Origin of the sequence: Streptomyces hawaiiensis (assembly GCF_004803895.1) — a bacterium.
Lineage (GTDB): Bacteria > Actinomycetota > Actinomycetes > Streptomycetales > Streptomycetaceae > Streptomyces > Streptomyces hawaiiensis.
Genome location: NZ_CP021978.1, coordinates 114,751 through 171,641, shown reverse-complemented (window position 1 = coordinate 171,641; position 56,891 = coordinate 114,751). Strand labels below are relative to the sequence as shown.

The window sequence follows — 56,891 nt, the reverse complement described above, 5'->3', positions numbered from 1 at the left end:
GCGGGGCCTGCTTCCGCAGGTAGCCCATCGCGGCTAGAAGGCTCATGAAGATCTTGGGTTCTGGCCCTGCCGCTGACGCGGCAGGGCCAGACTCGTCATGTGGCAATGGGTGAGTGGGTCGGCGAGACCGTCGGGCCGGACGTGTGGGAGAAGTGCCGGGAGTTGATCCCGTCCGGGAGTGTGTTCGCGTTCCTGGCCGAGCATCGCGGCGAGCTGTTCCCGGCTGAGATGTTCGCGGACATGTATCCGTCGGCGAACGGGCGGCCGAGCATGCCGCCGCAGATCCTGGCCGCCGCGATCACCGTGCAGGCCCTGCACGGGCTGTCGGATTTCGAGACGGTCCAGGAACTGCGGTGCGACCTGCGGTGGAAGGCCGCCTGCGGACTGGGCCTCAACGACATGGCCTTCGACCCGTCGCTGCTGGCCTACTTCCGCCGCCGGCTGGCCCGTTCCGCCCGCCCGAACCGGATCTTCGAGGCCGTGCGAAAAGCCGTGAAGGCCACCGGCGTGCTGAAGGGCAAGCACCGCCGGGCTCTGGACTCCACCGTGCTGGACGACGCGGTCGCCACCCAGGACACCGTCACCCAGATCATCGCCGCCGTCCGCACGGTGATCCGCGAGGTCCCCGGCGCCGAGACAATCGCCGCTGCCCAGTGCAGCGCGCACGACTACACCGACCCGGGCAAACCGAAGATCGCCTGGACGACGGGCAGGCCCGCGCCGATCTGGTCGACGCGCTGGTCACCGATGCGCTGCGGCTGCTGGGCCACCTGCCCGACCAGCAACTCGGCGAGAAGGCCACGAACGCAGTGGGCATCCTGGCCCTGGTCGCCGGTCAGGACGTCGAGCCCGCCGAGGACTCCGACGGCCGCGACGGACGCTGGCGCATCACCCAGGGCACCGCCCCCAGCCGGATGGTCTCCACGGTCGTTCCCGAAGCCCGACACGTCCACAAGACCCGCAGCCACCAGCAGGACGGCTTCAAGGCCCACCTGGCCATCGAGCCCGAGACCTGCTTTTACACCGCCGTCGCCCTGCGCCCCGACGTCGGGCCCGAGCACCACGAGGCCGCCGTCGGCCTGGATCTGCTCGCCGACGAGGACACCACGGTGGACGCCATCGGTGACACCGCCTATTCCACCGGCGACGCCCGCCAAGCCCTCCACGAGGCCGGGCAACCGGCTGTTCCTCAAGCCCGCCCCGCTGCGGCCCGCCGTTCCCGGCGGCTTCACCCTCGACGACTTCACCATCGACACCACCGCCGCCATCGTGACCTGCCCGGCCGGACACGCCGTGGCCCTGTCCGACCCCGGCGGGCAGCACCACCAACGCAAAGCCGCTTTCGGGAACTTATGCACCGGATGCCCCCTGCGCGAGCGGTGCACCAAAGCCAAGGCCGGACGCATCCTGACCATCCGACCTCAACACGACCTGCAGACAGCCGCCCGCCACCAGGCCGCCACCGACCCCGGCTGGCAGGCCGACTACCGCCGCTGGCGACCCCCGGTCGAACGCGCCGTAGCCTGGCTCGTCCACCACGGCAACCGGCGACTGCGCTACCGCGTCACCATCAAGAACGACACGTGGCCCCACACTCGAGCCGCGGCCCTCAACCTCCGCCGGCTGATCAACCTCGGACTCACCCACACCAGTGGCACCTGGCACCTGGCACCTGGCACCGGCCGGTGCATGACCGCAGGGGCTGTCCGGCCTGACGGCCGGACAGCCCCTCACCAAGATCTTCATCGACCTTCTAGCGGCCGACCCCGGCTCGGGGCCGGTTCCGGGGGCGGACGGTCATCCGCAGGGCGCGCGGCCGTACGGTGAGCCGAGCGACCTGGCGGATGGCCTGGCCCTCGGCGAGTTCCAGCCGTACCGAACGCAGCATTGTCGCGATCGCCGTGACCATCTCGGTGCGGGCGAAGCGGTCCCCCATGCACTTGTGCTTGCCGTCCCCGAAGGGCAGGAACGCGCCCGGTACAGGCTCCTGCGCGGCGTCGGTCCACCGGTCCGGGTCGAACGTGAGCGGATGGGGGAAGCGCTCGGGGTCGCGGTGCAGGGCGTGCTGGCAGTAGGCCAGTTCGGTGCCGGCCGGCAGCGTCCACTCGCCGAGCCGGGTCTCCTCGGTCGTGCGGCGGGTGACCAACCAGCCGGGGTGGTGCAGCCGCAGAGTCTCGGTGATCACCCGGTTCAGGTACGGCAGCCGGGTCACGTCGTCGAAGGTGACCGGCCGTTCGCCGAGGACCTCGTCCAGCTCGGCCAGGACCCGGGCCTCGACCTCGGGGTCGCGGGCCAGTTCGTACAGGGTCCACGACAGAACCGACGCGGTGGTCTCGGTGCCCGCCACGGCCAGGGTGAGGATCTCGGAGCAGATCTGATGCCCGGTCAACGGCTCGCCGGTCTCCTCGTCCACGGCGCGCAGCAACATGGAGAGCATGTCCCCGGTGTCATGTCCTGTGGCCTGTAGTTCCTCGACGGCGGTGTTGACGGTGGCGCGTACGCCGGCCCGGGCCCGGTCGAAGCGGCGGTTGAAGGGCAACGGCAGGCGCTCGGCCCAGTCGGGCAGCATGAGGCGCACACCGACACCGTTCATCACCACCGAAAGGTCGCTGCGCAGCCGGCGGAAAACGGCGTCGTCGAGGCTACCGGCAAACACCGTCTTGGCCAGCATGTCGAGGCTCAGCCCAACCATCGCCTCACGCACGTCGAGGAGCCGCCCGAGCTTCCAGCCGGCGACCGTGGCCGTGACCTCGTCACGCATGATGTCGACGTACCGGCTGATCTCGGTGTGGGCAAACGCCGGTTGCAACTGACGGCGTTTGCGTACGTGAGGCCGGCCGGTGGCGGTGACGACGCTATCGCCCAGCAGCTGGCCCAGCTTGTCGTAGAGTCGGCCCTTGTCGAGAGTGGGTGCCAGGGTCTTGAGCATCTGGTGGATCAGAGCCGGGTCCTGGACCACGATGGTGCGGGTCCCGGGTTGCAAGACGATCTCGACGAGCGGCTCCCGTGTGTCGCGCAGTGAGTCGATGAAGCCGAGGTTGTCGCGCATTTTCAGAGCGTGGCCGATGAACGGAAGCAATCCTGCAGCCCGAGGTATGGGGGGAGGAGCAGCGGACGTCACGGGGGAATCCCTTCACGGCAATCATGGGCGCCCCTATGACTTCCCTGAACGCTCCCCAGCGCAATCCTGTCATGAACGTGTCCTGCACCACGCGGGACTAGGGCGTGTATCGAAAGTGGATCTTGGCCGATACGCTTGCCTTACTTCGCAGGTAATCGTCTCGGCGTGGCCGCGCTGGCAGGATTGGTGATCTCTCCGCGTCGGACGACGAGGACCAGGACGGAAGGTCAGCCATGCCCATAGCCGCACCTACGAACACGCGTACTCTGGTTGAGGATTTGCTGCGCAAAATCGGCGAGGGCACTGTCACGTTGTTGGGCGGGTAGCTGTCTGATGGTGCGTCGTGATGTGGTGGAGCCCGGCTCCGGGCAGTGCTCAGGCCGTGGCGGCGAGGCCGGGGACTCCGGTGATCTGCTCCCAGATTGCGAAGCGGACGGTCATCTCGGCTCGACAGTCGTGTGCGGGCATCAGATGGCGGCGGGGCCGGAAGTGGGGCGAGATGCCGCTGAAAGCGGACAGAAACCGCTGTGCTCCGCCCACGGAGCGGAAGCCTTTCATCGCCCGTTCGCGCTGCCTCGTTGGCTGGTGGCTGTTCTCCGCCCGGTTGTTCAGGTACTTCGACTGCCGGTGCTCGACGGAGGGCATGACCTCGCGTCGGGCCGCACCGTAGGAGCGGAGCTTGTCGGTGACGACCACCCGCGGCAGCGTGCGGGTCTTTGTGAGAAGACGGTGGAAGAAGCGCCTGGCCGCAGCCTTGTCCCGCCGGTTCTGCACGAGGATGTCGAGGACGTTCCCGTCCTGGTCGACGGCCCGCCACAGGTACTGCAACCGCCCGTTGATCTTGATGAAGCCCTCGTCCAGGTGCCACTTGTCCCCGGGCTGGGGCTGTCGGCGGCGCAGCGCGCCTGCGTAGGTCTGCCCGAACTTGGCGCAAGGCCGACATCCACGAAGCGTTCCTCAAACTCGCCTGCTGCCTGATCACCCATCGACAGCTTGGCGTCTTGCGCCGGTCATAGGCGACTGACGAGCTGCCTCCGCTTACTACAGCGGGTCCGACTCCAAGAAGGTACGCATTTCGATGGCAAGACTGCGCATGTCTTCTCCAGGAGCATGGCTGGTCGTCATCTCGAAACGCCACTCGTCGTCAGGGAGACGGTCGTGTAGCCCCCACGTCAACCGGACGTGTGATCCTGCGTGCTCGGCAGCCAGCGTCAAGTCATCCTCAAGAGAGCGCCAGGTCCTGGTGCCGTTCCATCCTCGGAACTCCTCTGCCAGTTCGGCAAGGAAGACGTCGAGGCCGCCACCGTCCCAGGTCCTCACCCTGACCTCGATCCGCGCCGACTCACCTTGAGCTGTCACGAGGAAGTCGCGCATCAGGTCATCACGCTCTTCCGGGAAGGAACGTGTCAGCTGGTGGAAGCGCAGGCTGATCGTTTGAAACCGGTCACCTCCGACGCGGACAACCGGGTTGGTCTCGTCTTCCTCCATCACGTGTGCAGGCTACGGGCACGAGACTACCTGTGACCAGGAGTTATGTCCCTCCTGCCTGACACCGGTCTTCGGAGGAAGCCGAGCGCAGCTTCGACGCGGTCATTCCGTTGGGAGCTATTAGAGATGTCGTCCACGACGCTCCGCAACAGGCTCTCCAGAGGGCATCGCGCAGCTTCGCCGTGGGACACCTGTCGGCACAGGCCCTGCTTTTCAGTCCGAGTGCACAGCGATGCCGCCCATCAGGAGGCGACTGGCAGAATTTCAGACCCCTATAGGTCGACGCTGATTGGCTATTCCGATTGTCACATCATGACATTGTGAGGAGGCGGGGATTGGGTATTGCAGGGTCTGCCTGCGTAGTGAGAAAACGATGCTGCCACTGACGTCGGCAGATTCGGCCCTCCACAATGGAGGCGGCGACGGCTCAGTCAAGCCAGGCGTACACGTCCCGCACTGGGTGTGGCGGATTCCTAAACGCGGCGCGTGACGCGTGGAATGCCCCGGAATGCCTTCCCATCCAAGCAACGCGCCCTTCTCGGCTGTCCGCTGCGCGCACAGGATGTGCGGTGTGCCCCATGTAGCGAAAGCGCCTGTGGCCTGTGTCTTGGTCGGACGTTTTCGGTGAGCCGCCGGGATGCGCCAGTAGGTCGTCGTCTGGTCGTCCTGGCACGGCTGGGGTGCTGACCCCACGAGCGGGTGCTTGAGCGCGGAGGAGCCGGTTGCTGTTCTTCGCCGGCTCGCCGTGACCGTTCGGTCTTCGAGGAGGCAGTCAGATGCCGAATGCGGGACAACCGGTCCATGAAGTCTCTTGCTGTGCCGCCCCGTCAAACGCGTCCACTGAGCCGAGCGCTGCGTGCCCGAAGGTGCCGCCACTCGTGCCTGCAGGCCGCGACCCGGTGGCGAAGCACTACTTCAAGGAACTCAACGAGGTCCGGCACCAACAGTACGACGTCGTCATCGTGGGGGGCGGCGCTGTCGGTGCTGCCGTCTTGGAACGCCTGGTGGGCAGGACGGGCGGCGGCATGCGCGTTCTCGTACTGGAAAAGGGCGGCTTTCTTCTGCCCGAGCATGTCCAGAACATGGACCCGCGCTTCCAGCGACTCATGCAGAAGGCCATCTGTTCGCCGTGGCGTTTGAAGAATCCCAAGGGCTACGACCTGGCTCCGCAGATCCCGTATCTGGGCGGCCGGGCACTGTTTTGGAGCACCTGGATCCCGCAGCCGAGCCGGGAGCAGATGCCCGACTGGCCCGAGGCGGTCACCGATGACCTGGACAGGTACTGGGAGCCGGCGAAGGAGTTCCTCGGCGCGGTGCTCCCGCACGAGATGGGTCAGGAATTCCGCACATTTCAGCCGAGGTTGCAGGAGCGGCTGCGCATGGGGCTGGACAGGGAGCTCTTTCCGCCGCGTATCCAGGCGCCGGGGTTCGAGGTGGCGCTCGCGTCGAAGGCGACTACATCGCGGCTGGGTTACCGCAAGTTCAGTCCCGTACCGGTGTTCGTGGAAGCCGTTGAGACCCACCCGGGCTGCGTTGACGTGGTCACCGGTTGTGAGGTGCTGGAGGTCCGGCACACCGGTCACCGGCACACCGGCTGCCACTGTCGCGAGGGTGTGCGGCGGGCCACGGAGGTGTCGACCACGCAGGGGCGGCTCTCGCTGGGTGAGGAGACGGCGCTGGTGCTGGCGAACGGCATCATCGAGTCCACCGGGCTGCTCATGGACTCCTTCGCCGGCGTGCTGCCCGAGTTCACCGGCACCAACCTCGGTGGACACGTCGCCTCCTGGTTCTCCGCGCGTGTCCCCCGGCGGGCCTGGCCGGGCCTGGAAGAAGAGGGACTCCAGATCGGCTGTTTGTATCTGCGCGGCGAGGTGTATCCCAGCGACGGTCCGCGCCGGGACTTCCACATCCACCTCATGGGAGCCTCCAATCCGCACCCGAAGGATTCGTTGCCCGACCTGTACCGGCTGATCCCCGACTCCTTCGACCAGGAGTTCCTCCAGCAGCTCAGCGACCCCGACCACATCGGTTTCCTGGTGCACTGCCTGGGCGAGTGGCGCAGCACCCCCAAGGACATGGGCGGCAGCCGCGTCTATGTCCAGCACGGCGAGACCGTGCTGGACATCAGGCCCAGCGCGACCGACATGGCGCTGCGGACGGCCATGGACGAAGCCGCCCAGGAAGTGGTCCGCAGCGTCCTCGCCCGGGGCGTGGACCCTTGCGCGGTCGAGTACTGGCACCAGGGGAGTGACGGCCGACCGGGCGCCTGGAGCAGCCGTATCCCGGAGGGACGTATGAAGGAGGCCCTGGTGCACGAGTCGGGGACCTTGTGGATGGGCACCGACCCGGCCGAGTCGGTGACGGACATCAACTGCCGCCTGCACCACGTCGACAACGTCTACGTCGCCGGCGCGGCCACCTTCCCGACCTCCGGGTCGTGGAATCCGACCCTGGCCGCGGTCGCCCTCGGGCAGCGGCTGGCCGACCATCTGCTCGCCCGGCGGCGCAAGGGAGGCTTCGCATGATCCCGCAGCCGCGCCGGACTGCAGCCACGGAAGGCGGCGGCGTCCCCGCCGGGGACGGGGAGGTGCGGCGGTTCGTGGAGCTGTCCGTGCCGCTGACCGGGTTTGGCGCCTACGACCTGTACGGCACCGGTATGGGTGCGCTCTACCTGGAGACCGCCCGCACCCAGGTCGGCCGCGAGCAGTTCGCGGGCTTCCTCGACTGCTGGCAGGACGTTCTCGCCCGGGGTGAGGGACCCAGCGCGCTGTCGGTGGTGCACCGGGAGATCGCCCGAGCCGTGGTCTACCTCTGGTACACGGGCTTCTGGCCGGCCCTGGCGCCCGCGGCGCACGCGGAGCTGCGGCGCTCCGAGGCCAACAAGGAGGTGGCCGCTTCGGCGGAGAGCTACCCCGAGGGCCTGGTCTGGCGGACCTTCGACGGCCATCCGGCCGGCGCCAAACCACCCGGTTTCGCCACGTGGGCCTGCGAGCAGGATCCCCTGCCGAGCCCGGAGCGCATCGTCGGACAGCTGAAAGCATCGCGGGGCAGCGACCCGATCACACCCGCACCTGTGTACGACCCGGCCGCCTACGGCGCCGGCCAGGTAGACGACGGGGTGCCCCTGTACCTGTTGTCCGGGCCGCGCGTTTCCCGCGCCGTCGCGCCGTCGGAGGTCTCGGCAGCCGACGTCCAGCCCCCCGAGCCCCTCCAGGCAGGTGAGTGACTATGCCCCTTACCACCACGACCGGAGCGCGGGTACACGGCCGACGCTACGACGCCATCGTCGTCGGCAGCGGCTGGGCCGGCAGCCTCGTCGCCCGCCACCTCGGCCTGCAAGGCTGGAAGGTGCTGGTGCTGGAGGCCGGCAACGGCGGCACCGACACCTGGGCGGGCTTCCAGGACTCACTGCGCACCTTCTACACCGCCCCCCTCAAGGTGCCCAACTCCGCCTACCGCCCCAACCGTGCCGCCCCGTTCCCCGACGTTCTGGACCTGCGCGCCGACGACAAGGGCGGATTCTCCTCCTGCGGCTACTTCGTGCAGACCGGGCCGATGCCGTACGGCACCGACTACCTGCGCGCGCTGGGCGGAGCCGGGATGCACTGGCTCGGCGCGATCCCGCGCATGCACCCCGAGGACTTCAGCACCCGGGCCGCCTTCCACTACGGGCGGGACTGGCCGCTGACCGCGGCCGACCTGCAGCAGTACTTCGCCGAAGCCGAACGGCTGCTCGGCGCGGCCGGGGACGGCTGCGAACAGCACCGGCTGGGAGTCGTCGCGGGCCCCGACTACGAGTACCCGATGCAGCCGATCCCGCCGTCCTGGCAGGACGAGGTCTTCCGCCAGGGCCTCGACGGGCGGGAGGTTGCCGACCGCGTGGCCGGCCACGACTACCGGTTGCGCGTGTACGGGCTGCCGCAGGCCCGCAACAGCACCCCCAACCCCCGCTACGACCAGGGCCGCGGCTACCGGCCCCGGGGCGCGGCGGGCCTGCCCAACTACGGCGAACGCTGCGTGGGCAACGCCAGCTGCGTGCCCATCTGCCCCGTACAGGCCAAGTCCTCCCCGCTGCGCCTGCAACAGGACTTCACCGACAGCGTGCACCTGGCCACCCGCTGCGTGGTCACCCGTGTACTGCCCGGCCGCGGAGGGCTGGCGCGGGGCGTGGAGTTCCGCGAGTACGGTGATCCGGCCGCACCGGTCAGCGAGGTCTACACCGCGGAGGCGGACATCGTCGTCCTGGCCGCCCACGCCATCGAGAACGCCGTCCTGATGCTCGCCTCCGACATGGCCAACAGCAGCGGTTACGTCGGATGCCACCTGATGGACCACCCCACCCTTCTGTCCTGGGGACTGACGCCCCGTGGCCGGCCGGTGTGGCCCTACCGCGGCCCCGGCCACACCTCCGGCCTGGAGTGCTTCCGCTTCGGACCCGGCCGGGCCCGGCGCGCACCGTTCCGCATCGAGATCGGCAACTGGGGCTGGAGCTGGGCCACCGGCGCCCCCTTCAGCAGCGCCGCACAGATGCTGGGCCTCGGCGGCGACAGCAACGGTGAGATCAAGACGGGCGGACTGTTCGGACCCTGGCTACGCCACACCCTCGGCGACACCCTGAGCCGGCAGGTGCAGCTGCAGATCGCCGTCGAACAGCACGCCAACCCCGCCAACCGCGTCACCATCAACCCCAGCCGTTACCGCGACGACCTCGGCAACCCCCGCCCCGTCATCCACTACGACCTGGACGACCACGTCAGGGACGGCCTGTACGCCGCCCGCCAGGTCGCCCGTTCCGTCTTCGACCTGCTCGATGTCGAGGACCACACCCGACTCGGCCCGCACGACGGGAAGACCCCCCTCGGCCACTTCCGCCACAGCTCCGACCCCGGCCACCAGGTAGAGGACCTGACCTACCACGGCGCCGGCCATGGAGCGGGCACGCACATCATGGGAACCCACCCGGCCACCTCGGTCGTCGACCGCGACCAGCGCACTCACGACCACCCCAACCTCTACGCCGTCGGCTGCGGCAGCATGCCCTCGATCGGCACCAGCAACCCCACGATCACCATGGCAGCCCTCGCCCTGCGCAGCGCCGAGCGCATCGACCGCCAACTCGCCGCCCTGCACCAGGCGGTCACCTCCCCGGCCACGCAGAAACACCACCCCAAGGAGGTGACGCGATGCTCACCGCACAAGCCCTGACGGACGACGGGCACCACATCCCCTCGACCATCGACGAACTCAGGCGCTACCTGCAGGCCGCGGTGGAGGTCGAGCACCTGACGATCCCCGTCTACATGACCGGCATGTACACCATCCGGCCCGGCACCAACCAGTTCGCCCATACCATCATCCGCAGCATCCTGCTGGAGGAGATGCTGCACCTCACCCTGGCGGCCAACCTGCTCACCGCCGTCGGCGGCACACCGAACATCGCCTGCCCGGAGTTCGTCGCCGGCTACCCGGCCCGCCTGCCCTTCAGCGACCCGAGCCTGCCGCCCATCCCCTTACAGCACTTCTCCCCGGAGGCACTGCGCACCTTCCTGCTCATCGAACGCCCCCGCTCCACCGTCACCCCGCCCCCGCACCAGACCGGCTGGACCTCCATCGGCCAGTTCTACGACGCCATCCTGCGCGGCATCACCCGCCTGGAAGAACAGCAGCGCGAGGCGCACCGGCGTGACCCTCACAAGCCCGCCACCATCTTCACCGGCCGACCCGAACACCAAGTGGGTCCCGAGGACTTCTACAACTCCGGCGGCGAAGTGTTCGCCATCACCGACCTATCCCACGCGAAACTCGCCATCCAGGTCATCAGCGACCAGGGCGAGGGCGCCGACAAGACCATCTGGGACAGCGACGACAAGATCTTCGGAGAGGAACGTCAGCCCGCCCACTACTACCGCTTCAACGAGATCCTCACCGGCCGCCGCTACGGCCGCCACGACGTACCCGGCTCCCCGCCCAGCGGCCCGGATGTGGACGTCACCTGGAACGACACCCACCGCATCTGCCCGGACGCGAAGGTGGCCGACTACCCCCTCGGCTCCGAAGCCCGTCGGCAGACACAGCAGTTCAACCACACCTACGCCGTCCTGCTGATCCTGCTGGAGCGCGCATTCCGGGGCGCGCCCCAGCTCATGCGGCGCGCCGTGCCCCTGATGCTCGAACTGCGCGACCTGGCCCAGCGCCTGTACCGCAACCCTCATCCGGTCCCGGCCAAGGCCCGCGCCGGTCTCAGCGCCTCACCCACCTTCGAACTCACCGACGAGCACTTCGTCGCGGCGCAGGACCACCCGCAGCTGACTTGCGAGGCCGACACGGAACGCCCGCCGCAGTACATCCCGTCCCAGCCGCACAGCTCAGGAGCATCCCGTATGACCTGCACCACCGAAGACAAGACCCGCACGGGCACCGACCTGCCCGAGCTGCCGCAGGGCTTCACGCTGCCGTTCTACTACGGCACCTTCACCAACCTGGGCGTCGACTACCTCCTCGACAGCCCCGACCAGAAGGAGCGCGTCGCCGCCCTCCTCGCGCAGGACCACGCCGGCCGCCACCTTTCCCCTGCCCTGTTCGCCGGCGCGATGTGCCTGTCCATGAACTACCAGCTTTACTTCGCCCAGTTCGAAGAGAGCAGCTCCATCACCCAGGAGATCGAATTCAACGTCGTCGCCTACCCCACCGCCGAGGCGTCCCGCGTCCCCACACTGACCTACTCGCAGTACGCCCAGGGCACCGACCGCACCGGACTGATCGGCTTCTGCCGCGTGCACGTCGCCTGCGACAACAAGCACGCCATCGACGCCGGCAGGAAACTCTTCAACGAGCCCAAGCGCAAGGCCAGCTTCGCCTACAAGATGCCCGTCCCCAACCAGACCACCGCCAACCCCGCATACGCCGACATGTGGAAGATCACCTGCGGTGAATACGACGGCGACCTCGCCAACGACGACGAGGTCTTCCTGCGCCTGAGCGTCAACCTCCAGGGTCTGACCGGCCGCCCCGTCAGCATCGCCCCGTTCACCGAGTACGGCAGCCGCCCCACCGGAACCGGCGACCGGGGCTACCGGCCACTGGCCGCCCCCCTCAACGTCTTCTCCCCCTACCAGTGGTTCGACCTGCACGAGCACTCGTGCACCGATCCCAGGGTCATCCTCACCCTCGGTCTGGCCGACCCACCCCGCCAGGCCAAGGAGTACCTCCACCTCATCAATGACCAGCGCCCCGCAGGCGCCTGGGTCTACCAGTCAGCCCCCGTCGCCGCCCAGAACCGCCCCTACTGGGTGACCACACCCTGACCCCCAGCAGCCGTCGGCAAACGTCTTCCATCAGGTCCTCGATCCCGCTGCTGACCTGTCCAACCGCGCCTCGCAGTCTGCTGCGGAGTCCGCTCCGCCCACAGCACCTCGGCCCTCGGCGCCCCTGCACAGCGCGACCGTCCACCGAGCTGTCCGACGCGTCTGGCCGACGTACCGCTGCGCTCAGCCACCCGTGGGCCGAAGTCAGGCCGGCACAGAACTGTGCTCCGCGCCGCCCATCATCCCCGTGGATTCGTCGCTTCCGCATTACCGCACAGCCCGACCACTAGCCCTCCGGAGAGTTGGCATGCCGGCACAACCGATCGAGATCCGGCCGGACGACGCGCGCTACGACGCGCTGCGCCGGGGTTTCAACCAACGCTGGATCGCCCAACCCGACTACGTCGTGGTGGCCACGTCCGCAGACGACGTGACCGCGGCACTCGGCAAGTTCCTGAGCAACCCGGCCAACGCGACCCGTCGGATCACGGTGCGCTCCGGCGGTCACTGCTACGAGAACTTCGTGTCCGCCAAGGACGTCGGGGTCATCATCGACGTCAGCCAGATGAACCGGGTGCACTTCGACGAGAAGATGGACGCGTACTGCGTCGAGGCGGGGGCGACGAACTGGAACAGCACCAGCCAGCTCTACCGGCTGAGCGGCCGTGCCCTGCCCGGGGGCTCGTGCTACTCGGTGGGCAGCGGCGGCCACATCTCGGGAGGCGGGTACGGTCTGCTGTCCAGGAAGTTCGGCCTGACGGTGGACTACCTGTACGCCGTCGAGGTCGTCACCGTCGCCGACGGCAAGACCCCGAAGGTCACGGTGGCCCGCAAGGACTCCACGGATCCCGCGCTGCGCGATCTGTGGTGGGCGCACACCGGCGGTGGCGGAGGCAACTTCGGCGTGATCACCCGGTACTGGTTCCGCGACCTGCCTGAACCGCCCGCCCAGGTGCTGCTGAAGTCGGTCGCCTGGAAGTGGAAAGGCTTCTGCAAGCATCCAGATCTCTTCAAATCCCTCGTGCGCCGCTACGGGGAGTTCTTCGCCCACGAACACGCGGGCACAGGCCCGGCCTTCATCCGCAAACACGACTACCGCGACATGTTCACCCTGCTCAAACTGACCCACGTGAGGGCGGGGAAGGTCGGCCTGGTCGTCCAGATGGACGGCACCGGCAAGGACGCACACAAACGCCTGCAGGCGTTCCTGGACTACATCACCGAAGGGTTCTCCTCCGGCAGCGAGCTGTACATCGCCGAGACCGCTCTGGACCAGCAGATGGGCGAACACGGCCCGCAGGGACAGCTGTTCACTCCGACACGCCTCCCGTGGCTGACCGCCACGCAGAGCCTGAACGACTCCGGCCCCAACCGCTGCGGCAAGTACAAATCGGCCTACCACACCCAAGGGTTCACCGAGGAGCAGATCGACGCCATCCACCGCCACCTCACCGACAAGAGCTACCGCCACTCCGACGCCCTGCTCCAGGTCGACTCCTACGGCGGAGCCGTCAACGACGTGGACACAGAGGCCACGGCCGTGCCGCAGCGCTCCTCCGTCCTCAAGCTTCAGTACCAGGCGTACTGGACCTGGGACACCGACGCGGACAAGAACGGCGTCTTCGACTACCGGGACGCCGAGCGGGCCCCGAGCATCGCTGCCCCCACCTGAAGTGGATCCGCGACTTCTACGGGGACGTCTACCGGTCCACCGGCGGCGTGCCCGCGGTGCCCGATCCGGCGCTGCCCACGTCCCTGACCTCGAACACCGACGGCGCCTACGTCAACTACCCCGACATCGACCTCGGCGACCAGGAGTTCAACACCTCCCGCCAGCCCTGGCACCAGCTCTACTACAAGAACAACTACACCCGCCTGCAGAAGACCAAGCAGCAGTGGGATCCCCACAACGTCTTCCGCCACGGCCAGTCCATCCAACCGCCCAAGAAGAAAATAGAAGCCGTCCAGCCTCTCGGGGGGCAGGCGGCAGCTCGCTGTACCGCCGGCCCTGGGTGGGAGGGGACTTGCTGCTCCCCTTCCCGCTTTCGTGGGGACTGTCAAACGAGTGGTGAGGATCAGCGCGGTGCGCTGCGACAAGAGCGCCGGCTTCCTGGCGGGGGCGGGTTCGGGCGACCGAGGATCGCAACACCACGACATCACGCCGGGCGGGTTCCTGCGCGGCGACGGCGATCTCACGCTGCCGCAGGTGTCCTCTCGGCCGCGGAACGGCGTTTCCAGTACGCGACGGTCAACACGCCCAGCAGCGGCCCCCACAGGGTCAGCGGCGCGTAGCAGAAATAGAACCAGGCAGCTTCCCAGCCGCCGGCTTGACTGGGGTAGTCGGCTGGCAGGTCGCCGCCTCGGATCGTGGTACCCCTGATCTCGGAGGCGATGAACAAGAGGGTGAACAGGAGGGTGAGGCTCGCGGCCCCGATGGTGGCCGGGAGGACGGCTGCCCTTCTCGGAACCCGGCGGCCGCGAAGGAACGGGATCCAGCGCGGGAACACCTCACCCCAGCGGGCGATCAGACCGATCGCAGCGAACGCGAAGACTTCCGACAGAACCGACAGGAAGACGAGGTACGTCCGTTCGCCGAGTCCGCGACCGTCGCCGAACGCGGCCGGGAGCCGCCAGATACTGGAAGGAAGGACGGCCAAGGGTACGGCGTAGGCCACGAGTCGAATCCGTCGTGACACTCCGGCAACGGGCTCGTGGGCTGTCCGCCATGCGACGCGTAATCGTCCGGGGTGGACGGTAGTGGGTTCTTTGGCGTGCAGGGGCTGCTTCATTGGCGGTCCTCGGCTTCGATGAACTGCTGTTCGGCCCATTCAGTAATGAAGATCCCAGTCACAGGGGCTCCGAGCGTCGCTCTGAGGGCTGACTCGGCTCCGTCTGACGGCCGACGAAGCGGTGCGACCGGCGGATGATGTGAGTGGGTGTGCTGATCGCAGCAGGTGAGCGTCAGCAGCGTGGAGCGCTGGCTGCCTGGTGGTAGGGCGTGTATGCGGGGCGGTCTGCTGTCGGGAGGTGACCAGGTGGCTGCTGCCGTCCGGTCGCCATCGGGTCGGCTGGCTGTCGCGGAGGCGGCTACTCACAGCTTCGTGGCCGGTGCCCCCGGCCAGGAACTTCTGGACGCTGGCCAAGCAGAAGCTGTCTTGGCGGGCTGTGGTGAGTTGCTGCGCCGTATCCACAGAACTCGCCCGAGCGTGCTGCCGGAAGACGCGCAGAGCACAAACAAGGTGCTGGTGCACGGTGACTTCGGCCCCAACAACGTGCTGCTCGATCCCGGCACATGCAAGGTCACCGCCGTGGTCGACTGGGAGTTCGCCCACCTCGGGCATCCGGTCGAGGATCTGGCCTGGTGTGAGTGGATCGTGCGCACGCACCACCCCGCGCACCGCGTTGCACTCGGTCACTTTTTCCGGGCCTACGGCGGGGAGGTACCGTCCTGGCCGGCCCGCAGGGCCGCCATGCTGACCCGGTGCGAGGAAATGCGGCAGTTCTGCGACCGGTGGGAGCCGAACGGCCCAGGCGTGCGGCTGTGGCAGGAGCGCGCCGCCACCACAGCGGACTGGCAGGAGTAGCCCGGTATCCGGCCCGGCGAAGCGGGCCGGCACTGTGACATGCCACTGGCACTGGAAGTGCTGCCAGTGGTCGTGATCATCGAGCACCGTGGATTGCCTGGCGTCCCGGTTCGGTTCGGGTTGGGGAAGGGTGTTTCCGCTCGCGTCCGCTGGGACACCGGGCCGTCATGCCAGTCCGGCTCGCGCAGGCGCGTCACGTGCTGGAACGCGAGCTGCGGTGCGCCGTCGGGGGTGCGCAGTACGAGCCAGTCCCTGCCGCGCTCGTCCGGCTGACCTGCGGGAGGCGGCTCGTCCCCCTCCGCGTAGTCGAGGCCCAGCAGGGACCGATAGTTCTGCAATGGTGGTCGGCTGCGGCTGCCCACGGCTGTGGCTGATGTCGGTTGATGGTGGCGATCACCCGCGGATCAGGCCCAACTCGCCCGCGCGTACTCCGGCCTGGAAACGGGAGCCCGCGTTGAGGGTGACGAGCAGTTCGGCGACCCGGCGGCGGTAGGTGCGCAGCGACATGCCGAGTTCCCGTGCGGCTGTCTCGTCGGTGGCGCCGGAGGTCAGGGCGCGCAGAACCCTTGCGGCTTGGGCGTCGATCCGGGGCCATTCCGCGCTGAGGAAGGCCGCGAGGTCGGTGGCGCTCTCCCAAGCGGCTTGGAACAGCGCGTAGGCCCCGTCGACCAGGGCCGGTGTGGCGCTCATGGTGTAGGTGCGGTGTCCGTGGGCGGCCGGTGCGGGTGTGATGGGGCTGGTGAGGATCATGGTTCGCCGGTCGATGAAGAAAGTTCCCCGGGACAAGGGGGCGGCGGTGATCCGGATCTGCATGCCGTGTGCTGCCATCTCGCGCAGGGCTTCCCGGTCGCGCTCGTCGGCGAGTACGGCGGGGCTGTACAGCTTGCGGGCCGGAACTGCCCCGTTGCGGCGCATGGTCAGGCGGGCGGCCTCGCGCGCGCCGGGCCAGGTGTCGAGGTCGCGGGCGACGTTGACCCATTCCGTGTCGTCGGACTCCGTCAAGGGCTTGAGCCGCGTCCAGAGCTCAACATCACCGCGAAGCATCATGACCTGTGGCATGCGTTCATTGTGCGGGTGGCAGCAACATGCCACGCTCTCGTCGGCTGGTGCCGGGCCGTACAGGCTCAAGCCCATGAGCAACAGATTCCGCCTCGGCGGCGACCTGGACGTCAACAGGCTCGGCTTCGGCGCCATGCGTCTGCCGCCCAAGGACGGTATGGGCGGCCCCGCCCGCGACCCCGAGGCCGGCCGTGCCGTACTGCGCCGAGCCGTCGAACTCGGGGCCGACCACATCGACACCGCCGACCTCTACGTCAGCCACGACGGTGCGGTGCGTGCGAACAGCCTGATTCGCGAGGCGCTGTACCCCTACCCGTCCAACCTGGTCATCGCGACCAAGGTCGGGCCCGTCATCCGCCCCGATGGCCTCCACCACGGGACCCCGGCCGACATGCGCGGCCTTGTCGAAGCCAACCGCACCGGCCTCGGCGTGGACCGGCTCGATCTCGTCTACCTGCGCATCGGGGCGATGACACCCCCGCACGGCGAGTCGCTCGCCGAACGCTTCGAGGCGCTCGCCGCGCTGCGCGAGGAGGGCCTGATCCGGCACCTCGGCCTCAGCAACGTCGACACCGGCCATCTCGCGGAGGCCCGTGCATCGCACCTGTCGCCGCCGTACAGAACCACGCCGCCCAGCCTGACGACGCGGACTTCCTGGCCGCCTGCCAGGAGTCCGGCATCGCTTTCGTGTCCTTCTTCCCTGTGGGCGGCGGTCGGGAACTCGACGACGAGCGTCTTGCGAAGGTGGCGGCCCGGCACCGTGCCACCGTCCCCCAGATCGGCCTCGCCCGGCTGCTGGCCTCCTCCCCGGTGGCCCTGGCCAGCCCGGGCACGGGATCCCGCCCGCACTTGGAGGACAACATGGCCGCCGCCGCGATCACCCTCACCGACGACGACCTCGCCGACCTGTCCTGACATCGCACACGAAAGAAGCCCCTGCCATGAAGCTGCTGATCCTCGGCGCGACCGGTCCCACCGGTCGTCATGTCATCGACCTGGCGGTGCGATCCGGTGACTCGGTCACGGCCTTCGTCCGCAACCAGGCGGCCCTGGGTGACCTGGCCGAGCGGGTCACGCCGGTCACCGGAGACGCCACCTCACACCGCGACCTCGCAGCCGCCGCGGCCGGACACGACGCGATCGTCTCCGCGCTCGGCAGGGGAAATTCGGTGCGCGCCGACGGCCTCTTCACGCGCGCCTCGGCGGCCGTGATCGGCGCAGCCGGGGAAGCGGGTGTCTCCCGCCTGGTGTGGCTGTCGTCGTTCGGTGTCGGCGACACCTTCCACTGGTCGAGCACCACACAGAAGCTGATCTACAGCACGCTGCTGCGGTCGATCTACGCCGACAAGGAGATCGCGGACGAGAGCATCCGCTCCAGCGGGCTGGACTGGACCGTGGTCTACCCCACCAGGCTGACCCACGGCCCCGCCATGGGCACCTACAGGGCGGACGACCGGCTGCCGATGAAGGGCAACCCGACGATCAGCCGCGCGGACGTCGCCGCCTTCATGCACCAGGCAGCACACGGCAGCGAGTGGATCAACCGCGCCGCCGTGATCTCGGACTGAGTGTCCACACTCTGAGTATGACAGTCGTTATATACGGGTGTAGCCTCGGGCTCTATAACACCTGTCATAGGAGGATGTTGTGACGATCATTACCGTGAATGCCCCCAAGGGACGCCTCGGCCTTGAGCAGCGCCGTGAGCTGGCCGAGACGCTGACGGACGCGGTGCTGGTATTCGAGGTGGGGCAGCCCGTCCCGGCCGCCCGCGTCGGGTTCCAGGTGCACTTCCTGGAGCGCGAGCTGGACATGATGGCCATCGACGGACGGCTGCTTTCGGACGCCGGTGAGGAACTCGACGTGATGGTGATCGACATCGCGGTCATGGACGCCGCCTGGCAGCCAGACGTACGAGGCCAGGTCATCGAGCGCGTCCTGGCCGCGCTGGCGGAGTCCTGCGGACTGGAGAAGCCGTCACCGACGTGGTGGGTCAACTTCCGCGTGATCGACGAGGGCAGCTGGGGCTCGTCCGGGGGCGTGCTGTCCGTCCTCCCCATCCTTGAGAGCGGTGTGTTCACGGAGGAGAGGGCCAAAGCCGTCCGTGCCGCGCTGGGCGCCTGAAGTCGACAGCGACGGTTCCAGGCATGCACGGAGCCCTGCCCCTGCCCGGTCAGCCCTTGATCGCGGCGAGGACGAGGGCCTGCAACTGCTCCGCGGTGCGATCCAGGGGCTGAGTGCTGCGCTTGGCGCGGCACATGGCCACGGTCCCCTCGACGGCCGCGACGACGAGGGTGGCGAGCTGGGCCGCCTGCTCACGCTCGGCGCCGTGCTCGCGCAGCGAGTCGGCCAGCAGGCTTTCCCAGGCGTCGAAGACGTCGGCTGCGGCTACCAGGGCGGCCGGCGTCTCGTCAGCGGGCGGCTCCTCGATGGAGACGGCGAGAACCGGGCAGCCCGCCCGGAAGTCACTGTCGACGACGATCTTGCGCCACAGGCCGAGGAACGCCCGCAGCCCGGAGACCGGCCCCGCCTCCAGCTCCTTGCGCAGACGGCGCGCGACCCACTCGCCCGTGTAGCGGACGGCCTCGGTGGCCAACTGCTGTTTGCCTTCGGGGAAGTAGTGGTACGTCGAGCCGAGCGGCGCCCTGGCGTGCTTGGCCATCTCGCGGATGCTCGTCGCGTTCAGACCGCGTCGGCTGATCATGTCGGCCGCACCGGCCACGATCCGCTCGCGCGCCGCCGGGCTGGGCTTGGTCACGTACATGATCCCTTCTGACCCCACTGGATATAACAGCCGTCATAGTCTAGCGTGACCGGCACTTATAACGATCGTCATAGACCTGTTGTCGAACGACGAGAAGACGAACGAAACAAAGCGAGGTATGCCATGCCGATGATCCGGCTCACCGCCCCGGCCGCCGCCCTGACCGCACAAGGCCGCCAGAGCATCCAGCGTGACCTCGCGGCGGTGCTGCTGCGCTGGGAGGGCGCACCCGACACGGCGTTCTTCCGCGCCCAGGCGTGGAGTTACCTCACCGAACTGCCGGAAGGCGGCCAGACCACCGCCGAGGACGACGCGCCGCGCTTCCTGGTGGAGGTCACCGTCCCACAAGGAGCCCTGTCCGAGCGCCGCAAGGCGGGCCTGATCGAGGAGGCGACGAAGACCGTCCTGGCCGCGGCCGGCCTCGGCCGGGACGACGCCCTGCGGGTGTGGGTGCTTGTGCACGAGCAGCCCGACGGCACCTGGGGTGCGGGCGGCTCCGTCATCCGCTACGCCGACCTGGTGGCACTGGCGAAGGGGCAGCGCACCGATGCGTGAACTGACCTACATCGCCAGGCGCACCGTCGAGTGGCGCGAGGCACCCGACCCTCGACTCCAGTCCGATGGACAGGCGATCGTCGCCCCGATGGCCGCCACCTCCTGCGACGTCGACTCCTCCATCCTGGCCGGCCACGGCTTCATCGACCCACCGTTCGCCCTCGGCCACGAATGCGTCGCCCGGGTCGTCGAGACCGGCGACGCCGTCACCACCGTCGCACCCGGCGACCTGGTCGTCGTCCCCTGGTCCATCAACTGCGGCACCTGCGAGCGATGCCGGGCCGGACTGACCGCGCACTGCACCGCCGTCCCCTACATGGCGATGTACGGCGCACCGATCGGCGGCGCTTGGGGCGGGCTCTTCTCCGACCTGGTCCGCGTGCCCTACGCCGACGCCATGCTCGTCCCGCTACCGGCCGGCCTCGACCCGGTCGCCATGGCCTCGGCCAGCGACAACTGGTCCCTGGCCTGGCGCCTGGTCGCCCCGCACCTCAAGGACCGCCCCGGAGCACGCGTCCTGGTCGTCGCCCGCGGCAGCATCGGCCTGTACGTGTGCGACATCGCCCGCGCCCTCGGCGCCTCCGACGTGCTCTACGTCGACCCCGACCCCGAACACCGCACCCTGGCCCGCGCGTTCGGGGCCGCTACCGCCGAGACCCTGGACCCGATCCCCCAGGGCTACGACATCGCCGTCGAGGCCACCGGCCGCGTCGACCAGCTCGCCCTGGCCGTCAAATCCCTGACTCCGGAAGGGATGTGCGAGTCGGCGGGCAATCATTTCCGTCCCGGTGAACTGCCACTGCTCGACATGTACCTCAACGGCGTCACCCTGCGCATCGCCCGCGACAACGTCCGTGCCCACATCCCCGACGCCCTCGCACTCGCCGCCTCCGGCAAGGTCGCCCCCGAGAAAGTCGTCTCCCGCGTCATCGACTGGGAGGACCTGCCGACCGCGCTGCCGGAGAAGCACCTGAAGCCGGTCTTCGTCCGGGCCGATGACTGACCGCACCCGGCCCGCACCCCACCAGCCCACCCCACCGGGGAACCCGATGCACACTTCCCTCACCCCGACCCCGCCACCCACTGGCACTGCCACCGACCCCACGCGAGCGACAGCCGAGGAAGAGGAACTGGAAGACCAGAAGGCAGCCATCACCCACCTCGGCCACGAACTGCGCGCCCTGGTTGAAGCCACCGTCCGCACCGCCGCCTCCCCGGACACCCTCCACCGTGTGGCGGACGGCGTCCGCGCCATCACCAGCCAGCTGACGGGCCGACAGCGGTCGCGGGCGGAGATCCCCGAGGTGGACGAGTTCCCCACAGGGACACGTATCTACAGCCCTGTGACCGGGGCTGGAAGCCCGCTGGCCCCGCCCGTACAGGTGACGCCCACCGCCGACGGTTTGATGGGTCACTGCACGCTCGGCATCGCCCACGAAGGGCCGCCCGGCTACGGCCACGGCGGCATGAGCGCCATGCTCCTGGATGAACTCATGGGCCGCGCCTGCGCAGCAGCGGGAACGCCCGGCCTGACCGTCTCCCTTCAGATGCGCTACCACCGCCCGGTCCCACTGGAAACACCCCTGCGGATCCTCGCCCGCGTCACCGGCACGGACGACCGCAAGATCTTCGTGAGCGGGTCGATCACCACCCAGCCAGACCCTGACGCGAACCTCGTCACGGCCGACGGGGTCTTCATTGCTCCCGACCCCCACCGCACTCGCACCCTGTTCCCGGGGCTGCAAGCCGAACGGTAACCAGCCGGGCATACGGCGTATCCCCCGTCAGAAGTTGCCGGCGGAACGGATCCGGCACCCCACGGCAAACCCCATTGCGTCCTGGGCCAACAGCACGCCCACCTCCGGTCCTGCCTCCACGCGGTTTTTTTGATCAGTGGGTGGTGGGTTGGCCTGGGCTGATCAGTTTGGTGTTGGTGGTACTGGGGGCTTCAGACCGGCTGGTTCTGGTTCGGTGATGGAGGAGCGGGGGTTCTGGCTCGTGTGCTGAGCTGTCGCTTTGTCAGGTGGAGTGAGGGTTGGTCAGGTGTGGTCAGTTTGCTTGCGTGCTGGTATGTGCCGGTGTGGTGGTGGGGTGCCTGGACCGGTCTCTGTCAGGCCCGGGGCAGCATGCCGAAGACTTCGTCACCCGGCTTGAACGGGGTGACGTTGTGCCGACGCGTAGGGGGAGACGTCCGGGCCCGCGACGGCGTCGCCGAGGTAGGACGACCAGCCGTAGCGGTTGCTCTTGGGCGTCCAGACACGCACCCTGAGGGTGTCCAGGTCGGGTCTCGTCGTCGTGCGGTCGTCCAGCATGGGGTAGAGGAGCAGTTGGAACACCGGGCGGATCTCGGCCCGGTCATGGGCGAGCAGCGCGAGGGCCGCGGCGATTCCGCCGCCTGCGCTGGCACCGCCGATTGCGATGCGGTCGATGTCGATGTGCAGGTCGCCCGCGCGCTCGGCCAGTCCGCGCAGCGCGGCGTAGGCGTCCTCGACCGCGGCGGGCGCGGGATGGTCCGGCCCCAGTCGGTAACGGACCGCGGCGACGGTGATGCCGAGCTCGCGGGCGAAGGCGATGTTCGTACGGTCGTGAACGGTGACGTCCGGTCCTGGATCGATCGCGCGCCACTTCACTCTCCGCACGATGCGCGACGACAGACGTCCGTAGGACACATTGGGGAGGAAGCGACCTCGTTTGAGATCGGGATGGAAGGCGCTCATCGGGTCCTCGTTCTTTCCCCTCATCGAGGGGTGTGGGATCGTCTGGCCACCCGGCGGGTGGCCGGCGTCGAGAGTGACGCGGATGCGGTTGTCGAGGGAGCCGCCGACCTTGTTCGACCGGACCAGCTTCTGATCGGTACGCGGATGGCGTCTCAGTTGTGCTGCTCGGCGTCCAGTAGTGCGAGGGCGTTGCGCATGCCCTGTTCGAGGAGTTGGTCGGCGAGTTGACGGTCGGTGAGGGCGCGGGAGAGTTGCAGGGTGCCGGCCATCATGCCGAGGAGGCTGAGTGACTTCAGGCGTGCTGAGGGCGGGTCGTGGGGTGCCAGGCGGGCGGCGAAGCCGTCGATGAGGACCAGTGCGCCGTCGGTGTAGGCCTGCTTGGTGGGATCCGTGGAGCGTGCGATCTCGTCGAGCAGGGCGGCGTTGGGGCAGCCGTCCTCGATGCTGTCGCGCTGTTCGGGGGAGAAGTACCAGCGGATGATCTGTTCGAGTCCGGCGCGGCCGGGTGCCGCCTGCGCGACGATGTTCTCGTGCTGGGCGCGCATCTGGTCGGCGACGGCGGTGGCGACGAGGTGGTCCTTGGAGGCGAAGTAGGCGTAGAAGGTGCCGTGGGTCAGGCCCGCGTCCTTCATGAGCGTGGCGACGCCGGAGCCGTCGATGCCGTCCTGCTTGAGCCGGCGGCCGGCCGTCGCGATGATCCGCTGCCGTGTCTCCTGCTTGTGTTCTTTCGCGTACCGCACGATGTGTTCCTCCTGGCAGTCGGGGCGTGTGCCCCGGCTGCCGTCCTGGTCGGGTCAGTGTGCCCCGCCCGCAAGGAGAGCCGGGAAGTTGATCCTGGCGGTTTGCATTTTCGGGTCGTGGGGCTCGGGGACCCCGCCGTCGGTGAGGTACAGCCGGTCGCCGCGCACCGCGGTGGCGGAGGGAGAGGCAAGGCCGTCCGCGCTGGTCAGGACGGGCTTGTAGGTGCCGTTGGGATAGATGACCACGACCCGGTCCGGGCCGTTGTTCGAGGAGGAGCCGTTCTGCGCGGCGAACACGACATCGGAGCGGGGGGTCAGGAAGCTGAGGTCGTCGATGTTGGGCAGGCCGCCCGCGACCTGGCGGATCGGGCCGGCCGTGCCGGTGGCGGTGACCGGGTTCCGCAGCAGTGTTCCCTTGTTGAAGTTGCTGATCCACAGGGCGCCGTTGTGGAACCTGAGTCCGTTGGCGCCGATCGGCAGGGCTTCGGTGGGCACCGGCGCGAGAGCAGGGTCGGTCAGCCACGGCGTCGCCGATCCGCCGGAGACCGGAACGGACCAGATGGTGCCCCTGAGACTGTCCGCGATGTAAAGGGTGCGTCCGGCCGCGTCGACGGCCAGCCCGTTGGGGCCCGAGTCGGCGGGCAGCGCGGCGACGCGCTGCGGGGTACCGTCCGCGCGCAGCTTGTACACGCCGTTGCGGTCCACGTTGCCCGGGGCCCACAACGCGTAGTAGACGGTGCCGTCACTGCCACGGGCGTTGCCGCTGATCGCCGCACCCACCTGCCCGGTGACGAGCACCGTGCGCTCCCCGGACGCGGAGATACGCATCAGCTCCGGTCCATGGGTGCGCTCGCACACCGCGCAGCTGCCGAGCATGGACAGGGTCACCGAGCCGTCGGGGTTGGCGGTGATGTTCTCGGGGATCTCGCCGGCCGCGAGGTCGAACGTCGCCGCCGTCGTTACGTCGGTGACCACGGAGCCGCGATACGCGTGTCCCGTCCCTGCGGACGTGGACGCGGACGGCGCCGAGGCCAGGACGGCCGCCGTCGCGGTGACCGCCACTCGGCCTCTCGCCGGTGGCCGCGGTGACGATCGCCTAAGGGATGACGGCGGGAGCGTCGCCCTTCTCCACCGCATCCGCGATCACCTCGCCGAAAACGCGCCGGCGTTTTCGGACGGGTTCGGGCACGCGATAGGTGGGCGTCAGTTCGGCATCCGGTTGAACCTGCGGACGATGCGGTCGAAGATCCGGGCCGGAAGGACGCGGTGGAACACGCTGATGCCGGCGGCCGTCGAGCCGGCGGTGCGCCGCAGTTTCGGGTTCCGGTCGGTGGCCGCCGCGACGATCACCTTGGCCACGGTGGCTGGATCGTCGCCGCCGCTGAGGTTCTTCGCCAGCACCTCGTCGAAGGTGCGCCGTCCCGGCGCGTAGAGCGGCAACGGAGTGTCGCCCTGCACGCTGTGGTCCCCGAACGGGGTGTTGATCGGGCCGGGCTCGACGAGCAGGATCCGGACGCCGTGCTCGCGGACCTCGTGGTCCATCGACCCGGAGTAGCCCTCGACCGCGTGCTTGGTCGAGGTGTAGATGGCCATGAACGGGCTGGGGACGAATCCGCTGAGGGAGGAGACGTTGATGACGCGTCCGCGCCGTTGAGTGCGCATGTGCGGCAGAACCGCCTTGGTCATCCGCATGATGCCGTAGACGTTGACGTCGAAGACCTCGTGCGTCCGGGCGACGGAGAACTCCTCGGCGGCGCCGTTGGCGCCGACGCCGGCGTTGTTGACCAGGACGTCGATACGCCCGAACCGGTCGATCACCTGCTTGACCGCGGAGTCGACCGATTCGTCGCTGGTCACGTCGAGGCCGAGGTAGGTCACCCCGGCGGGCGCGGTGACCCCCGCGGTGTTGCGGGCGGTTCCGATCACCTCGAAGCCCGCCGCGGCGAAGGCGCGGGCCGTCTCCTTGCCGACCCCCGATGAGGCACCTGTCACGAGCACTACCGGCCGAGTTGCCGCCATCCCGAGCTCCCTTGGTTTTGACGTACGCTCGTATGTCTTACGTTCGTACGACCATAGAGTGGTCGTCGGGTCGATGGCAAGTGGTCACGCCCGGCGATCCGAGAAAGATCTGAGAAAAGCCGAAAAGTGGGGTGCAATGCGGGAAAGGAGCGGACGACGATCCGGAATCGCCGGCTGGCCTTCCGCGCATGGCCTCTTTTGGCCAACTTGCTGACTTTCTCCCTATACGCCTGCTTGGCTACCGCGTCGGTGAACCGCAGACTCCGGTCCTGAGTGCATCGCAAGAGACCCCTACCGCCAGGAAACAAGGGGGGCGGCCTGCCGCGCGTATCGCATCTTCGAAGCTGGGTGGTGGCGCGCAGGTCCCAGACAGCGGAGCCAGGCAGGGCCAGACGGCACCGTTGAACTCGTTCGCCTGATCGGGGTGCCAGTCGGGCGCGAGTACGGAGGAGTAGTGGCCTCGGTGGTCGGAGTGGAGGGGAGCCAGAATGTCTGGGAGCGCGGTGAGGGGGTCGGTGTCCTCGAACGTGAGGCGGATGAGTTCGTGGAAGATCGCGGTGCCTTCCCAAGCTGCGCGGTCACCGTGGGTGAGGGCAGCGATGCGGTGGCCGCGTTCATGGTGGCTTCTTGGCCGGCGGCCGCGAAGTGGACCGCGGAGGTCGATGCCCGCATCAAGGAGCCGCTTCCGGCTCGTCGTTGGTCGACCTGGTAATGGATCGCGGCGGCGAGGTGCTAGGGCATGCCGTTGGTCAGGACGTTTTCGGTCTGCAGGCCGATGTCCTTCGGTTCGGGCCGCTTGAGCTGCCGTCGGCTCCGCGCAGGTCCTCTGCATCTAGGGCCTGTCATGGCGAGCCCTGGGAGCCCGAACACGGGTCAGCCCCGGCTCCGTCGCTCTCGGAGCCGGGGCTGACCCTGCATCGCATACGGCGAGGCGTCCCCACCTCGCGCCGTACACGAAGTACGGGAAGTACCCGAAGTGATCGCAGTACGCGAAGTACCGCGCGTACCCGGTGTACGGGCCGTCAGTGGGCGATCGCCGGGATCTTCGCCTCGTCCTCGGCACCCTCGCCGGAGGCCGGACCGACTTCCGGCTTGCCGGTGTTGACGAAGGTGAAGGCAATCGTCGCGGCGAGCACGAGGATGCCGACGGCGAACCAGATCGCGTTGGTACCCGTGCACCCGGCCCTCCAGCTGGACCAGCTGCTGCTGGGCCTGGGAACCGGCACCGCCGATGTGGTCCTTGATGTACGCGGTCGTCGCCGAGGCGGCGATCGTGTTCAGCAGGGCCGTACCGATCGCGCCGCCCACCTGCTGCGAGGTGTTGACCATCGCAGAGGCGACACCGGAGTCACGCGGCTCGACACCGTGCGTGGACAGGGAGAGGGCGGGCATGAACGCCGTACCCATGCCGAGGCCGAGCAGCACCAGCCCCGGCAGGGTGACACCGGCGTACGAGGTGCCGATCTCCAGCTGGGTGAGGAAGAGCATGCCGGTCCCGACGACCAGGAAGCCCGGAGCCATCAGCAGGCGCGGGGGAACCCGGGTCAACAGGCGGGTGCCGATCTGCGTAGAGCCCACCATCAGGCCGCCGATCAATGGCAGGACGGCGAGGCCGGTCTTGACCGGCGAGTAGCCCAGCACGAGCTGCAGGTAGTAGGTCAGGAAGAGGAACAGGCCGAACAACGCGATGCTCGCAAGGCCGAGGGAGAGGTAGACGCCTCCGCGGTTGCGCTCGGTGATGACACGCAGCGGCAGCAGCAGGGCCTTGACCTTGGACCCGGTGAAGACGAACGCGGCGAGCAGCACCGCCGCGGCGACGAACAGGCCGACCGTCGAGGAGTCGCCCCAGCCGTCGGACTCGGCGCGGGTGAAGGCGTAGACCAGCGTAACCAGACCGAGGATGGACAGAACGACGCCGGGATGTCGAGCGGCGAGCGGTTGCGGCTGCCGGACGGCTCACGGATGACCAAGTACGCGCCCGCGGCCGCGACGACCGCGAACGGGATGTTCACGAAGAACGTCCAGCGCCAGTCGAGGTACTCGGTGAGCATGCCGCCGAGGATGAAGCCCACGGCGCCGCCGCCACCGGCGATCGCACCGTAGATGCCGAACGCCTTGGCGCGCTCCTTGGGCTCCGTGAACGTCACGGCGAGCAGGGAGAGCGCGGCGGGCGCGAGCAGTGCGCCGAACGCGCCCTGGAGAGCGCGGGCGCCGAGCATCATGGCCTCGTTGGTGGCCGCGCCGCCGAGTGCGGAGGCGGCGGCGAAGCCGATCAGACCGGCGACGAAGGTGCGCTTGCGGCCCCAGCGGTCCGCGATGCGGCCGCCGAAGAGCAGCAGACCGCCGAAGGCCAGGGCGTAGGCCGTGATGACCCACTGGCGGTTGCCGTCGGAGATGCCCAGGTTCTGCTGTGCGGACGGCAGCGCGATGTTCACGATGGTGGCGTCCAGCGCGACCATCAGCTGGGCGAGCGCGATGAAGCTGAGCGCTTTCCAGCGGTTGGAATGGGAGTCGGTCTGCCGCCTTGGCGGTGGCCTGAGCTGTTTCAGACAGGGATACCCGCTTCGGGACTTCGTGGCGAAAAACGATGAGAGAAGTCCAGAGCGACAAAGCTGGAGATGAAGATCGAGACAGCGAGACAGGGACAGGGACGGCTCGTCATCGTCGACGGCCGAAAGCGTTGTACGAGGTGGTTACTGGTTACGACATCGATCTGACCGACCGGATCAGTCACGCTCGTCGAATGTCCTCCACGGTCACGGCCGATCCGGGCAGTACGGAGCGGGCGGGTGCCCGCAGACCGTCCAGGAACATCTGCAGATGACGGTGCACGAAGCGGTCGATGCCCTCGCACTCGGTGCCTGGCAGCGGCCGGGTGAGCTGGCTGACGGCGACCATCAGATCGCCGGACTCCACATCGGGGCGCAACTGCCCTGCCTCTCGGGCGCGCTGCATCATTTGCCCGACCAGTTCCATCAGCCGCTCGCGTGCGACGAACAGATCGGGGTGGTCCTGGTCAAAGTTCTTCGCGAGCATCGGACACAGGGCGCCGATCCGCTCGTTCGCCGCCATGTGCACGAAGCCGCTCAGTGCCCGACCATGCCGTCCCTGGCGGCGTCCACGGCTACTCGGCTCCACCCACCTCGGGGCAGTCCGGAGCCTCCACCGATATCGGAGCGGTTCACTGTCTGCAGATCAGCCGGGGAGCTTGTTGGTCTTGCGGATCTGTCCGTCGAAGACCCCGGCGGGAAGGATGCGGTGCGCCGCGCTGAGGAGCCGGGCGCTGCGGCCGGCGGTGTAGCGCACCTGCGGCTTGGAGTCGGTGGCGGCCGCGACGATCGCCTTCGCGACGGTTTCGGGGTCGTCGCCGTCCTCGTTGACCGTCAACGCCACCTGGTCGGCGATACGCCGCTGCTCCGCATAGATCTGCATGGGCATGTCGGGTGCGACGGTGTTCGCCTCGAACGAGGATTTGGTACCGCCCGGCTGGACAATGAGGGCCCGGACCCCGTGTTCGCGGATCTCGTGGTCCAGGGACTCGGTGTACCCCTCGAGCGCGTGCTTGGACGCCGAGTAGTTGGCCATGTAGGGCGCGGGGAGGAACCCGAGGACGGACGAGATGTTGATGATGCGCCCGCTTCCCCGGGCGCGCATGTGCGGGAGGACGGCCTTGATCATGCGCATCACACCGAAGACGTTGATGTTGAAGAGACGCTGGGCCTGCGGGAGAGAGTTTTCCTCCCACGCGCCCGAGGAGCCGATGCCCGCGTTGTTGACGAGAACGTCGATCCGCCCGAACCGCTCGATCACCTGCTCGACCGCGGCAGCGACCGAATCGTCGCTGCCCACGTCGAGGGCGAGGAACGTCACGCCGTCGCGACGGTCGGCTCCCGACGTCTTCCGGCTCGTTCCCACCGTCTCGAAACCCGCTGCGGCGAGTGCGAGGGCGGCCGCCTTTCCGATACCGGTGGACGCACCTGTCACGAGTGCCACCGGCCGAGTTGTCGCCATGACAAGCTCCCTTGGTTTTGAATTACGTCCGTATGTCTTACGTTCGTACGACCATACGGTGGTCGTCGGTCGATGACAAGTGGTCGCGTCCTGTGATTCGAGAAGGATCCGGGCAACGTGGGGTGCAGTACGGGAAAGACCACGAGTAGACGACGACCCGGGACCGCCGGCTGACGTCTGCGCACTCACCACCGGCACCAGGCGCAGGAAACCGCGCGGGAATGCTTCCTGGGAACTCGAAGGGCCGCCCAGGGCATCACCCTCCACTGAGCCACGACCGCACCAGCGGCCCGCTGCATCCGTTTCATTCGCGCAGGCCATCTGTGCCGCGCCGACGGCAGCGCGGCCTATTTCCTTCTTCGGCTCCCCGAACCATCGGCGGCGAACGCGCCTCGTCTACAGAGGGTGCGCCGCCTGAGACATCTTGGTTCTGAGACACCCGCACAGGTCACATGACTCCATCCAGCGCGGTCGGGTCCGGCAGCTGCACGGTCCCGGCCACGACCTCCAAAAATGAGGCCGTGATTTCGGTGCCGTGCCTGGAGCGCAGCACTACCTGGCCCGCGTCGACGGAGACGAGAGCCCGAAATCCTTCCGACTTCGACTCAGCGGCAAAGCCAGGACGCAGATCGGGCACGGACACGGGGGTGGTCATCATCGGCTCCGGCAGCGTCCATGTCACCTCTCATCCCTTCCACCCGCCATGTCCGCCACCCGAGTGGCTGCGCATCGCCCGGCGAGGGAGGCACAACTCCGCTCGCCAACGACACGAGGGCCCCGGCCGCGGTCCCCGAGGGCGTGGGCAGGCGTTGTCACGTTGTTGGGTGCGTGGGTTTTTGGCGGTGGGTTGGGACGCGGTGGAGCCCGGTTCGGGGCCTGTCTCAGGTCGTGGTGGGCCGGCCGGCGGCGCGGGTGATCTGGTCCCAGATGGTGAAGCGGATGGTCATCTCGGCTCGGTAGCCGGAGGCCGTCATCAGGTGGCGGCGGGGTCGGAAGTGGGGTGAGATGCCGCTGAATGCGGACAGGAACCGCTGGGTTGCGCCAACGCTGCGAAGTCCTTCATCGCCCGTTCACATTGCCGGGTCGGCTGAGGGCTGTTCTCCGCCCTGTTGTTCAGGCTTTGTGCGAGCGATGCTCCACGGAAGCCATGACCTCTTGTGGGCCGCGCCGTAGGAGCGGAGCTTGTCGGTGACAACCACCCGCGGCACCGCACCCGTGTTCTTCAGCAGGCGGCGGAAAAGCGCCTGGCCGCGGCGGTGTCACGTCGGTTCTGTACGAGGATGTCGAGCACCATCCCGTCCTGGTCGGCAGCCCGCCACAGGTACTTCTGCTCACCGTTGATCTTGATGAGGACCTCGTCCAGATGCCACTTGTCCCAGGGCCGGGGCAGCCGGCGACGCAACTCGCAGGCGTAGGCCGGGCCGAACTTCACACACCAGCGGCGGACCGTCTCGTAGGAGACGACGACGCCGCGACCGAGCATCAGCTCCTCGACCTCGCGGAACGACAGCGGGAAACGGTGGTACAGCCACCCACACAGTGAGAGATGACCTCGACCGGGTAGCGGTGCCCTTTGTACGACGGCGACCTGCTCTCCACGGACACCCCTCCAGCAGCATCAACCCGAAGATCATTTCACGCCGTCAGCCAACGTGACAGCGCCGCCGGAAGGGATCAGCTGTAGAAGTTCTTCGGCCAGCGGTGCCTCGCCAGCACCGCGAGCTCCCGGTCGGTCAGCGGGGGTGCGTCGGCGATCGCCGCGTTGCGTTCCACGTTCCCTAGTGACCGCATCCCGACGATGACCGTGGAGACCGCCTGCCCGGCGAGCGCGAACCGCAGCGCTGCGGAGGGCAGTTCCTCGGCACCGATCCCCAGGTCGGCGATGAGCGCGTCCACCCGCTTCTCGACCTGGGCAGGCCGGTCGTCCCTGAAGTACCAGTTGCGCCAGTCACCCTCCGGGAAGGTGACGCCCGTCCGGACCGAGCCCGTCAGGGCCCCCTCGTCGAGTACCACCCGCCCGATCACACCGACGCCGTGCTCCTCGCAGGCGGGCAGCAGGGCGTCGGCCGGGGCTTGCTCGAAAACGTTGTAGATGACCTGGACCGTGTCCAGGACGCCGGTACGCAGTACCGTGAGCACGTTCTCGGGCTGATGGTCCTTGACGGAGATCCCGAAGGCCCTGATCTTGCCCTCCTGCTTGAGGGCGTCCGCCGTCTCCAGCCAGTCGCCGCGGCCGGTCCACTCGTCCTCCCAGGTGTGCAACTGGAGGAGGTCGACGTGGTCGCGGCCCAACTCGCGGAGGCTGGTCTCCAGGCTCTCGCGAAGGTGCGAGCCGGGGAACACTTTGTCGGGGTGGAGCCCGCTGGACGCCAGGGAGACCGGTACCTTCGGCCCGACCTTCGTCGCCACATGCACGCTGTCACCCCCGCCGGGGAGCTCCTTGAGCGCATGGCCGACGACGCGCTCACTGCGGTCGTACGCCCGGGCGGTGTCGATAAAGGTGACGCCCAGGTCGATGGCGCGGTGTAGAGCGCGCACACCGGAGTCGTCGTCGGCGCCGACCCAGGCTCCCTGGCCCAGTCCCCAGGCCCCGTAGCCGATCTCGGACACGGTCAGCCCAGTGCGGCCGAATTCCCGAAAGCGCATGTGATGTCCCGACCTCTTCGTGGGACCTGTGCGAGGTCCGCTTTCCATGGCCTTCCGGCACACGACTTGCCTGCTCGACGGTACAGACGCCGGTGGTCCGGGCACCACCTCACAGGGGGACTGAAACTTTCGAGCTCGCTCCGCAGCCCCGGCACCGAAGTGCACTTCACAGCGCCGACGGGGCTCGAGGCGGCGATACGAGAGTGCTTGCGACGCAACGGAGTTGATGTATCAACCATATGCCGATAGTCTTGCGCCCGACCAACCTGGCCTCCTGCCGATTCGAGCGCGGTCAGGTCCAAGAGGAGGACGTATGGCGGTCGAAGTCAGCGACCGGCCCGAGGCGAAGCGCTACGAGGCCCGGGTCGACGCACAGCCCCCGGTCGCGGGTGTCGCCGAATACATTCGTACGACGGAACTCGTCGCCTTCGTGCACACCGAGGTCGCACCGGAATACGAGGGCAGGGGAGTCGGGTCCGCACTGGTCCGCACCGCTCTTGACGAAGCGCGCGCCTCGGGACTGCGTGTTCTGGCCACCTGCCCCTTCTTCGCGGGCTGGATCGCCCGTCATCCCGAGTACCAGGACCTGTTGTACCAGTCCCGCAGCAAGGTCAGCGACTAGCACTGCCGCGCAGCGCGGCGATGGAGGCCGACATGAGCGACAGGTCTGCGAGGAAGTCGTACAAGAGCGAGCCGATCACCGTGACCTTCGAGGCCGGGCGCTGCCTGCACGCCACCGAGTGCGTCCGTGGTCTGCCGGAAGTCTTCGACACGGCTGCGCGACCGTGGATCCGACCCGACGGTGCCGCGGCCGATCGCCTGGCCGAAGTGGTGCGGCGCTGCCCCTCGGGTGCGCTGCAGTACGAACTCGCGGACGGCGGGACGGAGATCTCGGAGCGCCCCACGCAGATCACGCGCAGCTCCACCGGGCAGCTCACCGTGCGTGGCGAGCTGCGGGTGGACACACCGGAAGGTCCGCGCGCCGAGACCAGGGTCGTGCTGTGCGGCTGCGGGCAGACCCGTCTCCAGCCGTACTGTGATCACTCGGGACCCTGCGGTCAGTGATGCCGACGGGCCCGCGCCCGCACAACGGATCGCGTCCAGGGCTGAGGGCCGAGCAGATGTCCCTTGCAGTGCAGTTCTCCGAGTAGGGCATCACTCACGTACTGCGTGCCGTGGATGGCCCGCCGCCCACCGCGGGCTGCGGTGTCATCCGGTCGACCGGAAGACCTGCATGGCCGCATAAGAGGTCATCTCATTTGGCCTTCTCGGTAGGCTGTCGGTTATGGCGGGGATCGTTGAGCGGCTGGTGCCGGATGAGTTGTGGGAGTTGTTCCAGCGGGTGGTGCCGGAGGCTCCGTCGCGGCCCCAGGGCGGCGGCCGACGTCGACATGGTGACCGGGAAGTGCTGGCCGCGATCGTTTTCGTGGCCACGTCAGGCTGCACGTGGCAGCAGCTGGCCTCCGCGTCGTTCGGGCCGTCGGGGGCGACGGCTCATCGGCGCTTTGCCGAGTGGACGAAGGCGAGGGTGTGGGCCAAACTCCACCGCCTGGTCCTTGATGAGCTCGGATCCCGCGGCGAGTTGGACTGGACCCGCTGTGCGATCGACTCGGTGAACATGCGGGCCCTGAAAAGGGGGATCTGAAGCGAACACCGCCGCTGCCAGATCCATCGACGGTGCCACCCGCGGCCTCCACGTCCCCCACCGGAGCTGCGGCCACCGCCGGGCCGTCGGACAGCACCTCGTCAACGGTCTCCCGCGCGATTCGAAGCCGCGACGGCTCCGCCTCCACCTGCGACAACTCGTCGGGAAACCCGGCGATCCGCTCACGTAGCCGATTGGCCCGGCCACAAGCCGCCACTTCCCTGGCCTCAAGTGCCTCGATCAACGACTGCACCACACCACCCATGCCGCAACGGTCCCCGCGCCCACTGTGGCCTCAACGCCGACGACGGTAGAAACAGCCCGGGCAGCTACGCCACTAACCCTGCGAAATCACTGCAATGAGGCTCCCTCATAAGACCTTCACCCATCTCATTTGGCGAGTCCGCGGCAGCGGATGAGGGTGCAGGCGATGGCGGTGAGGGCCAGGTATCAGAGCGCGGGTCAGAAAGGCCGGTCGGGGTCGCCTGGACAGCCTCCAGGCGACCCCGACCGGCTCACTGGTCTCGCTCACTGGTAGCGGCGTGCAATGTGTCGAATAGCCGACGCGGTGGCCGCCGCTGGGGCGGCCACCGCGTCGCATGTGTCACTGCCAGATGCGGCCGATGACCACCCAGCGGTAATTATCGGCCGTGGGGCCCGTGAACCAGCCCACAGGCTGCGAGTTCTGAGTAGTGCTCTCGCAGTGATAGCCCGAGTAGGTCAGTGTGGTGGGCGACGCTCCGGACGGGGTCACGGTCACCTCGGGGAAGTACTGGTTCACGCTGTCCGTGGGGAATGACACGCACCGGCCGTTCACGCTGATGCTGTGGACCTGGCCTTTGGTTCCGTTGGTGACAGCCAGGCAGGCGGCGCCCGCGTCGGCCCGGCACTGGGGCGGCTGGCTCGCCGCCTGGGCCGGAACGGCGGTCACGGCCAGTGCCGCGGCTGCCGCGCCGCCTGCGGCGATCACGACAATGAGACGCTTCTTCATGAGATATATACGCCTTTCATCTTCGACATCGTGGGCGCACGTGTGGCGTGGCCGCCCCGATGAGATGCCCCGTCAAGTTGATGCATCATCTACATGATCGCATCCCGACGTCAAGCTCAGGCGAGGCGACCAGCAGCCACCGCACGCGTTCAACTTCCCTAGGTACCAACCCCTTTGGGTGGGTCGTAGCCTGAGATCCGTGGCGATGGTCGAACGTCTGGTCCCTGATGTCCTGCGACTGCGAGACACGCGGCCGCGATCACCCTCGTGGCAACGACGGGCCACGCCTGGAGCAGCTTCCGCCCGCCTTCGACCCGTCCGAGGCGACGGCGCACGGGCGCTTCACCGAGCGGACCGCCGCCCGGGTTTGGGCCAAGTTCTCCAGCATGATCCTTGATGAAACTCGGCTCGCGCGGTGAACCGGATCGAGGCGGCCTGGGAGATCATGCCTGGCGCGGGGTTGCGCGATCTGAAGATCTTCTGCAGACCGGCAAGACGTTGACACATCAACCATGCGTGGGGATAGTGGAGACCGTCATCGTTCAACCGCCTGCCCGGGGCTCACTCTGCCGGGCGGCGGAACCTCCCGCGTCTAAGGAGCAAAACCATGCCGGACACCAAGCAGTCGACCGTCGCGATCACGGGCGCCGGCAGCGGACTGGGGCGGGATATGGCCCTCAAGCTCGCCGCCAGCGGATACCGGGTCTTCGGTACCGCGCTGTCCGCGGACGAGATCACCGACCTGGACAAGGCCACGGACGGCGCGGCCACCCTCTCCCTCGTCGACATCACCGACGAGGACGCGGTCACCGCATGGGTGGAGCAGGTCTCCGTAGAGCTGGGCCAGGACGGCCTGGACGTGCTCATCAGCAATGCCGGAATCCTCACTCCCGGCCCGCTGGAGGTGCTGCCGATCGCTGCGGTCAAGCGTGAGTTCGACGTCAACCTCTTCGGCGGCCTCTCCGTCATCAATGCCTTCCTTCCGGCCCTGCGCGCTTCCCGCGGACGCATCGTCCTGATCGGAGCGATGACCGGCCGCTTCCCCATCCCGTTCAACGGCCCCTCCAGTGCCTCGAAGGCAGCCCTGGAAGCGATCGCGGACCTCTACCGCGCCGAACTGAAGCCGTTCGGTATCGACGTGGTGATGGCCCAGGCCGGCAACATGCGCACCGGCGGCCCGGCCAAGTCGTCGGTAGCCCTGCGACAGGTCGCCGACTCGATGACCGAGGAGCAGCGCGCCCTCTACGGCGAGGCCTTCGCCACGTTCACCGATGCCCTCAACTCCTCGCAGGCGAGCGGGCTGAGCAGCGAGGCCTCGGCCGACCGGGTGATCGAGCTGGTCGAGCAGGTGCCCGCACCCATCCGCGGCGCCGTAGGCGAGGACGCCGAGCAGATCCTGCGCCTCGTCCGGGAGAAGTCCGACGCCGAACTCGACGCCATGCGCCTGCAACTCATCGGCCTCGGCGACGCATAACCAGCACCACCGAGCCGTCAGAACCGGCTCTGTCGACGGCGGGAGCAGCCACTCGGCGACGAAAAGTACCGCTCCCCTCCTGAAGGGCACCCCGTGCTCGCCGAGAAATGCTCCTGACGGAGCCATCGAACGGCTTCTCGACATGGCCTGTCGCCGCAGGTCAGAAACGCGCTCCTCGCGTCACCGATCAATACCGCGCGCGCCACTTTGTGACAGCCCCGTCGGCGACCCCACCCTCCGGACGCACCAGCCTGGTTCGAGGAAGCCGTGCGTGACCGGCATGGTCGAGCGCGACATCCGCGCCGCAGCCGGCGCCCGTACCACTCGCGCCACACCCTGCTGGGCTTCTGTGACAGGTCCGTGAGGACGGCGTATTCGCTCACGCCACTGGGCGCACAGGAGCGAACATGAAGCGCTTGATGCGCCAACAATTGACGTGTCATCATTCTCTCGGAACTCAACCCCCCTTTGAGAACCGTCATAGCTACGCCGTCGAGCGCTGACTGGATGCTGCTGTCGGCAGTCGAGAGCCACGTTTCATCACCGACTAGTCATCGGTGATTTCATTTCCCAGAAGGAAATTCCAGGCAAGATGCCTGGACCGAGTTCGTCAATCAGGGCCACCTGTAGTGGGGCATCCCCGTATCGAAGACCAAAATTCTCGGCGGTTGTTCTTAATCCGGCCGCCGCGGCCTTCCCCACGTGAACCTCGGACATACCAGATAAGGAAACAGACATGCCAGCACCGGACCTTGAGTTCTTGTTCCGCGTAGAAGTCGAGACAGGCGAAGAGGTGCCCGTCGGAGACACCCCCTATGGCGCCGTGAGATTCACGCACGCCGTCGGCGGTACGGTCGAGGGGCCGAGGCTGCGCGGTGAGCTGCTCCCACTCGGCGGTGACCGTGTAGTCGGACGCGCTGACGGTACGTTCGAGATCAACGTCCTGCAGCCGATCCGTACGCACGACGGCCACACGATTCTGATGACCTACAAGGGGCTGATCCGGGGGCTCGACGAGTCGGCTGACGGACCCCCCGACGCGTCCAAGGTCTACTGGCGCACTGCGCCGATGTTCGAGACTGCAGCCGAGCCGTACGCATGGCTGAACGGTCTCGTCGCGGTCGGCGTGGGCGGCTTCATCTCGCCCGGCAAGGTCGGCTACGAGATCTATGCCGTGAGCTGAGCCGGAGCAGCGACATCAGGGCTTCTGAAGCGTGATGGAACGGTCCCCACTGTAATGATGGTGGGGGCCGTTCCTTTCGCTTCACAGTGGAGAGCGGAACCGGTGTTCACCCGGTTCGGCGAGCACAAGCTCGCCCGCCGCATGCTCGCATCCCTGAGGCCCGGCATACCGCTGATGGTCGGCCGCAACTTCGCCGGCCATGAACTGTAGGCCTGGTCGAAGCGGTCGGAAGCCGCCTCGCCCGAGGTCGGCGCCTGGGCGACGCCCGCTTCGGGCCTTGGGTCAAGGCCCGCTAAGCGCTACCTCCACATGACCGACAATGGCGACGCCACTCGTTGACGTATCAACTTCCTTCCCTGTAGTTTGTTGTCGTGTCATCCGATGCAATCACAGGAGGAAATGATGGTTACTGCAGTTGTCGGAGTGGGTGCTATCGGCAAGACGGTTGCCCAGCTCCTCGTTGACGGCGGAGAGCGAGTCATGCTCGCTTCCAAGGACCAGGCGAAGGCCACCGCCCTCGCGAAGGAGCTCGGCGATCAGGCCGACGCCGCTTCCGTGAGAGCTGCCATCGACCAGGCCGACATCATTGTCTTCGCAGTCTGGTTCGACGCCATCAAGGAACTGATCGCGGAGTACGCGGACCTGTTGCCCGGCAAGGTCGTCGTCGATCCGTCCAATGCCCTCGCGGCCGACGATCAGGGCAACTTCACTCCGATCCTCCCTGAAGGTCAGTCCGCAGGCTCGGTCATTGCCGGGTTGTCTCCCGCCGGGGCGCACTACGTGAAAGCGTTCGGCTCACTCCCGGCCGAACTGCTTGCATCCGGTGCCGACCGCGCGCCGCAGCGGGCCGTCCTCTTCTACGCGACCGACGACGGCCAAGCCGCTGCCGCGGCCGAGCGGCTCATCACCGCAGCGGGATTCGATCCGGTGAAGGCCGGCGGTGTGCGTGACACCGGGCGCGTGGAGGTGTTCGGTGACCTCCACACCTTCGGCGGTCTGAACGGCAAGCTCGTGACGGCACAGGAGGGCCTCGCTGCTGTCGAGGCGTCGGCATAACCCGAACGGGCTGTGGTCGAAGATGGCTCTCACAGACGGGCGGTCGAGCCGCGTGATCTCTGCGGGGGCGGCGTCCACCACTTTCGCAGCCCGGCATGGCTCGGCGCCCCGCTGAGTCCACTCGACTCCACGTGATTCGGGAGTGTTGCGAACTCCACGAAGCCAGGGTCGGCTCAGGTCCGGCGACAGCTGTACCGTGAAGGCATACCGGCGGCCCGCTGCATCGTGGCCCGGCTGATGTGCCATCTCGGCCTCGAGGGCGCCCGACGAGGGAAAAAAGATCCGCACCACCATCCGGGACGACGGCCAGGAGCGGGCGGCCGACTTGCTCAGCCGCGACTTCACCGCGTCCCGCCCCAACGAACGGTGGGTGGCCGACTTCGCCTACGTGAGGACCTGGTCCGGGACCGTCTACGTCGCGTTCGTTGCCGACGTGTCCTCCCGGGCGATCGTCGGCTGGCCAGCGGCCACCAGCAAACGGGCCAAGCTCGTCCTCGACACCCTGGAGATGGCGTTGGGGCGTCGTGACCGTGCCGGAACTCCCTCTGGCCCGGGGCTAGTTCACCATTCGGATGCGGGCAGTACACGTCTTTCGCTCCTTGATGAGCTCGGCTCCCGCAGCGAGTTGGACTGGACCCGCTGTGCGATCGACTCGGTGAACATGCGGGCCCTGAAAAGGGGGATCTGACAGGTCCGAATCCTGTCGACCGGGGCAAGTACGGGTCGAAGATCCACCTCATCACCGAGAGGACAGGTCTGCCCCTGTCCGTCGGAATTTCGGGGGCGAACCTGCACAATAGCCAGGCCCTGATTCCCCTGGTGAAGGGCATACCGCCGGTTCGCTCCCGCCGAGGACGCCGACGACGCAGGCCGGACAAACTGCATGGGGACAAGGGCTACGATCACTCCCACCTGCGGCGATGGTTACGTGCGCGCGGCATCAGGCACCGCATCGCCCGCAAGGGCATCGAGACCTCGCAGCGGCTGGGCCGTCATCGCTGGACCATCGAGCGCACCATGGCCTGGCTCGCCGGCTGCCGCCGTCTCCACCGGCGCTACGAGCGCAAAGCCGAGCACTTCCTCGCCTTCACCAGCCTCGCCTGCACCCTCATCTGCTACCGCCGACTCGCCAAATGAGACATCCTCTAAGCATCGGCGCCGGTATCCAGGCCTTCTCGTTCGTATTGCCCTGCCTGTGCTCACAGGCCGACTCGAGTGCTGTAGCGAGAGTGGCCGCCGCATGCCGATGCCAGCGTTGCGGAGGGCGACGCCGGCCGAGCTCGGCAGCCTCAAGTCGGGTTCCGCGGGACCAGCGCGACTTCGCTTATGCGTCGTGGCCGGGGAGCTGGGCGCTGTGTGATGGCGCCGGGGCCGGAGGGAAAACCGTGGTGGTATGTCCCTGGAGAAGATCGAGGCGGTCACCGGCAAGCTACCCGCCGAGGCGTATGGACGGGGATCACTTTCTGGGCAGGAAGAGGGCCAGCAGCAGGCCCAGGGCGACCGCAGCGGCCGCGATCAGGAAGGAGACGCGGAAGCCGGCCACGGTCAGGATCTCGATGCCGCCCCCAGTGGTGGCGGTGTTCGCGAGGACCATCCCGACGACGGCGCTCGACAGGGACGTACCGATGGACCGCATCAGTGTGTTGAGGCCGTTGGCCGCGCCGGTCTCCGAGGGCGGCACCGCGCCGACGATCAGCGCGGGCAGGGAGGAGTAGGCGAGTCCGATGCCCATGCCGAGGATCACCGAGACCGGCTCGGCAGGGTCAGGCCGAGGCTGCTTCCGGCGAGATGCTCTTCTGGAACGCGGTGTGGTCCTCCGGCATCGCCGCAGCGGCGGCGTCCGCCTTCATGGCGGTGAACTGCTCCAGGGCCAGCGCGGCGCTCTGCGCGGGGCGTCGGCGAACCGGTCGCCGAAGTAGTGGCGCAGCAGTCCGTTGAAGACATCCCGCACGGTCGTCCGGTCCAGCATGGACAGGGGGCCGGCGGCCAGCGCTTCCACGCTGGCGTCCAGCGCCGCCCCGCCCAGCGCACGGAGTTGTCGTCCGGCTCCTCGATGGTGGAGTCCAGCAGGTCCAGCAGGGCCTCGGCTTCGTCGTCGCTGCGGATGTCGAGGTGGAACCTCTCGTCCATGCCCAGCAGGTGCCCGAGGTACGACGGCGAGTCGGTCGGTGAAGCATGTCGCGGTGGCGAGGGGGTGGCCGCGCCGTCGGCGGACCCGGCGTCGGTAGGAGCTGTGGTTCAGGCGGCGAGGGTGCGCAGCGGGGCCAGGGCGTTGCTCCAGGCGACGACCTGGTCGAGCAGGGTGCCGAGAGACTGCACGTTGTAGTCGCCGGGCTTGAAGACGCTGAAGTTCTCGAACTCGGTCATCAGGGACAGCGTCACCTGCTGGCGTACGTCGGCCATCTGCAGCTCTCCGACAACCAGGCGCAGATGTTCCGCGGCCCGGGCGCCGCCGACGCCGCCGTACGACACGAAGCCGGCCGCCTTGTTGTTCCACTCCGTGTACAGGTAGTCGATGGCGTTCTTGAGTACGCCGGAGGTGCTGTGGTTGTACTCCGGGGTGACGAACACGAACCCGTCGAAGGAGGCTATCTTCTCCGCCCACTTTTTCGTGTGGTCGTTCTGGTACTGGCCCATCGACGGGGGCAGCGGCTCGTCCAGGTGCGGCAGCGGGTAATCACGCAGATCGACGAGCTCGAACTCGGCGTCGCTGCGACGGGAGGCTATGTCGTAGACCCACTTGGCCACCTGCTCGCCGTTGCGGTTGGGACGGGTGGTGCCGAGGATGATGCCGATCCTGGTCATTGAGACTCCTTGACGGTGTTCACAGTGCTCATGCCTGACGGATGTTCAGGACGTGTGCGGGAGGTGTTGTACGGGGATGACGCCGAGGCGGCCCGCCTGGTAGTCCTCGAAGGCCTGCTGGACTTCTTCGCGGGTGTTCATCACGAACGGGCCGTACTGGACGACGGGTTCGCGGATGGGCAGGCCGCCCAGTACGACGAGCTCCAGCCTGGGGGAGCGGGACTCCTGGGCCCGGTCGGCGGTCAGACGCATTGCGTCACCCGCGCCGAAGACGGCGAGTTGGCCTTCCTGGATCGGGCGGGCCTCGCCGCCGATCGTTCCGTGGCCTGCCAGGGCGTAGACGAGTGCGTTGTAGCCCGGCTCCCAGGGCAGGTCGACCTGGGCGCCGGGTTCGATGGTGAGGTGGGCGAGGGTGATCGGGGTGTGGGTGACGCCCGGGCCGGTGTGGCCGGCGATGTCGCCGGCGATCACCCGGATCAGGGCGCCGCCGTCGGGGGTGGTGAGCAGTCCGGTGTTCTTGCCGCGGATGTCCTGATAACGGGGCGGGCTCATCTTCTTGGCGCGGGGCAGGTTGACCCACAGTTGGACACCGTGGACCACCCCGCCGCTTTTGACCAGGTGCTCCGGCGGCTTCTCGATGTGCAGGACGCCGGCCCCGGCGGTCATCCACTGGGTGTCGCCGTCCGTGATCTGCCCGCCGCCACCGTTGGAGTCCTGATGCTCCAGGGCGCCGTCGATGAGGTAGGTGACGGTCTCGAAGCCGCGGTGCGGATGCCAGGGGGTGCCCTGGGCCTCGCCCGGGGCCTGCTCGATCATGCCTATGTGGTCCATGTGCACGAACGGATCCAGCTCGGGCAACGGCACCCCGGCGAAGGCCCGGCGCACCGGGAAGCCCTCGCCCTCGAAGCCGTGCTGCGCGGTGGTCAGGCGGCGGACGGGCCGGTGGACGGTGGCGGCCGGGTCGAGTTCCGGCAGGCGTGGCAGGACCAGTACGTCGTCCACGGTGATGGCAGGCATGTGGGTGTCCCTCTCTTGCTGTTGCTGTCAGAAGGAGTGCGGTCCGAAGCGGCCCCAGGCCACGAAGACGGTCAGGGCGAGCAGGATCACGTTCACGACGACGGACTGGGCCTCTTTGCGTCGGCTGTGTGTGATCGCGGCGCCGAACATGGTCAGCGCCAGACCGGTCGCGGCCAGCGGGACCAGGATCGGGGCGATGTCCACCGCCGCCGGCAGGATCAGCCCGATCGCGGCGAGAACCTCCAGGAGGCCGATCGCCTTGATCATTCTGGGCGAGAACTCCTCGGCCCAGCCCATGGACGGGGAGGCGGTGAGTTTCTCCTTCGGCTGCGCGAGCTTGGCAGCGCCGGCAGCGAGGAAGACGAGAGCGAGCAGGGCGGCGACAGACCACAGGGCGACGTTCATGGATACCTCTTGGGTTCGGGTTGTGCGGATCCGCGTCTGGGGCGCCCCGCACCGATAATTGATGCGTCACCTAAAATAGCCGAAGGTAGATGACATATCAACCCTGTGAGTCCGTGGCGGCCAGCCCCGCACGGGCTGACGGTCAGGCCGCGGGCTCGGTCGACTCCGCAGCCGCGTTCCGCGCGCTGATCACGGCCCTTCCCCGCTGCGACTCCGGCAGGCGGAGGAGCATGGCGTGCAGCTCCGCGGCGTCGGCATTGGCGCCGAAGGGCTCGGTGCCCGGTTCGAGCCGTACGCCTTCCGCGAGGGCCCCGCCATGGCGGGTCGTAACCGACGGTGTCGACGAGGCGCCCGACGGCCGTGAGGTCGTCCGGGGTGTCGCCGGCAATGGCGATGGCCTTGCGTCCGGGCGTTCCCTTGGGCTGGGCCCGTCTTCGAGATCGTGCTAGCCATGTGGTTGAACGCCCTGACCCCGCAGGCCCCGGCCCCTGCACGGTCTCGCTCGACTAGGTCAGCGGATCGGTGGGGTCCTCGCGGATCCCGCGGACCTCCCACCAGTACGTCATGGTGTCGATGACGAGCTTGTTCCGCAGCGCTACAGCGGGGATGTCGCGGATTGCCCGGCGAGAGGGCCAGGATGACGACGTCCGCCTCCGCCGCGGCCTCGCCGGCGGTGACGGTTCCGCGCCGGGGGTGAGGACTTCGACGGTGAGGGCTATCCCCCCGGGGCGCCCGAGCCAGCGATGAGCACCCGGTACCCGGCTGCCACTGCCAGGCGTGCCAGCGCGGTGCCGACCTTCCCCGCACCCAGGATGCCGACGGTCCCTACGTCGCGATGTCCATGGGGTCCATGTCTTCTCCGTTCACGGTGTCAGCTCGCGAGGATGTCGCGGACCTCGGGAGGGCCTTGGTGCCGTACAGCGCGCAGGCGAGCGCTGACCGGCTGCACCCCGGTGGTGCGGATGAGGTGACTGCCCGACGCCGAGGGTCTGGATGGCGCCGACCATCTTGCGGGCGACCGTTTCGGGCGAGCCGATGTACACGTATCGGCGATGAAGCCGGGGAGTGGATCCCGACCGGGTGGGCGGTCGTGCCGAACTTGTCGGCGCCGCGCTCGTAGAGGTAGATGTACGGCGCGAAGCGTTCCGGACTGCCGCCGATGGTGGCGATTATCAGCGGGAACCCGCATTTCGCGGTGCGGATGACCGACTGCGGTGAACCGCCGGCATCGACCCATGTGTCCAGGTGTCTGGACTCGGTCTTCCGGAAGACGTGGCGATGTCCAGCGCGGCCCGCTTGGCGGCCGTCACGCCGACCGTGGACCTGGCGGATCTGCCGCATGCTGTTCGTTGCGGCACTGGAAAGCATGCACTGCTTCGGCGAGGGTGCACTGCGCTCCGTGGCCGATGCCAACGTCGGCTTCCTCCTGAATGTCGGACTCCTGGTCCGGACCGTAGGCGTCATCCAGCACATCAACCCGCAAGAGCGAGCCCTCACCGGATTCGCCGCCTGCGCAAGCGAACTCGTCGAGGGGGCTTTGCCGGTGCCGGACATTCCCCGGTGGACGGCGGTGTTCGCCGTGCCGTTCCGTGCAGCCTTCTGACTGCATCTGGCCGAATCTCACCTGTGACGGTTGATGCATCAACCCTGATGTGATTCGGTTGATTCATCAACAAGGGCGGTTTTCTCCTCGGACAGGGGTAGCTAAATGAGCGACAAGAAGGTCATCGCGGTCGCCGGAGCGACGGGCGCACAGGGCGGAGGTGCCGCACGGGCGATCCTCGCCGATCCGGACTCAGGCTTCACGGTGCGTGCACTGACCCGCAACCCCGACTCGCCCGCTGCCAGGGAGCTTGCCGAGCTCGGGGCGGAGGTCGTACAGGCGGACTTCCACGACGAGCCGACCGTGCACACGGCGTTCGAGGGTGCTTACAGCGCCTTCCTCGTCACCAACTTCTGGGCGCACGGCTCGGCGGCGAAGGAGGCCGAGGAGATCGAGGTCCTGGTCCGGGCCGCCAAGGCTGCCGGCCTGCGGCACGTGGTCTGGTCGACGCTGGAGGACACCCGCGAACTGCTGCCGCTCGACGACGACCGGATGCCCGTCCTGCAGGACAAGTACAACGTGCCGCACTTCGACGCCAAGGGTGAGGCCAACGAGCTGTTCACGCAGGCCGGAGTGCCGACGACCTTCCTGAACACCACCTTCTTCTTCCAGGGCTTCCTGCAGGGCATGGGCCCCAGCGCGCCGAGGACGGGGTGCTGGCGCTGACCCTGCCGCTGGAGGACGGCAAGCTCCTCGCCGGGGTGGACGTGGCGGACATCGGCCGCACCGCCCTCGCCATCCTCAAGGGCGGCGAGCAGTTCATCGGCGAAACCGTCTGCCTGGCGGGCGACCACCTGACCGGCGCCCAGTACGCGGAGAAGCTGGGCGCGGCGCTGGGCGAACCGGTGCGCTTCCAGTCCGTGCCCTACGACGTCTTCCGCTCCCTCGACATACCGGCGGCCGACGAACTCGGCAACATGTTCCAGTACTACGGCGACTTCGACCAGGAGTTCACCGGCGCCCGTGACCTGGACCGGCTGCGAGAGCTCAACGCGGCGCTCAAGAGCTTCGACGACTGGCTGGCCGAGAACGCCTCGAAGATCGAGGTGAAGTGAGTGAGCGCGACAGGTACGGCGGCCCGTGAGGGCTCCGCGCGTGCGACGAGCGGACCGCTCAACGGCAAGGTCGTCTTGGTAACCGGCGCGAGCCGTGGCATCGGCGCGGCCATCGCGCGTCGCCTCGCCCGTGAGGGCGCGGCCGTCGCCATCACCTACCACTCATCACGCGGCCACGCTGACAAGGTCGTCGCCGAGATCACGTCGGAAGGCGGCAGGGCGGTGGCGTTGGCGGCCGATTCGGGAGACGCTGAAGCCGTCCGCGCGACGGTCACCGGCACCGTGGAGACCTTCGGCCGCCTGGACATCCTGGTGAACAACGCCGGTGGCGCCCACATCGCGCCGATCGAGGAACTCACCGTCGACGACTTCGACCGGGCCGTCGCGGTGAACGTGCGCTCGGTGTGGGTGGCCACACGGGAAGCGCTGCGGCACATGGGCGACGGAGGCAGGATCATCTCGATCGGCAGCGTCTTCGCCGAGCGGATGCCGATTCCGAACGGTACGACGTACTCCCTCACCAAGGCGGCCATCGGCGGTTTCACTCGAGCGCTGGCCCGGGAACTGGGGCCGAGGGCGATTACGGTGAACAACATCCAACCGGGCCCGATCGCGACGGACAGCAATCCGTCCGAAGGCGACTTCGCCGGACTGATGACCGGACTGACCCCGGCCGGCCGCTTTGCCTCTCCCGATGAGCTGACCGGCCTGATTGTCTACCTCGCCGGCCCTGAGTCTGCCTACGTGACGGGCGCGACGATCAACATCGACGGCGGCTACACCGTCTGACGTCGGCGTCAACCGTGGCCCAGGTCGGCGGTCCGAGCCTTTGGTGTCCCATGCGGCGGTGCCGTCGCGTGGGGCACCTTTCGTCGTTCCGCATCCGGGTCACCTGTCAATAGGGCAGGTGTGACGATCCGATGGGCCGGACCGAGCCCATTCAGTGATTCGTCAACTACCTTTACACTGTCTTCATGGAAGAGACAGTGCGGTGGTTGACGCCGGAGGAGCAACTCGCGTGGCGTGGCTTTGTCCGGTTGCATGAGAGGCTCGGGGGCCGTTTGGGGCGCCAGCTGCAGACGGAGTCGAATATGTCGAGCGCGGACTTCGCGGTGCTGGTCGAACTGACGGATGTGCCAGAGGGGCGCCAGCGGTTTCTGGATCTTGCCCAGTCGTTGGAATGGGAGAAGAGCCGGATGTCCCATCACATCTCCCGCATGGCCAAGCGTGGGCTGGTGAAGCGGGAGGAGTGCCCCGAGGACGGGCGCGGGGCGTTCGTGGTGATCACGGATGCGGGGCGAGAGGCGATCGAGGCCGCCGCTCCGCGCCATGTGGAAGCAGTACGCGCCCTGTTCCTCGACCACGTCACACCGGCAGAGCTGCGGGTGCTGGCCGACATCTCTGATCGTGTCGTGGGCAAATTGGACGAGGACTCGTCCTGATAGCAAGGGGCGGGCCGGACGGCGAGCGGTGAACGGGTGCACGGAAATGCTGGGGGTGTGATGCCATACCGGCCGAGGTGTGGCGGCCGGTGCCGGCCCGTACGTGGTGTCACATGGCCAGGACGAGCGCCGTCGGTGGCCACGTAGAGCCGATGAGGATGACGGCGGCGGCCCTTGCGTAGCCCCGGGTCTTGGGGAGGGCGTGGCCGTCGATCCCCAGAGGCTGCCGGAAGAGCCGCACCACCAGGCCCGCGGTCGCGGTCGCTGCGAGGCCACCTCGATGAGGCGGACCAACTCTGCTCCCAGCCCTGTGTGCGACTGCGACCCGGCGGACGCCCTTGAGGGCGCCCTGGGCGCACTCGCGGTCAGTGTGACAACGGCGAGGAGGCGCTGCGAATGACGGCGGTGACGTGCGATGTGGATGACTCGTCGATCATCGGGCTGTTTCACGGCCTCGGATGATCGCGCCGTCGGCGGACCGACTCCCTGTGCCGGTTGGGCCCTACCGCTTGGGTAGCGACGGCACCGGATGCCTGCTCATGATCGACACCCGATTGAACGCGTTGATGGTGATCGCCACCCAGATCGCGGCAGAGATCTGTTCATCCGTGAGGGCCTGTCGGGCGGCCTCATAGGCGGACGTCTGTGCGTCGGCGTTCGTTGGATCGGTCGTCGCCTCGGCCAGCGCGAGGGCCGCGCGTTCCGAGTCGCTGAACATGTCGGTGTCCCGCCAGGCAGCCAGAACTCCCAGCCGCTGTGCCGACTCGCCCGCACGCAGGGCCGACCTGGTGTGCAGGTCGAGACAGTAGGCGCAGCCGTTCAGCTGTGACACACGGAGATTGCTGAGCTCTACGGTGGTGCGGCCGAGCCCCGCATCGGCGGCGGTCGCCCGCACCACCTCCACGGTCTGCAGCAGGGCGTGGAAGGCCTTGGGGCTCTGCTTGTCTATAAAGATCCTGCGGAGTGCGGATCCGTCGGCGTGAATGGTCACTTCGGGCCTCCTCGGGGCGGCCTGCACGTGGGTGACGCGCTGTGGCCATCGGTCTGTTCTCATGGCATCATAGTTGATGTGACAACTAGAGTCTGTGAGAGGTGGTCTCGGTGAGCAACGTGGAAACCGAACCTGCCGCACTGCTGTGCGGAGCACTGGTCGACGAAGGCCGACCGGGCGGAGCGCCCCGGGTCGACGTGCTGTCGGCGCGGGAGGTGCCGCTGGGCGGTCCGCGGGCGATGCACGTGCGGCGGACGCTGCCGCAGCGGGCCCGGACGCTGATCGGAGCATGGTGCTTCGTCGACCACTACGGTCCCACCGACGCCACCGCGACGGGCGGCATGGACGTCGCCCCGCACCCGCACACCGGGCTGCAGACGGTGAGCTGGCTTTTCGACGGGGAGATCGAGCACGAGGACACGCTCGGTACCCGTGCCCTCATCCGGCCCGGCGAGATGAACCTCATGACCGGCGGCTACGGCATTGCCCACTCGGAGATCTCCGCCCCGGACACCACGATCGTCCACGGAGTCCAGCTGTGGGTGGCGCTGCCCGAGGAGCACCGGAACGCCGACCGGGACTTCCAGCACTACGTCCCCAAAGCCGTGCGGGTCGACGGGGCCGAGATCAGGGTCTTCCTGGGCTCGCTCGCCCAAAGCGCCTCTCCGGTGCGGACTTTCACGCCGCTGCTCGGTGCCGAGATCACCCTCGAACCGCATACGACGGTCACTCTCTCCGTGGACCCCACCTTCGAGCACGGCCTCCTCGTGGACACCGGGGGCCTCCGCCTGTTCGACACCGAGCTGCGGCCGGCCGAGCTCGGCTATGTGCCCTGCGGCACCGACGCTCTGACGCTGGTCAACGACTCGGACGCCTCGGCGCGGACGATTCTGCTCGGGGGCCCTCCGTTCGAGGAGGAGATCGTCATGTGGTGGAACTTCATCGGCCGCAGCCACGAGGACATCGTCCGGGCCCGAGCGGACTGGGAGGCGTCCTCCGACCGCTTCGGCGTCGTGGAGGGCTATCCGGGGCGTCGCCTTCCCGCGCCGGCCCTGCCGAACGCCGTCATCATGCCGCGCGGGAATCCGCCGCGCCGCTGACCTCCTTGACCCCGTACGAAAGGACACCATGTGAACCAGTCCTCAACCGCTGCGATCGTCGAGCGCGTGGACGCCGAGCACCGGTATCAAATCCTGGTCGACGGCCGACGCGCCGGTCTGACGGCCTACCGCGACCGCGGTGCGCAACGTGTCTTCTTCCACACGGAGATCGACGACACCTTCGCGGGTCAGGGCCTGGCCGTGCAGCTGATTCAGCAGGCTCTCGCCGATGTCCGTCAGTCCGGGATGCGGATCGTGCCGGTCTGCCCCTACGTGGCCACGTTCCTCAAGCGGCATGACGAATTCGTCGACATCGCCGACCCGGTGACGCCTGACGCACTGCGGTGGCTGGAGGGGGAGCTCGGTTGACGCGAAGAGATGGCAGATCAACCAACAGCTACCTCATGCGCATGAACGAGCCATCGCGATGGCTGACTCCGGCCGAGCAGAACGCCTGGCGTAGCTTCATTCGGGCGCAGGAGAGACTCGGCGGCCGAGTCTCTCGCCACTTGCAGTCGGACTCCCACCTGTCCGTCGCCGACTACGCGGTGCTCGTCCACCTCGCGGACGCACCCGGTGGCCGTATGCGTTCCGCGGATCTGGCCGCGAGTGTGGGCTGGGAGAAGAGCCGGATGTCGCACCAGGTTTCCCGCATGGTGAAGCGGAGGCTGGTCGTTCGTGAGTGGTGTCCTGAGGATGGACGCGGGGCGTTCGGGGTCATCACTCCCGAGGGGCGGGCGATGATCGAGGCGGCCGCGCCCAGCCATGTCGAAACTGTGCGCCGTCTGTTCATCGACTCCCTGACCCCAGAGGAACTCGAGGTGCTCACCCGCGTCGCGAACCGCGTTCTCGAGCACCTGGAGCAGCGGCCCATGCAGGGCGGATCGAGCGGATCATCCTCTCCACGTCCACCACGCTGATCACCACCAACGACCCGGTGAAGATCGACGAGGACTACGCGATGCTCCAACACCTGGCCGACCTGTGCTGGTAACGCCGGTTCCTCCGTGCCGGGAATGCCGGTCCCCGGCAGCTGCTGGCGACTACATTTCCGTCACGAAACCCGTGCGCTGAGGTGGACGACCCGCGCGCCCACATAAGAACAGGAGCAACACCGTGAGCAAGCCCGAGTTCTTTGTCACGCCCGGCTACGGGGAGAAGAAGCTGGCGCTCCACCACTACACGCAGGCCGTGAAGATCGACAACCGCGTGGAGATCGCGGGGCAGGGCGGCTGGAACGACGACGACGAGTACCCCGAGGCCATCGCGGACGAGATCGTCCGCGCCTTCGAGAACGTCGAACGGACCCTCGCCCTGACCGGCGCGACATGGGAGCACGTGATCCACGTGAACTCCTACCACCTCCCCATGGATGGGGAAGCCCTCGAGGTGATGGTCGAGAGGTTCCGGCACTACATGCCCGACCAGGCGCCGATCTGGACGTGCATCGGAGTCCCGGCCCTGGGTGACCCCAGGATGCGCGTCGAGATCCGCGTCACCGCCGTCCTTCCGGAGTGAGTACGGCGGCGCAAGCCGCCGTGACCGTGCCATCGCCCTTGCGACCGCCCACAAGCCAGGCTTGACCTGCGAGGAGTTCGCCGAGCACCGCCACACCGGTTAGGGAGTGCGCCGCACCGACGTCGTCCAGGACTTCCCCAACGACGACGCGCTCCTGCGGCTGGTCACCGCCGTGCTCTTCGAACTGCGCGACGAATGGATCGCCTTCCCCCGCCGCTACCTGCCCGAGGGAAGCATGGACCAGCTCTACCCTGCCGAGCGCCCGAAAGCGCCCCCGCGCTACCCAACACCACCGCCGGATGATCGGCTACACCACGAGAAGGGACACGACCAGTGGCGGCGCCTGATGAAGAAGACGCGCGCGGTGCCGCGGGTGGTCGTCACCGACAAGCTCCGCTCCTACGGCACGGCCCACCGCGAGGTGTCATGCCCTGCGTCGAGCACCGTCAGTCGAGTACCTCAACAACCGGGAAGAACAGCCACCAACCCACCAGGCAACGCGAACGGGCGATGAAAGGCTTCCGCTCCGTGGGCGGAGCACAGCGGTTCCTGTCCGCGTTCAGCGGCATCTCACCCTCACTGCCGACCCCACCGCCACCTGCTCACCGCCCCCGACTGCCGAGCCGAATTGACCATCCGCTTCGCCATCTGGGATCACGTCACCGGAGTCGTCGGCACGGCCGCAACGGCCTGACCCAGGCTGACACTCGAGCCGACCACGCCCTGGCACGCCATCAGGCCCGCGCACATCCAACAACGTGACAACGCCCCCCGGTCGCATCGCCATGCGTGAGGAGGTCGAGGGACGGTGACTTCACCGGGTGACGCCGGGCGCACCCGGTCCTCCCTCCATGCATCACGACGGGGCCGGTCGCCGCGCGTCACGTCACGCGAATGCCCTCACGGTCTTCAAGGGCGCTGATGGCGGTGGCGGTGAGGCTGTGGGTGATGTGGCCTCGCATCAGCTGGGCGGCTTCGGCGGCGCGGCCGTCCACGATGAGGGAGACAAGTTGGTGGTGTTCCTGTAGGTCCCGGGTGCGGGGTTCGTCGCCGGGCGGGAGTTCGAGGCCGAGGCGCCGGTAACGGTCGGACTTGTCCCACAGGTCGTCCAGGAGACGGATGAGTACGTCGTTGTGGGAGGCCCGGTACAGCGCCTGGTGGAAGGCGCGGTGGGCCGTGAGTGCCTCCTCCCCCCATTGGCGGGTGACGGGGAGGAGCTTGTCGACGGCGGCCTGCATCGTGGCGATGTCGTCGTCGGTGCGTCGCTGGGCGGCAAGTTCGGCGGCGGTGGGGTCCAGGGACAGGCGGACCTCGAAGAGCTGGCGGGCCTCGTTCGAGTTCATGACGGAGACCCGGACGTCGCGGTGGGTGTCGACGGTGACGAGTCCCTCGCTGCTGAGACGCCGGATGGCCTCGCGCAGGGGCGTAATGCTCATGTTGAGGGACTCGGCGAGGTCGTACTGGGCGAGCCGTGACCCGGCAGGAAGGGTCCCGAAGAGGATCCGATCGCGGAGTTCTGCGTAGGCGAGGTCGCTCTTGCTGAAGAACAGGTTCTGTCCTGCCATAGCCCCCTGACCGTTCCCTTCCGGAGGTTCCCCACCCCTTGACATCCCGCAGCGGACCAGCTCAGTCTAACAGGAGTTGCATCTTATAAGATATGAGAAAGGTTCCGCAGTGAAGATCACCAACGTCTATGAGGGCGTCGTGCCGATCAGCTCCTCGATCCGCAACGCCTGGATCGACTTCAGCTCCATGGACTGTTCGATCGTGGCGATCGAGAGCGACGTCATCCGGGACGGCAAGCCCGTGGTGGGCTACGGCTTCAACTCCAACGGCCGCTACAGCGCCGGAGAGATCCTGCGCCGCCGGGTCCTGCCCCGCCTCCTCGAGGCCGAGCCCGGCAGCCTGCTCGACGAACAGGGCGGCCTGGACCACGCCAAGGCGTGGGACGTGATGATGAACAACGAGAAGCCCGGCGGGCACGGCGAGCGCTCGGTCGCGGTCGGCGTGGTGGACATGGCCCTGTTCGACCTGGCCTCCAAGATCGAGGGCAAGCCGCTGTACCGGTATCTGTCCGAGCGCCACGGCGACGGGCAGCCCGACGACACCGTCTTCGTCTACGCCGCCGGCGGCTACTACGCCCCAGGCAAGACCCTCACCGACCTTCAGGACGAGATGCGCGGCTTCCTCGACCTGGGCTACGACGTCGTCAAGATGAAGATCGGCGGCGCCGACCTGGCGGAGGACCTGCGCCGTATCGAGGCCGTCATCGACGTCCTGGACGGCGACGGCTCCCGGCTGGCCGTCGACGTCAACGGCCGCTTCGACCTCAACACGGCCCTGGAGTACGGGCGGGCCATCGAGCCCTACGGGCTGTTCTGGTACGAGGAGATCGGCGACCCGCTCGACTACCACCTCAACGCCACCGTCGCCGAGCACTACACCGGCTCCATCGCCACGGGCGAGAACCTCTTCTCCCTCCAGGACGCCCGCAACCTGATCCGCTACGGCGGCCTGCGCCCCGACCGCGACACCATCCAGGTCGACCCCGCGCTCTCCTACGGTCTGGTGGAGTACCTGCGCATCCAGGACATGCTCCGTCAGCACGGCTGGTCATCGAGGCGCTGCATCCCGCACGGCGGGCACCAGTTCTCCCTGCACATCGCCGCCGCCCTCAAGCTCGGCGGCAACGAGTCCTACCCGGGCGAGTTCCAGCCCACCGGCGGCTTCGCCGACGACGCCGTCGTCGAGAAGAGCCGCGTCGGCCTGACCGACACCCCCGGCATCGGCTTCGAGAGCAAGGCCGCCTTCTACAAGGTGCTGCGCGCCCTGCACAGCTGACCGCCACCCCACCGCGGACGCGCCCGCCACAGGGCGGGCGCCGTCGGCCGGCGCCGCCGGATACGGGCGCCACACACGAGATCGGGGGCGCGCGAGCCGCGTCGCGCCCCCCGCCCCCCCGGGACAGGGCTACACACGATCGTCGTGCAAGGGAGCACCAACGATGACAAGCACCACCGCCGGCCGCCCGCAGCGGTCACGGCTGAGCCGTCTCATACGTGAGCTGTGGTTCCAGGTCGTCCTGGCCGCCGTCCTCGGCATCGCCGTCGGCATCCTCGCGCCCGGGCTGGGTGAGGACCTGAAGCCGCTCAACGACTGGTTCATCGCGCTGGTCAAGATGATCGTGATCCCGGTCGTCTTCTGCGTGGTCACCACCGGCATCGCCTCCATGGACAACCTGCGCAGGGCGGGCCGGATCGGTGTGAAGGCGATCGGCTACTTCCTGGTGCTGTCCCTGGCGTCCATGCTGATCGGGCTGGTCGTCGCCAACATCTTTCAGCCCGGCTCCGGCCTGCACGTCGACCCCTCGTCACTCAACGCCGACGACGTGCCCAAGACCGCCACCGAGCACGCAACCTTCACCGGCTTCGTCTCCTCCCTCATCCCCGCCTCCCTGCTGGGCGCGATCACCGGGGACGCGATCCTGTCCGCGCTGATGGTCTCGATCGTCTTCGGCGTGGCCCTGAACATGGCCGGCGAAGAAGGGGCACCGCTGACCCGCGGCATCAAGGCACTGTCGGACGTCGTCTTCCGCATCGTGGGCTGGGTGATGCGGCTCGCGCCCCTGGGCACCTTCGGCGCCCTGGCCACCGTGGTCGCCACCTACGGCGCCGAGAGCCTCAAACAGCTCGGCTACCTCATCATCCTGTTCACCGCGACCTGCATCGTCTACGTCCTGGTCATCCTCGGCGCCATCATGCGCGCCTGCCGCCTGAGCCTGTTCGGCCTCATCCGCTTCCTCAAGGCCGAACTGCTCGTCGCCCTCAGCACCTGTTCCAGCGAGGCCGTCCTGCCCCAGCTGGTACGCAAACTGGAGATCCTCGGCGTCGGACGGCCCGTGGTCGGCATCGTCATCCCCTCCGGGTTCTCCTTCAACCTGGACGGCTCCGCGGTCTACCTCACGATGGCCTCCCTCTTCCTGGCCCAGGCCATGGGCATCGACCTGTCCTGGCAGCAGCAGCTGATCATGGTCGGTGTCATGATGCTCACCAGCAAGGGCACCGCCGGGATCGCGGGCGGCGCGTTCATCGTCCTCGCCAGCACCGTCACCGCGGTCGGCCACATCCCGCTCGCCGCCCTCTCCCTGATCGTCGGCATCGACCGCATCCTCAACGAGGGCCGCGTCTTCATCAACGTCCTCGGCAACGCCGTCGCCACGATCGTGATCGGCAAGTGGGAGAAGGACTTCGACACCGAACAGGCCCGCAAGGTCCTGCACCCCCGCACCACTACGCCGCAGGGCGAGTTGGACACCGCCAAGGTCGGCGCCGACACGTAGCCGTGCCCGTCGATTGCGGTCACCCCTCGACGGCATGTACGTCACCCACCGGTGGCACCCTCCAGGCCGCTGTGCACCAGGACAGATGAGGACCCTTGCCGGTAACACGCCCAGCGTCTCCTACTCGATGACCATCCAGCTCGAAGCCCGCGGCAGGCAACGCGGTCTTTCAGCTGACAGCCACCATGGAGGCGCTGGCCGGTTCAGTCACCGCCCTCGCCTCGTCAGCCGACGCCGATCGTCTCGAACGGTCCTTCCCTGTGATTGTCGACGAAGTGCCTGGGCCCGGTGCTCATCGGCCGGACGGCCACCGGGGGCGTCGCGTCCGGGGCCCGGCTTGTGCCGGCTGTCATCTCGCCTGTACCCGCTCGGAAGCCGTCCCTCGACTGCGGCGGCATTGAGGAGCTCGCGCGAGGCGCCACGCATCGACACGCCTCGCGGGCCTTGGGGCTCTCGCCGGAGTCCCGTCGTCGGGCGAGCAGTGCTGCTGCGGAAGCTCGCGGACGCTGGAGCCGACCGGGTCCGCGCGGATGCTGCGGTCCGCCCAGACCGTGATCCTTGCCCCCGGGGTCTCCTACGGGCGGCTCGCGGCGCCCGGTCTGGCGCTGAGCGGCTGTGGCGTCTTCTACGGCTCAGCCAGGGACCGCCGATCCATGGATGAACCTTCCTCTCCCGCCCCTGCGCGGGCGCCCCTACGGTCGAGGCTGCGGGCGCTCACCGGCCCGCCGTACCGAAGGAGCAAGACCTCCATGAAGATGACCGGCAACACGATCCTGATCACCGGCGGAACCTCGGGCATCGGCCTCGGTCTGGCCCTGCGTCTGCACGAGGCCGGCAACAAGGTGATCGTCGCCGGCCGGCGCAAGGAACTCCTCGACGAGATCACGGCCGAGCACCCGGGCGTCGACGCGCTCGTCCTCGATGTCGCGGACCCCGACTCGATCGCCCGGGCCCGTGAGACCGTGGCGGCGAGCCACTCGGGGCTGAACGTCCTGGTCAACAACGCCGGCATCATGCTGCGGGAGGACCTCCTCGACCCGGCCGGACTCCCGGTCGCCGAGGATCACGTCACGGTCAATCTGCTCGGCACGATCCGGATGACGTACGCCTTCCTGCCGCTGCTGGTGGGCAAGGACGACGCGGTCGTTATGAACGTCACCTCCGCGCTGGCGTTCGTACCGTACCCGAGCACCCCGGCCTACAGCGCGACCAAGGCCGCGCTGCACTCCTTCTCCGAGAGCCTGCGCATCCAGCTCGCCGGTGCTGACGCCGGCGTCCAGGTGATCGAGGTGGCCCCGCCGGGCGTGCGCACGACCCTGCTGGGCCAGGAGGACAACGACCACGCCATGCCGTTGAACGACTTCCTCACCGAGGCTCTCGACCTGCTGCGCGAGAAGCCCGACGCGAAGGAGATTGTCGTCGAGCGTGCCAGGTTCATCCGCGACGCGGTGGCCACCGGCTCCTACGGCGACGTCCTCGCCATGATCAGCAGCAGCTGACACCATCGGGTCGCCTCGCTGCGAGCGCTCTCGGCGTCGGCCGTATGAGCGGCTTCGCGCGGGTGGGAGAGGAGTGCTCAGCCATGGATCGGCGGTCTCTGGATAGCCGGGCGGGATGCGGTGAGGATGGGGGCATGGACAAGAAGGAACTGGCGGATTTCCTGCGCCACCGGCGTGAGACGCTGCGGCCCCGCGACGTCGGGCTGGTCGAGGGGCCGCGCAGGCGTACCCAGGGGCTGCGTCGCGAGGAGGTCGCGCAGCTCGCCGGCATGTCTACCGACTACTACGCACGGCTGGAACAGCAGCGTGCTCCGCAGCCCTCCGTCCAGATCACCACGGCTCTCGCCAGGGCGCTGCGGCTGACCCTGGACGAGCGCGACCATCTCTTCGTCCTCATCGGCCACAACGCCCCGGCCCGCTTCCATCGCTCCGAACATGTCAGCCCGCCGCTGATGCGGGTCCTGGACCGCCTGGACGACTCCCCGGCCCTGGTGCAGACCGACCTGTTCGACACCCTCGCGATGAACCCGCTGGCCGTCGCGCTGCTCGGCGACCAGATGCGCCACACCGGTCTGGCCCGCAGCGGCTACTACCGCTGGTTCATGGACCCGGCCGAACGTCTGATGGTTCCCGGGGAGACCCACGAACGCCACGGGCGTGCCCAGGCAGCGCGCCTGCGGGCCGCGCTGACAGCCGGCAGCGACACCCCGCGGGCCGCCCGGATCCTCGCCGAACTCCAGGAACACAGCCCGGAGTTCGT

50 protein-coding genes and 16 pseudogenes (1 of these 66 running past the window's edge) are annotated in these 56,891 nt (G+C 68.1%); 40 read left to right on the top strand and 26 right to left on the bottom strand.

The features are described from left to right. Positions 1–105 precede the first annotated feature (105 nt). Positions 106–1,671, top strand: a pseudogene (locus tag CEB94_RS00835) (IS1182 family transposase); the annotation flags it as partial. Positions 1,672–1,753: 82 nt separating this feature from the next. On the opposite strand, the gene CEB94_RS00830 reads toward CEB94_RS00835, so the two are convergent. Together CEB94_RS00830 and CEB94_RS00825 are read right to left on the bottom strand one after the other, a co-directional pair. Next, positions 1,754–3,121, bottom strand: a complete 1,368-nt coding sequence (locus CEB94_RS00830; protein ID WP_175430313.1) for a cytochrome P450 — start codon at positions 3,119–3,121, stop codon at positions 1,754–1,756. Positions 3,122–3,496: 375 nt separating this feature from the next. Beyond that, a pseudogene (locus CEB94_RS00825) lies at positions 3,497–4,060 on the bottom strand (IS6 family transposase); the annotation flags it as partial. Here CEB94_RS00825 and CEB94_RS42080 point away from each other — a divergent pair. Next, positions 4,015–4,137, top strand: a pseudogene (locus tag CEB94_RS42080) (IS5/IS1182 family transposase); the annotation flags it as partial. The pseudogenes CEB94_RS00825 and CEB94_RS42080 sit on opposite strands and share 46 nt — an antisense overlap. A gap of 25 nt (positions 4,138–4,162) precedes the next feature. On the opposite strand, the gene CEB94_RS00820 reads toward CEB94_RS42080, so the two are convergent. Next, on the bottom strand, positions 4,163–4,609 hold the full coding sequence (locus tag CEB94_RS00820) for a DUF6228 family protein (protein WP_342790401.1): 447 nt from the start codon (positions 4,607–4,609) through the stop codon (positions 4,163–4,165). An 878-nt stretch (positions 4,610–5,487) separates the two neighbouring features. Here CEB94_RS00820 and CEB94_RS00815 point away from each other — a divergent pair. The 6 genes from CEB94_RS00815 to CEB94_RS40360 all read left to right on the top strand — a co-directional run bounded on the left by CEB94_RS00815 (position 5,488) and on the right by CEB94_RS40360 (position 14,205). Next, positions 5,488–7,134: a GMC oxidoreductase gene (locus CEB94_RS00815; RefSeq protein WP_218945881.1), complete on the top strand. Its 1,647-nt coding sequence runs from the start codon at positions 5,488–5,490 to the stop codon at positions 7,132–7,134. Next, a complete protein-coding gene (locus CEB94_RS00810; protein ID WP_246111654.1) occupies positions 7,131–7,835 on the top strand; it encodes a hypothetical protein in 705 nt (234 codons plus the stop codon). Before CEB94_RS00815 ends, CEB94_RS00810 begins: the two co-directional genes overlap by 4 nt. A gap of 2 nt (positions 7,836–7,837) precedes the next feature. Next, the gene (locus CEB94_RS00805) at positions 7,838–9,814 is read left to right on the top strand and encodes a GMC family oxidoreductase (protein WP_175430310.1); all 1,977 of its coding nucleotides are present in this window, start codon (positions 7,838–7,840) and stop codon (positions 9,812–9,814) included. Then, positions 9,793–11,913 (top strand): ferritin-like domain-containing protein, encoded by a 2,121-nt coding sequence (locus CEB94_RS40365; RefSeq protein WP_218945879.1) that lies wholly within the window; start codon positions 9,793–9,795, stop codon positions 11,911–11,913. Before CEB94_RS00805 ends, CEB94_RS40365 begins: the two co-directional genes overlap by 22 nt. Before the next feature lie 307 nt (positions 11,914–12,220). Further along, positions 12,221–13,585: an FAD-binding oxidoreductase gene (locus CEB94_RS00790; protein WP_218945877.1), complete on the top strand. Its 1,365-nt coding sequence runs from the start codon at positions 12,221–12,223 to the stop codon at positions 13,583–13,585. Between the two features lie 47 nt (positions 13,586–13,632). Then, positions 13,633–14,205 carry a BBE domain-containing protein gene (locus CEB94_RS40360; RefSeq protein WP_342789282.1) on the top strand — a complete coding sequence of 191 codons (573 nt, stop codon included), beginning with the start codon at positions 13,633–13,635 and terminating at the stop codon, positions 14,203–14,205. Here CEB94_RS40360 and CEB94_RS00785 read toward each other — a convergent pair. Beyond that, positions 14,106–14,702, bottom strand: coding sequence for a hypothetical protein (locus CEB94_RS00785; RefSeq protein WP_175430309.1), 597 nt, complete (start codon positions 14,700–14,702; stop codon positions 14,106–14,108). The two genes, CEB94_RS40360 and CEB94_RS00785, sit on opposite strands and share 100 nt — an antisense overlap. 246 nt (positions 14,703–14,948) lie before the next feature. On the opposite strand from CEB94_RS00785, the gene CEB94_RS00780 reads away from it, so the two are divergent. Then, positions 14,949–15,497, top strand: coding sequence for a phosphotransferase (locus tag CEB94_RS00780; protein WP_246111653.1), 549 nt, complete (start codon positions 14,949–14,951; stop codon positions 15,495–15,497). Positions 15,498–15,890: 393 nt separating this feature from the next. Here the strand turns inward: CEB94_RS00780 and CEB94_RS00775 are convergent, their stop codons facing one another. Beyond that, positions 15,891–16,556, bottom strand: coding sequence for a helix-turn-helix transcriptional regulator (locus tag CEB94_RS00775; RefSeq protein WP_175430307.1), 666 nt, complete (start codon positions 16,554–16,556; stop codon positions 15,891–15,893). Positions 16,557–16,629: 73 nt separating this feature from the next. Between CEB94_RS00775 and CEB94_RS00770 the strand changes: the two are divergent. The 3 genes and pseudogenes from CEB94_RS00770 to CEB94_RS00760 all read left to right on the top strand — a co-directional run bounded on the left by CEB94_RS00770 (position 16,630) and on the right by CEB94_RS00760 (position 18,680). Then, a pseudogene (locus CEB94_RS00770) lies at positions 16,630–17,471 on the top strand (aldo/keto reductase). A gap of 26 nt (positions 17,472–17,497) precedes the next feature. Continuing rightward, positions 17,498–18,124 (top strand): NAD(P)-dependent oxidoreductase, encoded by a 627-nt coding sequence (locus tag CEB94_RS00765; RefSeq protein ID WP_175430306.1) that lies wholly within the window; start codon positions 17,498–17,500, stop codon positions 18,122–18,124. A 79-nt stretch (positions 18,125–18,203) separates the two neighbouring features. Next, positions 18,204–18,680, top strand: coding sequence for a tautomerase enzyme (locus CEB94_RS00760; protein ID WP_175430305.1), 477 nt, complete (start codon positions 18,204–18,206; stop codon positions 18,678–18,680). Positions 18,681–18,729: 49 nt separating this feature from the next. On the opposite strand, the gene CEB94_RS00755 is transcribed toward CEB94_RS00760, so the two are convergent. Continuing rightward, a complete protein-coding gene (locus CEB94_RS00755; protein WP_175430304.1) occupies positions 18,730–19,320 on the bottom strand; it encodes a TetR/AcrR family transcriptional regulator in 591 nt (196 codons plus the stop codon). Positions 19,321–19,443: 123 nt separating this feature from the next. On the opposite strand from CEB94_RS00755, the gene CEB94_RS00750 reads away from it, so the two are divergent. From CEB94_RS00750 to CEB94_RS00740, 3 genes are read left to right on the top strand one after another with little or no spacing between them, the layout of a single operon-like run. Next, a complete protein-coding gene (locus CEB94_RS00750; protein WP_175430303.1) occupies positions 19,444–19,875 on the top strand; it encodes a tautomerase family protein in 432 nt (143 codons plus the stop codon). After that, complete coding sequence (locus tag CEB94_RS00745; RefSeq protein ID WP_175430302.1) at positions 19,868–20,878, top strand: zinc-dependent alcohol dehydrogenase; 1,011 nt, start codon at positions 19,868–19,870, stop codon at positions 20,876–20,878. Before CEB94_RS00750 ends, CEB94_RS00745 begins: the two co-directional genes overlap by 8 nt. 46 nt (positions 20,879–20,924) lie before the next feature. Continuing rightward, on the top strand, positions 20,925–21,632 hold the full coding sequence (locus CEB94_RS00740; protein WP_175430301.1) for a PaaI family thioesterase: 708 nt from the start codon (positions 20,925–20,927) through the stop codon (positions 21,630–21,632). A 384-nt stretch (positions 21,633–22,016) separates the two neighbouring features. Here CEB94_RS00740 and CEB94_RS00735 read toward each other — a convergent pair whose 3' ends face one another. The 11 genes and pseudogenes from CEB94_RS00735 to CEB94_RS00685 form a co-directional block, all read right to left on the bottom strand. Next, complete coding sequence (locus tag CEB94_RS00735; protein WP_218945874.1) at positions 22,017–22,505, bottom strand: alpha/beta hydrolase fold domain-containing protein; 489 nt, start codon at positions 22,503–22,505, stop codon at positions 22,017–22,019. A gap of 239 nt (positions 22,506–22,744) precedes the next feature. After that, positions 22,745–23,335, bottom strand: a complete 591-nt coding sequence (locus CEB94_RS00730; RefSeq protein WP_175436828.1) for a TetR/AcrR family transcriptional regulator — start codon at positions 23,333–23,335, stop codon at positions 22,745–22,747. Positions 23,336–23,386: 51 nt separating this feature from the next. Next, complete coding sequence (locus CEB94_RS00725) at positions 23,387–24,307, bottom strand: SMP-30/gluconolactonase/LRE family protein (protein ID WP_246111652.1); 921 nt, start codon at positions 24,305–24,307, stop codon at positions 23,387–23,389. Positions 24,308–24,535: 228 nt separating this feature from the next. Then, the gene (locus CEB94_RS00720; protein WP_175430298.1) at positions 24,536–25,351 is read right to left on the bottom strand and encodes an oxidoreductase; all 816 of its coding nucleotides are present in this window, start codon (positions 25,349–25,351) and stop codon (positions 24,536–24,538) included. A 319-nt stretch (positions 25,352–25,670) separates the two neighbouring features. Further along, positions 25,671–26,140 (bottom strand): annotated as a pseudogene (locus tag CEB94_RS40515) (ADP-ribosylglycohydrolase family protein); the annotation flags it as partial. A gap of 233 nt (positions 26,141–26,373) precedes the next feature. Then, a pseudogene (locus CEB94_RS00710) lies at positions 26,374–27,904 on the bottom strand (MFS transporter). A 177-nt stretch (positions 27,905–28,081) separates the two neighbouring features. Further along, positions 28,082–28,444 (bottom strand): annotated as a pseudogene (locus CEB94_RS00705) (SbtR family transcriptional regulator); the annotation flags it as partial. 102 nt (positions 28,445–28,546) lie between these two features. Then, positions 28,547–29,362, bottom strand: a complete 816-nt coding sequence (locus CEB94_RS00700; protein ID WP_175430295.1) for an oxidoreductase — start codon at positions 29,360–29,362, stop codon at positions 28,547–28,549. A gap of 448 nt (positions 29,363–29,810) precedes the next feature. Continuing rightward, the gene (locus tag CEB94_RS00695) at positions 29,811–30,044 is read right to left on the bottom strand and encodes a DNA ligase-like domain-containing protein (RefSeq protein WP_175430294.1); all 234 of its coding nucleotides are present in this window, start codon (positions 30,042–30,044) and stop codon (positions 29,811–29,813) included. Between the two features lie 199 nt (positions 30,045–30,243). Continuing rightward, a pseudogene (locus tag CEB94_RS00690) lies at positions 30,244–30,961 on the bottom strand (IS6 family transposase). Between the two features lie 75 nt (positions 30,962–31,036). Beyond that, positions 31,037–32,008: an aldo/keto reductase gene (locus CEB94_RS00685; protein WP_175430293.1), complete on the bottom strand. Its 972-nt coding sequence runs from the start codon at positions 32,006–32,008 to the stop codon at positions 31,037–31,039. A 313-nt stretch (positions 32,009–32,321) separates the two neighbouring features. On the opposite strand from CEB94_RS00685, the gene CEB94_RS00680 reads away from it, so the two are divergent. The 3 genes and pseudogenes from CEB94_RS00680 to CEB94_RS00670 form a co-directional block, all read left to right on the top strand. Continuing rightward, positions 32,322–32,630 (top strand): GNAT family N-acetyltransferase, encoded by a 309-nt coding sequence (locus CEB94_RS00680; protein WP_175430292.1) that lies wholly within the window; start codon positions 32,322–32,324, stop codon positions 32,628–32,630. A 32-nt stretch (positions 32,631–32,662) separates the two neighbouring features. Further along, complete coding sequence (locus CEB94_RS00675; protein ID WP_175430291.1) at positions 32,663–33,073, top strand: (4Fe-4S)-binding protein; 411 nt, start codon at positions 32,663–32,665, stop codon at positions 33,071–33,073. 220 nt (positions 33,074–33,293) lie between these two features. After that, positions 33,294–33,641 (top strand): annotated as a pseudogene (locus CEB94_RS00670) (transposase); the annotation flags it as partial. A 616-nt stretch (positions 33,642–34,257) separates the two neighbouring features. Here CEB94_RS00670 and CEB94_RS00665 read toward each other — a convergent pair. After that, positions 34,258–34,644 (bottom strand): hypothetical protein, encoded by a 387-nt coding sequence (locus CEB94_RS00665; protein WP_175430290.1) that lies wholly within the window; start codon positions 34,642–34,644, stop codon positions 34,258–34,260. 607 nt (positions 34,645–35,251) lie between these two features. Between CEB94_RS00665 and CEB94_RS00660 the strand changes: the two genes are divergently transcribed. The 6 genes and pseudogenes from CEB94_RS00660 to CEB94_RS00640 all read left to right on the top strand — a co-directional run. Continuing rightward, entirely contained in the window at positions 35,252–36,118 is an 867-nt protein-coding gene (locus CEB94_RS00660) for an SDR family NAD(P)-dependent oxidoreductase (protein ID WP_175430289.1), read from the top strand. A gap of 736 nt (positions 36,119–36,854) precedes the next feature. Then, entirely contained in the window at positions 36,855–37,301 is a 447-nt protein-coding gene (locus CEB94_RS00655; protein ID WP_175430288.1) for a DUF3237 domain-containing protein, read from the top strand. A 381-nt stretch (positions 37,302–37,682) separates the two neighbouring features. Next, on the top strand, positions 37,683–38,357 hold the full coding sequence (locus tag CEB94_RS00650) for an NADPH-dependent F420 reductase (protein WP_342789266.1): 675 nt from the start codon (positions 37,683–37,685) through the stop codon (positions 38,355–38,357). Between the two features lie 177 nt (positions 38,358–38,534). Beyond that, positions 38,535–38,624: pseudogene (locus CEB94_RS42075) on the top strand (hypothetical protein); the annotation flags it as partial. Between the two features lie 58 nt (positions 38,625–38,682). Next, positions 38,683–38,931, top strand: a pseudogene (locus CEB94_RS00645) (DDE-type integrase/transposase/recombinase); the annotation flags it as partial. Positions 38,932–38,952: 21 nt separating this feature from the next. Continuing rightward, a pseudogene (locus CEB94_RS00640) lies at positions 38,953–39,494 on the top strand (IS5 family transposase); the annotation flags it as partial. Between the two features lie 328 nt (positions 39,495–39,822). Here the strand turns inward: CEB94_RS00640 and CEB94_RS00635 are convergent. The 6 genes and pseudogenes from CEB94_RS00635 to CEB94_RS40505 all read right to left on the bottom strand — a co-directional run. Continuing rightward, positions 39,823–40,107, bottom strand: a pseudogene (locus CEB94_RS00635) (MFS transporter); the annotation flags it as partial. Positions 40,108–40,203: 96 nt separating this feature from the next. Beyond that, positions 40,204–40,356: a hypothetical protein gene (locus tag CEB94_RS00630; protein WP_175430286.1), complete on the bottom strand. Its 153-nt coding sequence runs from the start codon at positions 40,354–40,356 to the stop codon at positions 40,204–40,206. 239 nt (positions 40,357–40,595) lie between these two features. After that, positions 40,596–41,162 carry an NADPH-dependent FMN reductase gene (locus CEB94_RS00625; protein WP_175430285.1) on the bottom strand — a complete coding sequence of 189 codons (567 nt, stop codon included), beginning with the start codon at positions 41,160–41,162 and terminating at the stop codon, positions 40,596–40,598. 45 nt (positions 41,163–41,207) lie between these two features. Further along, entirely contained in the window at positions 41,208–42,179 is a 972-nt protein-coding gene (locus CEB94_RS00620) for a pirin family protein (RefSeq protein ID WP_175430284.1), read from the bottom strand. A gap of 27 nt (positions 42,180–42,206) precedes the next feature. Beyond that, on the bottom strand, positions 42,207–42,584 hold the full coding sequence (locus tag CEB94_RS00615; protein WP_175430283.1) for a DoxX family protein: 378 nt from the start codon (positions 42,582–42,584) through the stop codon (positions 42,207–42,209). Between the two features lie 715 nt (positions 42,585–43,299). Continuing rightward, positions 43,300–43,395 (bottom strand): hypothetical protein, encoded by a 96-nt coding sequence (locus CEB94_RS40505; protein WP_281292570.1) that lies wholly within the window; start codon positions 43,393–43,395, stop codon positions 43,300–43,302. A 528-nt stretch (positions 43,396–43,923) separates the two neighbouring features. On the opposite strand from CEB94_RS40505, the gene CEB94_RS00605 reads away from it, so the two are divergent. The 5 genes from CEB94_RS00605 (at position 43,924) to CEB94_RS00590 (ending at position 46,684) form a co-directional block, all read left to right on the top strand. After that, a complete protein-coding gene (locus tag CEB94_RS00605; protein ID WP_175430282.1) occupies positions 43,924–44,187 on the top strand; it encodes a hypothetical protein in 264 nt (87 codons plus the stop codon). Between the two features lie 105 nt (positions 44,188–44,292). Further along, positions 44,293–44,853 carry an NmrA family NAD(P)-binding protein gene (locus CEB94_RS40500; RefSeq protein ID WP_246111651.1) on the top strand — a complete coding sequence of 187 codons (561 nt, stop codon included), beginning with the start codon at positions 44,293–44,295 and terminating at the stop codon, positions 44,851–44,853. Continuing rightward, on the top strand, positions 44,841–45,242 hold the full coding sequence (locus CEB94_RS40495) for an NmrA family NAD(P)-binding protein (protein ID WP_246111650.1): 402 nt from the start codon (positions 44,841–44,843) through the stop codon (positions 45,240–45,242). The genes CEB94_RS40500 and CEB94_RS40495 overlap by 13 nt, the downstream gene beginning before the upstream one ends. Beyond that, positions 45,243–46,031, top strand: a complete 789-nt coding sequence (locus CEB94_RS00595; RefSeq protein ID WP_175430281.1) for a 3-oxoacyl-ACP reductase family protein — start codon at positions 45,243–45,245, stop codon at positions 46,029–46,031. A gap of 185 nt (positions 46,032–46,216) precedes the next feature. Beyond that, positions 46,217–46,684: a MarR family winged helix-turn-helix transcriptional regulator gene (locus CEB94_RS00590; RefSeq protein WP_175430280.1), complete on the top strand. Its 468-nt coding sequence runs from the start codon at positions 46,217–46,219 to the stop codon at positions 46,682–46,684. Between the two features lie 502 nt (positions 46,685–47,186). On the opposite strand, the gene CEB94_RS00585 is transcribed toward CEB94_RS00590, so the two are convergent. Next, a complete protein-coding gene (locus CEB94_RS00585; protein WP_246111649.1) occupies positions 47,187–47,675 on the bottom strand; it encodes a carboxymuconolactone decarboxylase family protein in 489 nt (162 codons plus the stop codon). Between the two features lie 110 nt (positions 47,676–47,785). Between CEB94_RS00585 and CEB94_RS00580 the strand changes: the two genes are divergently transcribed. From CEB94_RS00580 to CEB94_RS00555, 7 genes and pseudogenes are all read left to right on the top strand, one after another. Then, positions 47,786–48,775 (top strand): pirin family protein, encoded by a 990-nt coding sequence (locus CEB94_RS00580; protein ID WP_175430278.1) that lies wholly within the window; start codon positions 47,786–47,788, stop codon positions 48,773–48,775. Between the two features lie 30 nt (positions 48,776–48,805). Then, the gene (locus tag CEB94_RS00575; RefSeq protein WP_175430277.1) at positions 48,806–49,144 is read left to right on the top strand and encodes a GNAT family N-acetyltransferase; all 339 of its coding nucleotides are present in this window, start codon (positions 48,806–48,808) and stop codon (positions 49,142–49,144) included. Positions 49,145–49,185: 41 nt separating this feature from the next. Beyond that, positions 49,186–49,695: a MarR family winged helix-turn-helix transcriptional regulator gene (locus tag CEB94_RS00570; protein ID WP_175436827.1), complete on the top strand. Its 510-nt coding sequence runs from the start codon at positions 49,186–49,188 to the stop codon at positions 49,693–49,695. Beyond that, positions 49,650–49,757: pseudogene (locus CEB94_RS40490) on the top strand (5,10-methylene tetrahydromethanopterin reductase); the annotation flags it as partial. The gene CEB94_RS00570 and the pseudogene CEB94_RS40490, both read left to right, overlap by 46 nt. Before the next feature lie 134 nt (positions 49,758–49,891). Next, positions 49,892–50,293: a Rid family hydrolase gene (locus CEB94_RS00565; protein ID WP_175430276.1), complete on the top strand. Its 402-nt coding sequence runs from the start codon at positions 49,892–49,894 to the stop codon at positions 50,291–50,293. Positions 50,294–50,402: 109 nt separating this feature from the next. Next, positions 50,403–50,567 (top strand): annotated as a pseudogene (locus CEB94_RS00560) (transposase); the annotation flags it as partial. A 60-nt stretch (positions 50,568–50,627) separates the two neighbouring features. Beyond that, positions 50,628–50,987, top strand: a pseudogene (locus CEB94_RS00555) (DDE-type integrase/transposase/recombinase); the annotation flags it as partial. Positions 50,988–51,174: 187 nt separating this feature from the next. On the opposite strand, the gene CEB94_RS00550 reads toward CEB94_RS00555, so the two are convergent. Then, positions 51,175–51,858 (bottom strand): GntR family transcriptional regulator, encoded by a 684-nt coding sequence (locus tag CEB94_RS00550; RefSeq protein ID WP_175430275.1) that lies wholly within the window; start codon positions 51,856–51,858, stop codon positions 51,175–51,177. A 109-nt stretch (positions 51,859–51,967) separates the two neighbouring features. On the opposite strand from CEB94_RS00550, the gene CEB94_RS00545 reads away from it, so the two are divergent. The 4 genes from CEB94_RS00545 to CEB94_RS00530 form a co-directional block, all read left to right on the top strand. Next, positions 51,968–53,134 (top strand): mandelate racemase/muconate lactonizing enzyme family protein, encoded by a 1,167-nt coding sequence (locus CEB94_RS00545; RefSeq protein ID WP_175430274.1) that lies wholly within the window; start codon positions 51,968–51,970, stop codon positions 53,132–53,134. 163 nt (positions 53,135–53,297) lie between these two features. Beyond that, complete coding sequence (locus tag CEB94_RS00540; RefSeq protein WP_175430273.1) at positions 53,298–54,632, top strand: cation:dicarboxylate symporter family transporter; 1,335 nt, start codon at positions 53,298–53,300, stop codon at positions 54,630–54,632. Positions 54,633–55,381: 749 nt separating this feature from the next. Continuing rightward, on the top strand, positions 55,382–56,131 hold the full coding sequence (locus CEB94_RS00535) for an SDR family oxidoreductase (protein WP_175430272.1): 750 nt from the start codon (positions 55,382–55,384) through the stop codon (positions 56,129–56,131). 134 nt (positions 56,132–56,265) lie between these two features. Beyond that, positions 56,266–56,891: the 5' portion of a helix-turn-helix transcriptional regulator gene (locus CEB94_RS00530; RefSeq protein ID WP_175430271.1), read on the top strand. It continues 214 nt past the right edge of the window; 626 of the gene's 840 nt are visible here — the first part of the coding sequence; its start codon is at positions 56,266–56,268; its stop codon lies beyond the right edge, outside the window.

Coding starts and splice junctions, on each gene's coding strand:
- CEB94_RS00720 (WP_175430298.1), bottom strand. CDS start 25,351: ATGGCGGCAACTCGGCCGGTAGTGCTCGTGACAGGTGCCTCATCGGGG.
- CEB94_RS00615 (WP_175430283.1), bottom strand. CDS start 42,584: ATGAACGTCGCCCTGTGGTCTGTCGCCGCCCTGCTCGCTCTCGTCTTC.
- CEB94_RS00540 (WP_175430273.1), top strand. CDS start 53,298: ATGACAAGCACCACCGCCGGCCGCCCGCAGCGGTCACGGCTGAGCCGT.
- CEB94_RS00590 (WP_175430280.1), top strand. CDS start 46,217: ATGGAAGAGACAGTGCGGTGGTTGACGCCGGAGGAGCAACTCGCGTGG.
- CEB94_RS00685 (WP_175430293.1), bottom strand. CDS start 32,008: ATGCGCTTTCGGGAATTCGGCCGCACTGGGCTGACCGTGTCCGAGATC.
- CEB94_RS00650 (WP_342789266.1), top strand. CDS start 37,683: ATGCAATCACAGGAGGAAATGATGGTTACTGCAGTTGTCGGAGTGGGT.
- CEB94_RS00755 (WP_175430304.1), bottom strand. CDS start 19,320: ATGTACGTGACCAAGCCCAGCCCGGCGGCGCGCGAGCGGATCGTGGCC.
- CEB94_RS00820 (WP_342790401.1), bottom strand. CDS start 4,609: ATGGAGGAAGACGAGACCAACCCGGTTGTCCGCGTCGGAGGTGACCGG.
- CEB94_RS00740 (WP_175430301.1), top strand. CDS start 20,925: ATGCACACTTCCCTCACCCCGACCCCGCCACCCACTGGCACTGCCACC.
- CEB94_RS00655 (WP_175430288.1), top strand. CDS start 36,855: ATGCCAGCACCGGACCTTGAGTTCTTGTTCCGCGTAGAAGTCGAGACA.
- CEB94_RS40365 (WP_218945879.1), top strand. CDS start 9,793: ATGCTCACCGCACAAGCCCTGACGGACGACGGGCACCACATCCCCTCG.
- CEB94_RS00750 (WP_175430303.1), top strand. CDS start 19,444: ATGCCGATGATCCGGCTCACCGCCCCGGCCGCCGCCCTGACCGCACAA.
- CEB94_RS00665 (WP_175430290.1), bottom strand. CDS start 34,644: ATGAAGAAGCGTCTCATTGTCGTGATCGCCGCAGGCGGCGCGGCAGCC.
- CEB94_RS00620 (WP_175430284.1), bottom strand. CDS start 42,179: ATGCCTGCCATCACCGTGGACGACGTACTGGTCCTGCCACGCCTGCCG.
- CEB94_RS00810 (WP_246111654.1), top strand. CDS start 7,131: ATGATCCCGCAGCCGCGCCGGACTGCAGCCACGGAAGGCGGCGGCGTC.
- CEB94_RS00745 (WP_175430302.1), top strand. CDS start 19,868: ATGCGTGAACTGACCTACATCGCCAGGCGCACCGTCGAGTGGCGCGAG.
- CEB94_RS00805 (WP_175430310.1), top strand. CDS start 7,838: ATGCCCCTTACCACCACGACCGGAGCGCGGGTACACGGCCGACGCTAC.
- CEB94_RS00775 (WP_175430307.1), bottom strand. CDS start 16,556: ATGCCACAGGTCATGATGCTTCGCGGTGATGTTGAGCTCTGGACGCGG.
- CEB94_RS00700 (WP_175430295.1), bottom strand. CDS start 29,362: ATGGCGACAACTCGGCCGGTGGCACTCGTGACAGGTGCGTCCACCGGT.
- CEB94_RS00605 (WP_175430282.1), top strand. CDS start 43,924: ATGCTGTTCGTTGCGGCACTGGAAAGCATGCACTGCTTCGGCGAGGGT.
- CEB94_RS00550 (WP_175430275.1), bottom strand. CDS start 51,858: ATGGCAGGACAGAACCTGTTCTTCAGCAAGAGCGACCTCGCCTACGCA.
- CEB94_RS00790 (WP_218945877.1), top strand. CDS start 12,221: ATGCCGGCACAACCGATCGAGATCCGGCCGGACGACGCGCGCTACGAC.
- CEB94_RS00675 (WP_175430291.1), top strand. CDS start 32,663: ATGAGCGACAGGTCTGCGAGGAAGTCGTACAAGAGCGAGCCGATCACC.
- CEB94_RS00785 (WP_175430309.1), bottom strand. CDS start 14,702: ATGAAGCAGCCCCTGCACGCCAAAGAACCCACTACCGTCCACCCCGGA.
- CEB94_RS00625 (WP_175430285.1), bottom strand. CDS start 41,162: ATGACCAGGATCGGCATCATCCTCGGCACCACCCGTCCCAACCGCAAC.
- CEB94_RS00660 (WP_175430289.1), top strand. CDS start 35,252: ATGCCGGACACCAAGCAGTCGACCGTCGCGATCACGGGCGCCGGCAGC.
- CEB94_RS00535 (WP_175430272.1), top strand. CDS start 55,382: ATGAAGATGACCGGCAACACGATCCTGATCACCGGCGGAACCTCGGGC.
- CEB94_RS00570 (WP_175436827.1), top strand. CDS start 49,186: ATGAACGAGCCATCGCGATGGCTGACTCCGGCCGAGCAGAACGCCTGG.
- CEB94_RS00765 (WP_175430306.1), top strand. CDS start 17,498: ATGAAGCTGCTGATCCTCGGCGCGACCGGTCCCACCGGTCGTCATGTC.
- CEB94_RS00680 (WP_175430292.1), top strand. CDS start 32,322: ATGGCGGTCGAAGTCAGCGACCGGCCCGAGGCGAAGCGCTACGAGGCC.
- CEB94_RS40500 (WP_246111651.1), top strand. CDS start 44,293: ATGAGCGACAAGAAGGTCATCGCGGTCGCCGGAGCGACGGGCGCACAG.